General features: G+C 51.2%; 51 protein-coding genes, 8 tRNA genes, 1 rRNA gene and 1 riboswitch (1 of these 61 running past the window's edge). Of the genes, 22 read left to right on the top strand and 38 right to left on the bottom strand.

Annotation, left to right across the window (positions count from 1 at the left end; genetic code table 11):
- The 6 genes from IEW70_RS13575 to IEW70_RS13550 all read right to left on the bottom strand — a co-directional run.
- On the bottom strand, positions 1 to 650 hold the 5' portion of the coding sequence (locus IEW70_RS13575) for a LolA family protein (RefSeq protein WP_188648458.1). It extends 376 nt beyond the left edge of the window; the window shows 650 of its 1,026 coding nt (coding positions 1-650); its start codon is at positions 648 to 650; its stop codon lies off the left edge, out of view.
- A 92-nt stretch (positions 651 to 742) separates the two neighbouring features.
- The gene (locus tag IEW70_RS13570) at positions 743 to 2,281 is read right to left on the bottom strand and encodes an NAD(P)H-hydrate dehydratase (protein ID WP_188648457.1); all 1,539 of its coding nucleotides are present in this window, start codon (positions 2,279 to 2,281) and stop codon (positions 743 to 745) included.
- Positions 2,282 to 2,365: 84 nt separating this feature from the next.
- A complete protein-coding gene (acpS, locus tag IEW70_RS13565) occupies positions 2,366 to 2,746 on the bottom strand; it encodes a holo-ACP synthase (protein WP_188648456.1) in 381 nt (126 codons plus the stop codon).
- A gap of 30 nt (positions 2,747 to 2,776) precedes the next feature.
- Positions 2,777 to 3,892, bottom strand: coding sequence for an ABC transporter permease (locus IEW70_RS13560; RefSeq protein WP_188648455.1), 1,116 nt, complete (start codon positions 3,890 to 3,892; stop codon positions 2,777 to 2,779).
- Positions 3,889 to 4,800, bottom strand: a complete 912-nt coding sequence (locus IEW70_RS13555; RefSeq protein ID WP_188648454.1) for an ABC transporter ATP-binding protein — start codon at positions 4,798 to 4,800, stop codon at positions 3,889 to 3,891. Before IEW70_RS13555 ends, IEW70_RS13560 begins: the two co-directional genes overlap by 4 nt.
- A 550-nt stretch (positions 4,801 to 5,350) precedes the next feature.
- Positions 5,351 to 5,767 carry a DUF2621 family protein gene (locus IEW70_RS13550; RefSeq protein WP_188648552.1) on the bottom strand — a complete coding sequence of 139 codons (417 nt, stop codon included), beginning with the start codon at positions 5,765 to 5,767 and terminating at the stop codon, positions 5,351 to 5,353.
- A gap of 236 nt (positions 5,768 to 6,003) precedes the next feature.
- On the opposite strand from IEW70_RS13550, the gene IEW70_RS13545 reads away from it, so the two are divergent.
- The 3 genes from IEW70_RS13545 (at position 6,004) to IEW70_RS13535 (ending at position 9,226) form a co-directional block, all read left to right on the top strand.
- Positions 6,004 to 8,235, top strand: coding sequence for a transglycosylase domain-containing protein (locus IEW70_RS13545; RefSeq protein WP_229752007.1), 2,232 nt, complete (start codon positions 6,004 to 6,006; stop codon positions 8,233 to 8,235).
- A gap of 227 nt (positions 8,236 to 8,462) precedes the next feature.
- The gene (locus tag IEW70_RS13540) at positions 8,463 to 8,756 is read left to right on the top strand and encodes an antibiotic biosynthesis monooxygenase family protein (RefSeq protein ID WP_188648452.1); all 294 of its coding nucleotides are present in this window, start codon (positions 8,463 to 8,465) and stop codon (positions 8,754 to 8,756) included.
- A 17-nt stretch (positions 8,757 to 8,773) separates the two neighbouring features.
- On the top strand, positions 8,774 to 9,226 hold the full coding sequence (locus tag IEW70_RS13535) for a hypothetical protein (RefSeq protein ID WP_188648451.1): 453 nt from the start codon (positions 8,774 to 8,776) through the stop codon (positions 9,224 to 9,226).
- 31 nt (positions 9,227 to 9,257) lie between these two features.
- Here the strand turns inward: IEW70_RS13535 and IEW70_RS13530 are convergent, their stop codons facing one another.
- The gene (locus IEW70_RS13530; protein ID WP_188648450.1) at positions 9,258 to 9,755 is read right to left on the bottom strand and encodes a GNAT family N-acetyltransferase; all 498 of its coding nucleotides are present in this window, start codon (positions 9,753 to 9,755) and stop codon (positions 9,258 to 9,260) included.
- Positions 9,756 to 9,923: 168 nt separating this feature from the next.
- On the opposite strand from IEW70_RS13530, the gene IEW70_RS13525 reads away from it, so the two are divergent.
- Positions 9,924 to 10,478 carry an N-acetylmuramoyl-L-alanine amidase family protein gene (locus tag IEW70_RS13525; RefSeq protein ID WP_188648449.1) on the top strand — a complete coding sequence of 185 codons (555 nt, stop codon included), beginning with the start codon at positions 9,924 to 9,926 and terminating at the stop codon, positions 10,476 to 10,478.
- Positions 10,479 to 10,991: 513 nt separating this feature from the next.
- On the opposite strand, the gene IEW70_RS13520 is transcribed toward IEW70_RS13525, so the two are convergent.
- Positions 10,992 to 12,011: an acyltransferase gene (locus IEW70_RS13520; protein ID WP_188648448.1), complete on the bottom strand. Its 1,020-nt coding sequence runs from the start codon at positions 12,009 to 12,011 to the stop codon at positions 10,992 to 10,994.
- Positions 12,012 to 12,607: 596 nt separating this feature from the next.
- Here IEW70_RS13520 and IEW70_RS13515 point away from each other — a divergent pair.
- Entirely contained in the window at positions 12,608 to 12,802 is a 195-nt protein-coding gene (locus IEW70_RS13515; protein WP_188648447.1) for a YolD-like family protein, read from the top strand.
- 301 nt (positions 12,803 to 13,103) lie between these two features.
- A complete protein-coding gene (locus IEW70_RS13510) occupies positions 13,104 to 14,252 on the top strand; it encodes a cation:proton antiporter (protein WP_188648446.1) in 1,149 nt (382 codons plus the stop codon).
- Positions 14,253 to 14,661: 409 nt separating this feature from the next.
- Here IEW70_RS13510 and IEW70_RS13505 read toward each other — a convergent pair whose 3' ends face one another.
- The 3 genes from IEW70_RS13505 to IEW70_RS13490 form a co-directional block, all read right to left on the bottom strand.
- On the bottom strand, positions 14,662 to 15,588 hold the full coding sequence (locus IEW70_RS13505; protein ID WP_229751994.1) for an MFS transporter: 927 nt from the start codon (positions 15,586 to 15,588) through the stop codon (positions 14,662 to 14,664).
- A 441-nt stretch (positions 15,589 to 16,029) separates the two neighbouring features.
- Complete coding sequence (locus IEW70_RS13495) at positions 16,030 to 16,872, bottom strand: DUF4350 domain-containing protein (protein WP_188648443.1); 843 nt, start codon at positions 16,870 to 16,872, stop codon at positions 16,030 to 16,032.
- Positions 16,873 to 17,237: 365 nt separating this feature from the next.
- Positions 17,238 to 18,497, bottom strand: a complete 1,260-nt coding sequence (locus IEW70_RS13490) for an MFS transporter (RefSeq protein ID WP_188648442.1) — start codon at positions 18,495 to 18,497, stop codon at positions 17,238 to 17,240.
- 170 nt (positions 18,498 to 18,667) lie between these two features.
- On the opposite strand from IEW70_RS13490, the gene IEW70_RS13485 reads away from it, so the two are divergent.
- From IEW70_RS13485 to IEW70_RS13470, 4 genes are all read left to right on the top strand, one after another.
- Complete coding sequence (locus tag IEW70_RS13485) at positions 18,668 to 19,096, top strand: MerR family transcriptional regulator (RefSeq protein ID WP_188648441.1); 429 nt, start codon at positions 18,668 to 18,670, stop codon at positions 19,094 to 19,096.
- A gap of 43 nt (positions 19,097 to 19,139) precedes the next feature.
- A complete protein-coding gene (locus IEW70_RS13480; protein ID WP_188648440.1) occupies positions 19,140 to 20,327 on the top strand; it encodes an MFS transporter in 1,188 nt (395 codons plus the stop codon).
- Positions 20,328 to 20,445: 118 nt separating this feature from the next.
- Positions 20,446 to 21,309: a GRP family sugar transporter gene (locus IEW70_RS13475; RefSeq protein WP_188648551.1), complete on the top strand. Its 864-nt coding sequence runs from the start codon at positions 20,446 to 20,448 to the stop codon at positions 21,307 to 21,309.
- A 13-nt stretch (positions 21,310 to 21,322) separates the two neighbouring features.
- Positions 21,323 to 22,108, top strand: coding sequence for a glucose-1-dehydrogenase (locus tag IEW70_RS13470; protein WP_188648439.1), 786 nt, complete (start codon positions 21,323 to 21,325; stop codon positions 22,106 to 22,108).
- Positions 22,109 to 22,242: 134 nt separating this feature from the next.
- Here IEW70_RS13470 and IEW70_RS13465 read toward each other — a convergent pair whose 3' ends face one another.
- Positions 22,243 to 22,686 carry a hypothetical protein gene (locus IEW70_RS13465; RefSeq protein ID WP_188648438.1) on the bottom strand — a complete coding sequence of 148 codons (444 nt, stop codon included), beginning with the start codon at positions 22,684 to 22,686 and terminating at the stop codon, positions 22,243 to 22,245.
- A 235-nt stretch (positions 22,687 to 22,921) separates the two neighbouring features.
- A riboswitch (Lysine riboswitch) is annotated at positions 22,922 to 23,109 on the top strand.
- 106 nt (positions 23,110 to 23,215) lie between these two features.
- Here IEW70_RS13465 and IEW70_RS13460 point away from each other — a divergent pair.
- The gene (locus tag IEW70_RS13460; protein WP_268234881.1) at positions 23,216 to 24,700 is read left to right on the top strand and encodes an amino acid permease; all 1,485 of its coding nucleotides are present in this window, start codon (positions 23,216 to 23,218) and stop codon (positions 24,698 to 24,700) included.
- A 157-nt stretch (positions 24,701 to 24,857) separates the two neighbouring features.
- Positions 24,858 to 26,270, top strand: coding sequence for an NADP-dependent phosphogluconate dehydrogenase (gene gnd / locus IEW70_RS13455; protein ID WP_188648437.1), 1,413 nt, complete (start codon positions 24,858 to 24,860; stop codon positions 26,268 to 26,270).
- 474 nt (positions 26,271 to 26,744) lie between these two features.
- Here the strand turns inward: gnd and IEW70_RS13450 are convergent, their stop codons facing one another.
- Positions 26,745 to 28,658, bottom strand: a complete 1,914-nt coding sequence (locus tag IEW70_RS13450) for a heavy metal translocating P-type ATPase (RefSeq protein ID WP_229751993.1) — start codon at positions 28,656 to 28,658, stop codon at positions 26,745 to 26,747.
- Positions 28,659 to 28,994: 336 nt separating this feature from the next.
- Between IEW70_RS13450 and IEW70_RS13445 the strand changes: the two genes are divergently transcribed.
- Positions 28,995 to 29,369: a DUF423 domain-containing protein gene (locus IEW70_RS13445; RefSeq protein WP_188648436.1), complete on the top strand. Its 375-nt coding sequence runs from the start codon at positions 28,995 to 28,997 to the stop codon at positions 29,367 to 29,369.
- A 253-nt stretch (positions 29,370 to 29,622) separates the two neighbouring features.
- Here the strand turns inward: IEW70_RS13445 and IEW70_RS13440 are convergent, their stop codons facing one another.
- From IEW70_RS13440 to IEW70_RS13425, 4 genes are all read right to left on the bottom strand, one after another.
- Positions 29,623 to 30,327: an isochorismatase family protein gene (locus tag IEW70_RS13440; RefSeq protein ID WP_188648435.1), complete on the bottom strand. Its 705-nt coding sequence runs from the start codon at positions 30,325 to 30,327 to the stop codon at positions 29,623 to 29,625.
- 307 nt (positions 30,328 to 30,634) lie between these two features.
- A complete protein-coding gene (locus IEW70_RS13435; protein WP_188648434.1) occupies positions 30,635 to 31,291 on the bottom strand; it encodes an SdpI family protein in 657 nt (218 codons plus the stop codon).
- A 3-nt stretch (positions 31,292 to 31,294) separates the two neighbouring features.
- Positions 31,295 to 31,570, bottom strand: coding sequence for an autorepressor SdpR family transcription factor (locus IEW70_RS13430; protein ID WP_188648548.1), 276 nt, complete (start codon positions 31,568 to 31,570; stop codon positions 31,295 to 31,297).
- Positions 31,571 to 31,823: 253 nt separating this feature from the next.
- The gene (locus IEW70_RS13425; RefSeq protein WP_188648433.1) at positions 31,824 to 32,726 is read right to left on the bottom strand and encodes a C40 family peptidase; all 903 of its coding nucleotides are present in this window, start codon (positions 32,724 to 32,726) and stop codon (positions 31,824 to 31,826) included.
- 430 nt (positions 32,727 to 33,156) lie between these two features.
- Here IEW70_RS13425 and copZ point away from each other — a divergent pair, with 430 nt between their 5' ends.
- From copZ to IEW70_RS13405, 4 genes are read left to right on the top strand one after another with little or no spacing between them, the layout of a single operon-like run.
- Positions 33,157 to 33,357, top strand: a complete 201-nt coding sequence (gene copZ / locus IEW70_RS13420; RefSeq protein ID WP_188648432.1) for a copper chaperone CopZ — start codon at positions 33,157 to 33,159, stop codon at positions 33,355 to 33,357.
- Positions 33,358 to 33,407: 50 nt separating this feature from the next.
- Positions 33,408 to 35,621, top strand: a complete 2,214-nt coding sequence (locus IEW70_RS13415; protein WP_188648431.1) for a heavy metal translocating P-type ATPase — start codon at positions 33,408 to 33,410, stop codon at positions 35,619 to 35,621.
- Position 35,622: 1 nt separating this feature from the next.
- Positions 35,623 to 36,072 carry a (2Fe-2S) ferredoxin domain-containing protein gene (locus IEW70_RS13410; RefSeq protein ID WP_188648430.1) on the top strand — a complete coding sequence of 150 codons (450 nt, stop codon included), beginning with the start codon at positions 35,623 to 35,625 and terminating at the stop codon, positions 36,070 to 36,072.
- A complete protein-coding gene (locus IEW70_RS13405) occupies positions 35,960 to 36,307 on the top strand; it encodes a metal-sensitive transcriptional regulator (RefSeq protein ID WP_188648429.1) in 348 nt (115 codons plus the stop codon). The genes IEW70_RS13410 and IEW70_RS13405 overlap by 113 nt, the downstream gene beginning before the upstream one ends.
- 237 nt (positions 36,308 to 36,544) lie before the next feature.
- Here the strand turns inward: IEW70_RS13405 and IEW70_RS13400 are convergent, their stop codons facing one another.
- The 3 genes from IEW70_RS13400 to IEW70_RS13390 form a co-directional block, all read right to left on the bottom strand.
- Entirely contained in the window at positions 36,545 to 37,375 is an 831-nt protein-coding gene (locus IEW70_RS13400) for a DUF8832 domain-containing protein (RefSeq protein WP_188648428.1), read from the bottom strand.
- A 170-nt stretch (positions 37,376 to 37,545) separates the two neighbouring features.
- Entirely contained in the window at positions 37,546 to 38,172 is a 627-nt protein-coding gene (locus IEW70_RS13395; protein WP_188648427.1) for a class I SAM-dependent methyltransferase, read from the bottom strand.
- Positions 38,173 to 38,347: 175 nt separating this feature from the next.
- Positions 38,348 to 40,582, bottom strand: a complete 2,235-nt coding sequence (locus IEW70_RS13390) for a heavy metal translocating P-type ATPase (protein WP_188648426.1) — start codon at positions 40,580 to 40,582, stop codon at positions 38,348 to 38,350.
- A gap of 274 nt (positions 40,583 to 40,856) precedes the next feature.
- On the opposite strand from IEW70_RS13390, the gene IEW70_RS13385 reads away from it, so the two are divergent.
- The gene (locus tag IEW70_RS13385) at positions 40,857 to 41,759 is read left to right on the top strand and encodes a cation diffusion facilitator family transporter (protein ID WP_188648425.1); all 903 of its coding nucleotides are present in this window, start codon (positions 40,857 to 40,859) and stop codon (positions 41,757 to 41,759) included.
- Between the two features lie 77 nt (positions 41,760 to 41,836).
- On the opposite strand, the gene IEW70_RS18545 is transcribed toward IEW70_RS13385, so the two are convergent.
- A complete protein-coding gene (locus IEW70_RS18545; protein ID WP_373285975.1) occupies positions 41,837 to 41,914 on the bottom strand; it encodes an SHOCT domain-containing protein in 78 nt (25 codons plus the stop codon).
- A 458-nt stretch (positions 41,915 to 42,372) separates the two neighbouring features.
- On the opposite strand from IEW70_RS18545, the gene IEW70_RS13375 reads away from it, so the two are divergent.
- The 4 genes from IEW70_RS13375 (at position 42,373) to IEW70_RS18180 (ending at position 44,931) form a co-directional block, all read left to right on the top strand.
- Positions 42,373 to 42,948, top strand: coding sequence for an RNA polymerase sigma factor (locus IEW70_RS13375; RefSeq protein WP_188648424.1), 576 nt, complete (start codon positions 42,373 to 42,375; stop codon positions 42,946 to 42,948).
- A complete protein-coding gene (locus tag IEW70_RS13370) occupies positions 42,935 to 43,534 on the top strand; it encodes an anti-sigma factor family protein (RefSeq protein ID WP_188648423.1) in 600 nt (199 codons plus the stop codon). The genes IEW70_RS13375 and IEW70_RS13370 overlap by 14 nt, the downstream gene beginning before the upstream one ends.
- A 21-nt stretch (positions 43,535 to 43,555) precedes the next feature.
- A complete protein-coding gene (locus tag IEW70_RS13365; RefSeq protein ID WP_188648422.1) occupies positions 43,556 to 44,299 on the top strand; it encodes an EI24 domain-containing protein in 744 nt (247 codons plus the stop codon).
- Positions 44,300 to 44,805: 506 nt separating this feature from the next.
- Positions 44,806 to 44,931 (top strand): hypothetical protein, encoded by a 126-nt coding sequence (locus IEW70_RS18180; RefSeq protein ID WP_268234878.1) that lies wholly within the window; start codon positions 44,806 to 44,808, stop codon positions 44,929 to 44,931.
- Between the two features lie 193 nt (positions 44,932 to 45,124).
- Here IEW70_RS18180 and IEW70_RS13355 read toward each other — a convergent pair whose 3' ends face one another.
- From IEW70_RS13355 to rrf, 17 genes are all read right to left on the bottom strand, one after another.
- Positions 45,125 to 45,592 carry a hypothetical protein gene (locus IEW70_RS13355; protein WP_229751991.1) on the bottom strand — a complete coding sequence of 156 codons (468 nt, stop codon included), beginning with the start codon at positions 45,590 to 45,592 and terminating at the stop codon, positions 45,125 to 45,127.
- Between the two features lie 292 nt (positions 45,593 to 45,884).
- Positions 45,885 to 47,711: a glutamine--fructose-6-phosphate transaminase (isomerizing) gene (gene glmS, locus IEW70_RS13350; protein WP_188648421.1), complete on the bottom strand. Its 1,827-nt coding sequence runs from the start codon at positions 47,709 to 47,711 to the stop codon at positions 45,885 to 45,887.
- A 178-nt stretch (positions 47,712 to 47,889) separates the two neighbouring features.
- A complete protein-coding gene (locus IEW70_RS18175; protein WP_268234877.1) occupies positions 47,890 to 48,012 on the bottom strand; it encodes a hypothetical protein in 123 nt (40 codons plus the stop codon).
- Positions 48,013 to 48,174: 162 nt separating this feature from the next.
- A complete protein-coding gene (gene glmM, locus IEW70_RS13345; RefSeq protein WP_188648420.1) occupies positions 48,175 to 49,530 on the bottom strand; it encodes a phosphoglucosamine mutase in 1,356 nt (451 codons plus the stop codon).
- Between the two features lie 24 nt (positions 49,531 to 49,554).
- On the bottom strand, positions 49,555 to 50,760 hold the full coding sequence (locus IEW70_RS13340; RefSeq protein ID WP_188648419.1) for a CdaR family protein: 1,206 nt from the start codon (positions 50,758 to 50,760) through the stop codon (positions 49,555 to 49,557).
- Positions 50,753 to 51,565, bottom strand: coding sequence for a diadenylate cyclase CdaA (cdaA, locus tag IEW70_RS13335; RefSeq protein WP_188648418.1), 813 nt, complete (start codon positions 51,563 to 51,565; stop codon positions 50,753 to 50,755). Before cdaA ends, IEW70_RS13340 begins: the two co-directional genes overlap by 8 nt.
- Positions 51,566 to 52,133: 568 nt before the next feature.
- Positions 52,134 to 54,920 (bottom strand): phosphoenolpyruvate carboxylase, encoded by a 2,787-nt coding sequence (gene ppc, locus IEW70_RS13330; protein WP_188648417.1) that lies wholly within the window; start codon positions 54,918 to 54,920, stop codon positions 52,134 to 52,136.
- 574 nt (positions 54,921 to 55,494) lie between these two features.
- The gene (gene rocF / locus IEW70_RS13325; RefSeq protein ID WP_188648416.1) at positions 55,495 to 56,406 is read right to left on the bottom strand and encodes an arginase; all 912 of its coding nucleotides are present in this window, start codon (positions 56,404 to 56,406) and stop codon (positions 55,495 to 55,497) included.
- A 375-nt stretch (positions 56,407 to 56,781) separates the two neighbouring features.
- Positions 56,782 to 56,856: transfer RNA gene (locus IEW70_RS13320), tRNA-Gly, on the bottom strand.
- 3 nt (positions 56,857 to 56,859) lie between these two features.
- Positions 56,860 to 56,935, bottom strand: a tRNA-Lys gene (locus IEW70_RS13315).
- Positions 56,936 to 56,944: 9 nt separating this feature from the next.
- Positions 56,945 to 57,019 (bottom strand) — tRNA-Gln (locus IEW70_RS13310).
- Between the two features lie 6 nt (positions 57,020 to 57,025).
- A tRNA-Tyr gene (locus IEW70_RS13305) sits at positions 57,026 to 57,110 on the bottom strand.
- A gap of 5 nt (positions 57,111 to 57,115) precedes the next feature.
- Positions 57,116 to 57,191, bottom strand: a tRNA-Val gene (locus IEW70_RS13300).
- Between the two features lie 27 nt (positions 57,192 to 57,218).
- Positions 57,219 to 57,294: transfer RNA gene (locus IEW70_RS13295), tRNA-Glu, on the bottom strand.
- A gap of 4 nt (positions 57,295 to 57,298) precedes the next feature.
- Positions 57,299 to 57,374: transfer RNA gene (locus IEW70_RS13290), tRNA-Thr, on the bottom strand.
- A gap of 1 nt (position 57,375) precedes the next feature.
- Positions 57,376 to 57,450, bottom strand: a tRNA-Asn gene (locus IEW70_RS13285).
- A gap of 96 nt (positions 57,451 to 57,546) precedes the next feature.
- Positions 57,547 to 57,663, bottom strand: a 5S ribosomal RNA gene (rrf, locus tag IEW70_RS13280).
- Positions 57,664 to 57,671: the final 8 nt, after the last annotated feature.

Genomic DNA, 57,671 nt, shown 5'->3' with positions numbered 1-57,671 from the left:
GTGGGAACAGTATGCCCGTCATAAGACATATTGCGTTCCATGTCGAAGGCATCTTTATCAAAAGAGGCATTGCCTTCAAAACGGTTAAACTGCACCTGCACCATGACCTGGTCCTGATCGTTCAACACTTCCACCTTTTGCGGGCGGTAATCGGAGTCCATCCAAATCCGCTGCTTGACCAGAGATTGATTCTGCGGGTATTTGGCAGCCACTTCAAATTGGTAAATCCCTTCTTTGGATGTCATCTTCCGTGCCGGATCGTCAATAATGCTGTTCAGCAAGGTTTTATAAAGATACACCTGGCCGCTGTTTTCGGGCCAATCACTTTGAAATCGGAAGCTTTTATCCAGATGGGGTGTTAAAACAAATACACCGTCATTATTCCGAAGCAGGATTTGCGTAATGTCTTTTTTCGTGTTTTTCAACGAGACTCGATAAAAATTGGGCTTTTTGTACCAGACTTCCACTTCGTATTCTTGAGGTGTACTGCCGGTATTAATCACCATCTTGCCTTGACTCTTATACCCTTTCATCTTCTCCATTTGCTTGGACAGATCGTGCACCACTTCTTCCGGGCTCTTTTCCCCACATCCGGTCAGTCCGACAGTCATTACCAACACGACAGTAAGAACCCATGCAATCCGACGCATTTCATCCTTCCTTTCTTGGGAAATCGACTGAAAATGACTAAATAACTGGCTGTCTATTTCCCAGGAAATGTGTCGGTCAGGCACGGGCGCGATCAGGATATCTGATGGATGGCAGGACCGATCTGGTCAATCACTTCCGTGGCCAGAACACTGTGTGCGGAATCGGAAACCGCCCGTTCCCCAGCCAGCCCGTGAATGTAAACACCCATCGGGACCGCTGCATGTACGGGAATTTTCCGGGCCAACAACGCACCCAGGATGCCGGTCAGGATATCTCCCGATCCTCCTTTGGCGAGAGCCGGGCTGCCCGTCGGGTTGACCACTTGGCGTCCGTCGGACATGGCAATGACGGTATGTGTTCCTTTCAGAACCACCGTGACCCCATAAAACTGCGCCCACTCCCGGGGAATCCGGTGCCGGTTTTGTTCCACTTCCTGTACCGTGCAACCCGCCAATCGGGCCATTTCTCCAGGGTGGGGGGTCAGTACGGTCGGATGTTGGCGTATGTGCAGCATGGACGGATCTTCAGACAAAATGTTCAAGGCATCTGCATCCAATACCATGGGAAACGGGGAACGGACCAAAATCTCTTTCAGCCACTCCGTTTCACCGGCAAACCGTCCAACGCCCGGACCTACTGCAACCGCGCTCAACCGGTCAGCTCTCTCCCCGAGCACTTGTGATCCGCTGGCAGTGAAGAAGCCGTCGGTACCAGGCCAACCCCATACCAAGGCTTCTGTCAATTTGGCAGCGATCGCCTGCTCCTGTTGCTCAGGAACGGCGACAGTGACCAAACCGGCGCCCGCTCGCAAACCCGCCATGCCCGAGAGGGCCGCTGCACCCAACATGCCGCGGGATCCGCCTACAACGAGGAGATGACCGTAACTCCCCTTGTGTCCCCAAGGGGAACGTGGCTTCAGATACGCTTTCCACATCTCGGGCGTATTCAAACGAGCCTGCGGTGCTTGATGGGCCTTTGCAAACGACGGGATGCCGATGTCTGCCACTTGCAGCTCCCCGCAGTACTCCGCAGCAGGCCGCAAGTAATGGCACCATTTGGGAGAGTCAAGGGTAACGGTCACATCCGCCTGAATGGCATCGGTCATAATAGCACCGGTATCCGTATTCACCCCGCTCGGAATATCCACAGCTACCTTGAGCGCCTGTTCCGCTTCCAGATTGACCAACCGGATCAATTCCGGCAAGGGCTCCCGCAACTCCCCATGCACACCGGTACCCAACAAGGCATCCACCACCACGTCACAGCGCTGAAGCATCTCTTTCAGCTCCCCGGCTCGCGACCGCTCATACAATTGCACCGACAGCCCCAGCTTCAGGCACGATTGGTGAAAGGCCCGGGTCTCCTCCGACATCTTTTCCTCGGAACCGATCCACCACACGCAGACATCCCATCCTGCGGAAGCAAGGTAGCGCGCGGCTACAAATCCATCCCCACCGTTATTGCCGGAACCGGCCAGGACCACAGCAAAGGTCCCCTGGAGTTTTCGGTTCAAAATGGCTTGTGCCACCGATCTTCCCGCATTTTCCATCAGAGCTGCTCCCGGCACACCGATCTCCTCTATCATGTACCGGTCCAGATCGCGCATTTCCTGTGCAGTGAACAAATACAAGGAAGTCCCTCCCAACCGCGTTATATATGTATGTCCGACTATGCTTGGTTATGCTGACAAGGCTGACAAGTTCGAGATGTCCTCTTACTTAGCCATCCTCTCTACCACAGCAAATGCCAGCGCCTGGTGGGGCGTGTGGGAGATGGACAGGTGAATGAACACCTTTTCCTCCCATCCCAGCTTGTGCCGGGCGGTTTCATTCAGTTCAGCCACGGGTTTTCCCCGTTCATCGGGTTGAATGCGGATATCCCTGAACCCAACCGTTCCGCCGATCCCGGTTCCCGCCGCTTTGGCCACCGCTTCCTTAGCGGCAAATCGCCCGGCGACAAATTCCAGCCGACGAACCGGCTCCCGGGGAAGGTGCGCTCTTTCGTCCTCCGTCAGCACCCTTCGGGCTAAACGGTCCGCCCCCACCTGTTCAATCCGTCCGATATCCACCAGATCCGTGCCAATCCCGATGATCATGATGATTCGCTCCTCTATCTGCCAGATTCATCATTTGACATCCCAACGGAAACTCCAAGCGGCTACGGCGAAGGAAACGATCAGCCAAGCCGACAGTACTGCCGCCGGGACCCACAATTGGAGAATACCCGCTCCCTCATTCATAATGCCCCGCAGTGCATCCGTAAGATAACCGATGGGAATCGCCTTGACCAAGGGTTGCAAAATTCCCGGCAAATCACGAACAGGAAAGAAAATCCCCCCGACAAAGATCATCGGAAAGGATACCAGACCGGCAATCGGGGCGGCACTTTCCGGTGTGCGCGACAAACTGGCGATAATAAAACCGATCGCCATAAAGGTGAGGGTGCCCAAGAGAATAAAGGCAATCAGCCCGATCCACGAACCGTAGACATGAACGTCATAGATAAAGTACGCCACCAGAAGCACCGCCAACGCCTGCAAACCGTTCAGCAGTATCCGGGCGGTAATCTGCCCCGCGATAAATGTGGAAGCCCGCAGCGGCGTCCCTTGCATCCGCCGCAAGATACCCCGTTCCCGCCAGGAAGCGATGGTGGCGGCTACCCCGTTCAGATTGTTGCTCATAATCATAAGGGATAAGATTCCCGGCACCAAAAAATCGATATATTCCAGCGGACGGCTCTGGACGTGGATCTTTTTGGCCTTCACCGCCGGCTGAAAATGAACCAGCTTCTGATTGTACTCGTTCAACCATTGTTGAATGACTTGGGTTCCGATCTGGGAAGCGGCGGGATTGCTCTGATCCACGTAAATTTGGATCAGTTCCGCAGAGCCCGCACGCTCTTTTGCCTTCACCTGGGCCACGCGTTTTCCCAACCCGTCTTTCAACCGGATCAGGAGCTGTACATCTCCCGCTTTCACTTGCCGCAACCCGAGAGAGGCATCCACTTCTTTAATGGATAAACCGGAGGTCTTTTTCAGTTCCTTCACCATTTCCGATGAGACCGCAGAGTGATCCTCATCCGCCACCGCTGCCGTCAGTTGCATTTGGCCTCCGCTGTCTCCCAATAACGTACCCAATGCCACCATCATAAAGACGGGCAAAAAGAGAGACCAGATAAAGGTGTTCTTGTTTCGGGCAAACAAGAGGAGCTGTGCCTTCGTCAGTTGCCAATATGCTTTCATGATTCCCTCAACCTCTTTCCGGTCCGCTCGATAAACACATCTTCCAGCGTAGCTGTGCGGGTCCGCAATCCTTGCAGCGTCCATCCTTTTTCATCCGCCAGCGGGATCAAGCGGCGCAGCGTCATACGAAGATCATCTGTCAACAAGCAGACCTCAAAGCCGTCACCCAGCCTGATTTCCTTGATACCCTCCAATTCCCGCAACTCTTTTTCATCCACATCTTCCATCATAAACTCCACTACGCTGTCGGAAGCCAATTGACGGATCAAACCGGCCGGTGTGTTTAGATCGATGATGGTTCCGCTGTCCATGATCGCCACCCGGTCACACAGCTGCTCCGCTTCCTCCATGTAGTGGGTGGATAAAAAGACCGTCCGCCCCTCTTGTTTCAACCGCAGGATAATGTCCCAGAGACCGCGCCGTGCCTTGGGATCCAACCCCGTAGTAGGCTCATCCAAAAAGATCACTTTGGGATCGTGCACCACTGCCAATGCAATCGCCAATCGCTGCCGCTGGCCGCCGGAAAGGTGCTTCACGAGATCCGACTCTTTCTCTTTCAAGTCAAAAGAGGTCAGCAGGGCTTCCAACGATTGCATGCGGGGATAGAAACTGCCGTATAGCTGCAGGATTTCCCTCACTTTTAAATGATCGAACAGGGCGGTGGACTGCAGTTGGACCCCGATGATGCCTTTCACCTGCTCCCGTTGGCGGATCCCGTCCAACCCATCGATCGTAATACTGCCGCTGTCCGGGGTTCTCAGACCTTCCATCATTTCCATCGTGGTGGTTTTTCCCGCTCCGTTGGGCCCCAACAGGCCAAAGACTTCCCCTTCATCGACATTGAAGGAGACGCTGTCCACCACCCGTTTTCCCTCATACTCTTTCACCAGTTTATGTACGCGGATCATATTTTCCCTCCGAATCACCGGATGATCGATAGGTCAGCTCAATGGCAAACCTACTGAATTACAGCATAAAGTTCTTCTACCCGTCTCTCCCTTCCGATGTCACAGGTGTGATTCTGTCCGTGTCTGGTAATTTAAAAGCTTCTTCGATAGATGGGGAGGGTCGGTGTGATCGGCGAAGATCCTTTTGCAAGAGATCAGAGACGGCCACACCAGACCGGACCCCCTATCACAAATGATCAGACAGACTCTAGCGCAACTGTGGAGCGGAGACAAAAAGCACGATTTTGCTCAACCAAGGCGCGAGCACAAGAAAAGCCTGTGTTCCACCCACGGGCACCAGCACCCACAGGGAACACGTCACGCCTTGTCGCTTTCGCTTCAGCTCGTGCTATGCTCGTTCCTTGGTCCCACTCAACGCTGGGGACGTCGTCAAAAGTGGCTGCTCGAGCAAAAGAGTTCTTCCGCTCATTTCGAGAAACTTTGTCAGCACCCTTAGCCTCAACGGCCCTTTTCACATCCAGCTTCCAGCTGGCAATCCGTTTATGTACCATCAACCACCCAGCAGCTCGCGGTAAGGGGCCAGATCAATCCGTTTCCGCTGCAGTGTTTGGATCAGCCATTTTTGATCCCTTTTGGGCGTTGCCATGATGTAACCCCGGATGATCAAGTCTTCCCGCATTTCCTCGGCCCCTTCCTTGACGGCCAACTCACCGATTTTACCAGCGATGCTTTGTTTGGCGACATCCCGAAACAGCTTGGGCACGGGCGCCACCAATTCATCCAGCAATTGTTTCTGTTCCTCCGTCCACAAATGCCGGGTTTGTGATATATAATAATCTTGCCAGTCCAATTCGGACTTTCCGTCCGCTTTGGGCATGGCTTTGAGGAATTTTCGGAACATGAAGTACCCGCCGGTAGCAAAAAACCAAATCATAAAGAGAAACCAGATCACCATCGGCCATATCATCCATTCAGGCACATTTTCCACCCCCAGTCTGTTGACTGACACATGTATCCTCTACCATTTTATCATGGAGAAACGGGGAGAACACCCTTCCCGCATCCGTCCCCCTCCTTTTCGATCTGCAGAGAAGACTGCGGCCATTTATCCCAAAAAGAGTGTTAACAATTTGTTAATAAGTTTTAAACACCCTGTCCCCGTCAATATGTTATATATTGGTGAATAGGGGGAGATCGTTGGAAATGAATGTGAGCAAACTCAAAACCTTCAATAAGTTATTTTACCGATCGATGATGACGAAGAAATGGTGGCTGTTGGTGATCATCACGTCCATGCTCTTTATGATGGGCGGCTGTGCCGCTGTGTTGGCGACCACCACCATCTATAACCTTGACAGCTTGAAGAACTTGAAATTCGCCACCACCATTTATGATCACAACCAAAAACCCGTGGAGCCTCTCGGAGGATCCCAGCGAGAATATGTCGACCTGGATGACGTGAAGTCGGATCTCTTGGCCAAAACCTTTGTCGGCGTGGAAGATGAGCGTTTTTACAAGCACAACGGCGCCGACCTGAAAGGGTTAGGGCGTGCGCTCGCCGTTGACTTGATGACGATGAGCAGCGCGGAAGGCGGCAGCACGATCACGATGCAGGTCGCCCGGAACGTGATTTTGAACAACAACGAAAAAACCTTCTGGCGGAAACTGAGTGAAATCGCCATCGCGTACAACTTGGAACGCAAATATACAAAAAAACAAATCCTGGAATCTTATCTCAACTATATTTATCTCGGCAACAACGTACGCGGAATCAAAATGGCGGCAAAAATTTACTTTGACAAAGACATTACCAAAGAAAAACTGGAGCCTCATGAGATCGCCCTGTTGGCGGGCATGCCCAAAGCTCCCGAAGGTTACAACCCCTATGTCCATCCGGAACGGGCCAAGGAACGGCGCAACGTCGTTTTGGCCAAAATGGCGGAGCTGGGTTATATCAGCAATAAGGAAAAAGAGGAATATCAGCAAAAACCCCTCGGTGTAAACCGCAAGTACATGGCCAAATACCTGAAGGACGACAAGTATCAGGCATACACCCAGTATGTGATCCAGGAAGCGGCCAACCGGTACGGCTTGAAATCAGAGGAGTTGGCCAGTGGCGGTTACAAGATTTACACGGGGCTGAATACCAAAGCCCAGAATTCGCTGGAAAAAGCGCTGAAGGACAGCAGCTTCTATAAAGGGCATGAGAAGCTGGACGGCGGCGCTACGGTAATCGATCCCAAAACCGGAGCCATCGCTGCCCTCGGTGGAGGCCGGCAATACTTGCCGGGGTACGAGAACCGGGCCCTTTCCCGGATTCAACCCGGGTCTTCCATCAAACCGCTGACGGTATATGCTCCCGCGGTTCAAGAAAAGGGATATAACGAGAACAGCATCGTTTCGGATACACCCTATAGCATCGGCAGCTGGTCCCCCAAAAACTATGACAAAACTTATCACGGCAATGTTCCGCTGAAAGAAGTGGCCGGCAAATCCATGAACGTGGCCACCGTTCGCCTGTTGAACGATGTCGTCGGAGTAAACACAGCCTACGATTACGCTCAGAAGCTGGGCCTGGATCTGGAACCGGCGGATAAACAACCGGCTCCCCTCGCTTTGGGCGGACTGACCCGCGGTGTCAGCACGGTGCAAATGGCACAAGCCTATTCCAGCTTCCTCCGGGACGGCAAAGTTTCCGATGCCCACGCTATTATCAAGATTGTGGACGCCGACGGAGACGAAGTGGAACCTATTAAAAAGATCAAAACGGATCAGCCGGTGTACAGCCCCGATACAGCCTGGACGATGACCAAGATTTTGAAGTACGCGGTGCAAAACGGTACCGGCAAAAACGCCCAATTGGCAGATGGACGGGATGTGGCCGGAAAAACAGGGACCACACAAAACAGCAAGGAATCCTGGTTCGTGGGATACACCCCGGAATATGTCATGGCGGTCACGGTATTCAATGAACAGGGCAGCCAGGTGGAACTCTCCGGCGGTGAATACCCCGCCCGCATCTTCAATCAAGTGATGAGCGACACACTGTCAGGCACCCAAGTGAGCCATTTCCAGCCTCCGGGTGGAAACAACCAAGATGACGGCTTCAACTGGTTCGGCTCCGATGAGCCGGAGCAACCGGAGCAGCCAGCAACCCCTCCTCCGGTAGAGAAGCCGAAAGAGGAAAAGGAAGAGAAAAAAGAGAAAGAGCCGAAGCGGGAAGAACCGACTGAGCCGCAAGAACCCGCAGAACCACCGGTGATTGAGGATCCTGCCGGCGGAGATCAGGACGGCGGGGATATCACCGAACCGCCGGATTCAAACGGAGGCGATACCACCGGCGGAAGTGACACTGGCAATACAGACAGCGGAAACAATACGACCTCACCACCACCACCGTCGGATGACGGCGACAGCACGGCTCCGCAACAATAACATCGCTTGACAATAACAAGGCCGCTGGGACGTCCCAGCGGCCTTGATTCAGGGCAAAGACTGCTGAACAAAGAACAAGCCCTTCTACCCGTCGCTCCCTCCTACACTCCCTTCATCTCTTTCCGCTTCAACCTGGTTTGAAATCAGAACAAAGAGTGAAAATTGATGAATAATGGAATCTCTTACACAGGAAATCATGTAAAATAAACACGGGGGAGGTGGGACATATGTACCAAGTCAACAACAGGATTCCCATCGAGTCGGAAGATCACCTGCGCATGTTAAAAGAGCGTTTTTCCGGTGCAACAGAGCGGATGAAAGCGGTACCCGGATTTATCTCCTTCCGTCTGTTGAAGGCGGAGGACGGTTCCTATGTAGTAGCCGAAACCGTATTTGAAAGCAAAGAGCACTTCATTCGATGGACGGAAAGCGATCATTTCAAACAAGCTCACGGCGGACGGGGAGGCTCGAGCGAACGTCGCCGGGCCGATGTAGATGCTTTTGAAATCCTAATTCATTAAGAGAGGAATATGTCAAAATGGCTTACAAAATCGCTTTGTTTATCCATGTTTTCAGCATGGCGACGTGGTTTGGAGGCATCGCGGGAATGGCCTTTCTCCTTCGAAAGTCCATTCGCCAGCATGAACAAGGCTTTTCGATGAAACAAACATTGGAAAACGTACACAAGCTGAACACGTCCATGATTGTTCCCACTGCTGTCCTTGTACTGGCCGCCGGACTGTACATGCTGACTACTTGGGATGCAAACAAACCGTTGTGGCTCTTGGTCAAAGAACGTTTTGGTTCTCTCATTACCTTCCTTTACATCGTGGCCATCCCCTTCTACGGGAAAAAACTGTTGAACAAAGTCCGGGAAGCGACGGATGCTGCGGAAATGGCCGCCGGTGTCAAACGGTATATCATGCTGCTCAACGTGACGTTGTTGGCGATGTTGGTCATCATCTTCTTTGTCACTTTTCAAATCAGCTGATTCTGCAAACCGCTGGTTACACAGCGGTTTTTTATTTGGCAGGCATTATCCGTTGATAATAACAAACATCCAGCCATTGTCCGAACTTGTATCCCACCTCGCGAAAGCGGCCGACATATTGAAACCCGTATTTTTCATGCAACCGAACACTGGCTTCATTCCCTTCGGTGATTCCCGCCACGATTACGTGGTATTTGAGCTGTTCCGCTTGATGCAAGATCTCGCTCATCAATCGGGATCCGATACCTTGTCCTTGCGCATTCGGTGCGATATACAATGAGATTTCCGCCGTCTGTGCATATGCCGGCTTGGAGCGATGGGGAGAGAGACACGCAAATCCGACCACCGTTCCCTCCCGTTCCGCCACGATCAGCGGATAGCGCCCGCCATATTGCTGCATCCACCGTTGCTGTTGTTCCCGGGTACGCTCCTGCAAATCAAACGTGGCTGTGGTATGAATCACGGCATGATTGTAGATTGTCAACAGTGCCTCAGCGTCACCGGCTGAAGCATTCCTTAGTTGAATCATGATTTCCTTCCCTCACTTCTATGTCGTGTGATAAAATTATATCGGAATAGACAGTATTTTCATTAAAGTGATTGCAGCAGCTACCTTGAACCCCTACGTTCCTTTCAATCCCAACAAACAGATACAGCAGATGACTCCATCTCCACCATACCAAAGGAGTGAGAAGCCGTGAAGCTGATTTGTGTAGATGCAGGACATGGAGGGAAGGATACAGGGGCCATCGGTTATGATCTCTATGAAAAGAACGTGACGTTAAGACTGACGAAGCTGCTGAACCAAGAGTTGGAAAAGTACCAGGTGGCGGCGACATTCACCCGGTACGATGACGACTACAAAAGCTTGGAAGAACGGTGCGACTGGGCCAACCGCAAAGGAGCCGACTTTTTCATCAGCCTTCACTGCAACTCCTATGAAGACAGTTCGGTCGGCGGGTTTGAATCATACGTCCTATACAATGCATACGACTCCACCCTTGCCAAACAAACAGCTATTCACTCCAGCGTAATGAGCTATCTGGACGACTACAACATCCGGGACCGAGGCAAAAAGGAGGCCGGCTTTTATGTCCTGAAATATACGGACATGCCCGCCATCTTACTGGAAAATCTGTTTATTACCAATCGACGGGAAAATGAATTGCTGAGAGACGGCGATTTTTTGCGGGGACTGGCCCGGGCCATCGCCAGCGGTCTGGCAAAAGCCCTGAATTTAAGTCTCGACTGAAGAAACACCGCCAGCTTAATAACAAACCTGTCCAGTTAAACAGAGAATGCCCGTCGCTCCCTTTCCGACGTCACAGATGTTCGATAACTGTGGAGCGTAGCGACGCTTAGCACGACGAAATACCCTGTGGCGATGACCACCAAATCCGAGCCAATGGAAATAAATGCTCAAATACACCCATCTACGGATACCAGCACCCACAGGGTACGCGTCACGCCTTGGTCCCTTGCTCTCCGGAGCTCTCCAGGCATGTATAACAGACAAAAACACTAGCAGACCCCAGTAAAAGGTGTCTCCATTACAGTAAGGACAGGTTTTCATCGTCTCCATACCCTTTCAAGGTTCGTAGTGTTTGGTTTGGCATGTGATAAAATAGTCTAGCACCTTTTCTTCTTCAACGCCTTTCCTGGTACCATCCGGAAGGGCGCTTTTGTTTTACTCTGGGTTCAACCCAAATTCGTCTTCCAACTCAGCAATGATTTGCGTGATCGCCTTTATCTCTCCTTTTATCCTTTATTTCCCTATTAACAGGTAACTGTAAGGAAGGCGGCGTATAAACACCGATAGGCCTAAGGATAATCCCAACACCGTGAACAGTATGAAGCTAAATTCCGTCCAAGAAGTTTCCGGAAGGAAGGCTGGTGTCCATTTGCTCAACGCGTTAAGCACCAACGGATGTATCATATAAAGCCCAAACGAATACCGCCCTAGTACCGATAACCATGATTGCTTCCACTTAATGCCCAGGAGAAACAATAGAACGAAGGAAACGATTGAATAAACGAGTACCGAGAAGTTGAAAAAAACCGTTTCTCTGTGAAAAAAACTTACGACGAGCATCAGAAGACCGGTCGAACCGAACAGGACAGCTACAGCAACCAAAGGTGCACGACCTAGCAGCTTCAACCGATCAATTCGTTGGCCAAGCCACCCGCCTAGACAGAAGTAGAATAACCATACCGGGAAGAGAGCTTTCTCCGGAAAGTACGCTATCCACTGAACCTGGGAAGATGCCTCCCACCATGTCACGCTGTTTGCAAGCATTTTGACGACAAAGGCAAATGAAACGATGGTTAGTCCGCCGAACTTGCGAAACAGGCGGATCAAAAACGGTAAAAGGATATAAAACTGGGTCATAACGACGATAAAATAGAGATGGTAATAAGCCTGGCCCGTTAAAAAAACAACCAGTGTTCTCTTAAGTGTATGGGGTGTACTCTGCGGCTGGGTCTCCCATGCATAGATCAGATAAACAATCGACCATATCAGGTAGGGTATCAGGATATACATGAACCGCTTTTTAATGAAATGGGCTGCGGTAAACTTATCATAATAGTGGTAGAAAAGGAACAACCCCGACAACATAAAAAAAACCGGAACACTGAAGCGAGCCAATTGGTTCAACGCAAAAAATAGACCGCCATCGGCCAAAGGCTTGGTATCGCGCAGGCTAAATGCCGTCACGTGAATCAAAATCACACCGAGTATGGCAACTCCCTTAATAAAATCAGTCCCCTGAATCCGACGTTGCATGTGGACTCTCCTTTTTTACGAAGGTCTCTTCTGCCTAAAGATTCGCTGAGCCATTTAATTACGCTCATTTGGCGCAACGAAATGGTTGGAGGAAATGTTTCCGCTTATGGATAGATTGGAGAGAAATCCCTTGCCCTATTTGAAATTGAGGCAGGATAGGTCCAATTTTATGCTTTCTCTCCGTTTTCATAAAAAGGGGTCGTTCAGCTTTGACGCGGGTTTTACTCGTCATAAAAAATTTCGTAATCTCTGACATATCTCTATATCGAAACGAATCCTACAAAGGATTCATTCTAGTAGGTACAAAGACGTATGATATTCAACAACCCTTCCTGTCTCCTTGATGGGGTGATAGGAAGGGTGACCCATGAACCAGAAAAAGCATCATTCTAGGGGGTAATCATGCGAAGAAAGAATCAAAATCGAAGCAGGATTCTTATTACATATCGCTTGACAACCACTTAAACGGTCCCATTGGGGAAGATTGAAACATATTTTCTTACAACACGACGAGTACGGATTTTTTCCCATCAAAACTACTTCACTTTACTACAGGAAACATCGTATTAAGGACCCTTAATGGGAGGGAATTCGTTTTGTTACTCCGACTGATCAGAAAATCATATATACAACAGACAGCGATCACCATTACGTATCAAACGAAGAAAGGCATGGAACAATATACCGGATATGTCGTCGATGTTCTCCCTTTTGAAGAACGGCTGGTTATGCGAGTCGGAAAGAAGATAAAAAGATTTTTGTTGCAAAGCATTACTGAAGTAAAAGAATAAAAGTGTTCATCGAATCAAAAAACCCCCTTCAAGTAGATGAGGGGTTCTCCGAGATCCGTGTAATATTTACAGATAGCGTGGGATTAGTTGGAAAAACACCTTAGTGAATATGATATTTGGGGTAGAACCAGCAACACTATGAAAACTGCAATTTACCCAATAAATGGTATTTAGTGCTTTTGTACGGATTTTCAAGTATAATTAACTTAACCGAATAGCATGTGTTTCTGGAGGAGCCTGTCACCAAGGGGCTCCTCTGTTTTTTTTTTGGGAACAATAAACTTGAAGGAGGAGTATTCTCATGTTGTTCTTTAAACTGCTTATCATTTTACTCAGTACCAAATTGGCTGGAGATCTCAGTGTCAGACTGAAGCAACCCGCCGTATTAGGCCAATTGGTTATTGGGATTGTGATTGGTCCTGCTTTGCTTGGTTGGATCAACGATTCGAAATTGATTGAGGAACTGAGCCGAATCGGCGTGTTACTGCTCATGTTCATGGCTGGTCTGGAAACGGATATCAAAGAACTGAACCGAAACAGGAATTCTTCCCTCGCTGTTGCGGTGGGTGGCATTATTCTTCCGTTATTGGGTGGATATTTCGCCGGCAAAACGATGGGGATGGGGGACACCCCGGCCCTGTTTCTGGGGTTGCTGCTTTCGGCCACTTCGGTGAGTATCACCGTACAGACCTTGCGGGATATGGGCCGGCTGAAGTCCAGGGAAAGCGTGACCATCTTAGGAGCCGCAGTCGTCGATGACATCTTGGTCGTCGTCCTGCTCGCCTTTCTGATGAGTTTTGCTGGAGCCGGAGGAGTCAGTCTGGGGATGGTGATTGGAAAGAAAGTGTTGTTCTTTATCTTGGTGATCCTGATCGGTTGGAAGTTCGTCCCCTGGATTATGCGACGGTTAGCCCCCCTGCGTGTTACGGAAGCGGTTATCAGTGCGGGATTGATCGTTTGTTTTGGCTTTGCCTATCTGTCGGAAAAGTTGGGGGTGGCGGGGATCATCGGAGCTTTTGCCGCTGGCGTGGCAATTTCCCAAACTTCATACAAGCAGGAGGTAGAACAAAAGCTAGAACCGATCGCCTACGCCATTTTTGTCCCCGTCTTTTTTGTGAGTATCGGGGTATCGGTCTCCTTCAACGGGTTGGGGGATCAGATCGGCTTGATTCTTGGCTTATCTGTGCTTGCGGTTTTCACCAAACTGATCGGTAGCGGGCTCGGTGCCCGTTTGACCGGGTTCAACCTGCGTTCATCCATCGGAATCGGTTCCGGAATGATCTCCAGGGGAGAAGTCGCTTTGATCATTGCGGCTATCGGTTTGGAAACCCGGCTTTTGGCACCGGAATTTTATACATCGATCATTATCGTGGTCATCCTGACAACGTTGGTAACCCCGCCCATCCTGAAAAAGGTATTTGGAGAAAAAGTCGATGGGGAGCCACTTTAAGTGGATGCGAATCAACTAAGTGGGGTCACCAAAAACACCAAAAAACCCGATACCCATGCCAAGGGTTCGGGTTTTTTGGTAGCGGTGCTTATTATCTTTATAGTCCCATTGGATAATGGAGAAATCACTTGCCACCCCCCTTTACATTCATTCCCAGGATCGGGTAGACCCATTCGGTTGTGGCGTCCACCAGTCGATGAAACTGATTCAAAAGGGTAGAGACAGCACCCGATCCGTTAACCATAGAGTACATACCTTAATTTAGGTAATAGACTAAGGCTGCATATTCATATCGGATTCGCTCCAAAGCATAGGAGTGAGCCTGTTTCTTGGAATCACCATGCAGCTCAATATATTCCGGCTTCAGCCCTTCCGCTCCTATATAACTGCCAGAACTTTGTCAGGAATCTCAGCCCGCCATATACTGGTGGGCTCGGTTTGATCTAGCAAAAGCCTTTCGTGTCAACCAAACCCCAGCCAATGCCAGCGCGAGCAGCACCGCCAACAACTGATAAGCCAGCCCCGCCCCATAACCGGGAACCAGCCACGTAAAACTGCCGAGAAGTAGCAAGCGACATACGTATCCCGCTCCCATGAAAAAGCTGTTGACCCTTCCCATCACTTTGTTGGGAACAGTCTCCATCAGCAAGGTATTTCTCGCGATCCGCGCACCGGCATTCCCCCACCCCATCACCGTTTCCGCCACCAAGAAGATGAGCACCACAGGAAACCATGCCACACTGGCCAGCCCTGCAGCAAACAATGCAACGCAAGCGACGATGACCCATACCGCTCCTTTCCGCTCCATGAGCCGGGAGACGGTCCACCCCGCCAACACTGCCCCAACGGCATACAACAGGGAGGACAAGCCCAATACCGAAGGCTCCGCCCGCAGTGTCTGCACAACGAATATCGGATTGACATAGTTGCCAGCCATCACTGCGATAAAGGGAAAAAGCGCACACAGAAAAAAAGATATCCGCCGCGGATCTGTCCGAAGGCAGGCAAAGCCCTCCATCATATCCGCCACCCAGGTAACCGTACGATTGCTTCCCAACCGAGAGGAAGACCGGGAAGAGATACAGGCGATCATTGCCCCGCCGATCACATAACTTGCCGCATCCAATGTCAAAATAAGCGCTACCGGCACTTTTCCCAGCAGCAAACTGGCCAAACCGCCGCTCAGCATACTGGCGGTCTGGCTCTGAATCTCCAAAACACTGTTTAACACACGAAACCGGGTGGGGGGAAACATCTCCTGCACCCAGGCGAACTGCGTGGGGAAATGAACGGTCCAGTATAAAAGCCGGATGCCCCGATCACCAGGAGTATCCATGTCTCGTAAACCCCCCCTGCCCATCCCCACAAAGCCATCGGAAAGGTTATCACAGCTCCCAGACATTGATTTGCCAACAAGATCCGCTTGCGGGAAAACCGATCCACCATGACCCCTATATAAGGTGAAAGCAAAAAAGAGAGCACCGTCATCCCCAACATCAGATATCCGAACCACTCCTTACCGCCCGAACGACGGATCAACAACCATGGAACCGCAATGGATGAGATCCCCGATCCCACAGATGAGGCCATATTCCCGCCCAGCAACAGCCACAGTCGCCGCTCCTTCCACATGTGGACCATCTCCGTTTCTCTGATAGGGTGCCTTTATCGTATCCCGTCACCCCCATAGGCACATCGGAGCAGAGATGGAGAGGCCATTACAAAATTAGTCCCTTCCATATCCGGAAGGGACTGCGTCCAAGGTCGTAGGACCGATTCATTTTTTCTCGGCCAGCCACTCGACTGTATTGACGGCCAATGCCGGATGATCATAGTCAAACCAGTTGGGGTGAAGCCGATCACCGGGCTCTCCCTTTCCGTCATCATAGGGAGAGGAATCCCCCAGCGCGGCGAACCGCCCTTTGCCCACCGTACCGTGAATATGGTAGGGGTCTTTTTGACCGGAGGGTTGAATGTCTTCTTCCACCTTCTTGTGATCCGTCACATGTATCGTGGTTCCGGCCCAACTTCCGACTTCATCGACGCCTTTGGTTAACGGTGTCTGACGAATGTTGCGGATCGGATCCTCCGAAAAGGATGATTCATTGAAGGTAAAGCCGTAGGTTTTTCCCACCCACCCCTCGCTGCTGTTTCCTTTTCCTTTTTGGTATCCGTTGAAAATCTCCACCGAATCCCAACCGTCATGATCCCGGTCGGAATCGATATGATCCCCGATAAAATATACGCCGCCTCCCTCTTGCACAAACCGGTCGATCGCCGACTTTTCTTCGGGAGTATAGTTTTTATTGGGTTCCGGGAGGATCAGCACCGCGGCATCTTTGAGGGAGTCCGGTCGAATGGTGGTAGTGACTGAATCGACTTCAAACCCTTTTTTCTTCAACGCATCGGCAAATTCCGAATATCCGCCCTCCACCGTCCAATCGGCATTGCCCGCAGTTTGGGCATGCCCCGCATCAAACAGCACCTTATCTCCTCGAGCCCCCGGATCACCTGGATTCGGAGGATTGGGCGGATCCGGGGGATCATCGTTACAGGCCGCCAGCAACAACACCATGCTGCATATCACCAGACAGGCAACAAACCCTCTGCGCCACTGCATCCTATCATCCCCTTTGGTTCGGATCCTCCTCATTATACAATACATAGGTAAATTCTTCCGCCCGCTCCAGGCTGTCTGAGCGAGGTGACAAGCCATCATCTCCGTCACAAGCCCGTTTTCATAATTTTTTCTATCTAATCCAAAAAAATTTCAGCAGCCCCGGTCCTTTTTCTCTCCCTTCGCTTTCCCATCGGAATCGAGCAAGCCCAAAGCCGCTGCATCTTCCACGCGAAAGCTGATCAGCACATATAGATAACCGCCTTTTTGCTCCCGGTCCGCTTTAGCCGTGTAATTGGTGCAATTCGATGTTCTGAATGGGTTTCCATTCTACGGGGTCTCCTCCCCGGTGCATAGGGATCGCTACTTTAGTCCAACGTCCGCAATACTTTTACCTTCCACAGCATGCCTGCTACATAGAGGGTCAACAACCATCCGCTGTACCAAAGCATCCCGTCAAGGGAGACACCCAGAGATAACAACGCGGAAACCAACCCATGGGAAATGGGGATCAGCCCATAGGAAGCTGTACTGTTCAAACTGAACACACGGCCCATTTTTTCCTTGGGAATCAACTCCTGGGCCAGAGACGCTCCAGTTACGTTGCCCACGGAGAGCCAGAATCCGATCAGACAGAGAGCCACCATCCCCTCCCACAATACGGTTGCCTGGCTCCAAGCCGCCATGGATAAACCGATCAGCGCCACGGTTCCCAACAAAAGGATTGCCCGCTTCTTCCTTATATTCAGCCACCCCACCAAGAGGCCACCAGTCACCATACCGACCCCGAGGCTTCCTTCCATATAACTCAAGTCCAGTGCATTTCCCTTTAACACCTGATCCACCCACACCGGCAAACCGGCATTCACCGGCCCGGCAAAGAAAAAGTTGACCACCAAAGTCACCCACAAAAATACGAACAGATAGGAAGTGTGACGTACGTATCGAACCCCTTCTCTCAAGTCCTGCAACGGCGAGTGCATCTTTTCCGTCTTCTCCGTTTCCTTTTTCGGCAGCAACCGAATCACCACACCCGCCGCCAGCAAAAAGAACGTGACAAAGGAAAAGACACCGACATACGACCCATGGGTCAGGATCGCTCCTGTAATGAATGGACCGGTAACCATCGTCAGCTGAAAAGTAGTAAAGATCAACGAGTTGGCCCGGGTCAGCTGCTCTTTTTCCACCAGTTCCGGCAGGATGGAGTCGCTGGCGGGCCAAAACATGGTATCCAACATCCCGTATCCGAACGAAAAGATCATCACGGCTGCGATATGTAGTTCACCCATCCCATAAGTGACCAACATGGCTCCGATCCAAAAGGCACGGAGAAACAGAGACAGGCTCATCATGGATGCTCGGGGAAACCGGTCTGCCAACACCCCGCCCCAGGGAAACAGCAGTAACCGGGGGATGGTCATCACCATCAACACCCACCCCATCCAGTCATCCCTCTGCAGCTCACGGACCACATACCAAGACTGTGCCGTCATAAAGGAGAACAATGCCAAACCGGTCAAGCTTTTGCCCGCCCACATCAACAAAAACCCCCGTTGGCGAAACAGAGGAAGCCGTTCCGCGCCGGCGGATGACAGGGTCTTCCCCTGCGCCAAGCCCTCCCCTTGCATCCCAGCACCCCTTTTATCCCGATTGAAATATTTGTCATTAAAATTTATTTTAGTTCTAAATCCAATGTTAGTAAATGAAAAAAACTACTCTTCAGAAAGCGATTTATTAACCTTGACGTTAACGTTAATTTTTTCGTACAATCAAGTCTATCAGTACCAGGAGGGATTCCATGGAGTACTACAAAATCGATGAAGTGGCTCGTAAAACAGGGCTTACCAAACGGGCCATCCGCTACTATGAGGAGATCGGCCTGTTCCAACCCGCAAAACGGAGTGAGGGCGGAATTCGCCTGTACACAGATGAAGATATCCAGCAGCTGAAACGAATGAGTGAGATTCGGGAAGTACTGGGCTTTTCCTTGCAGGAAATCCGTCGGTTCATGGAACTGACAGAGGAGTTGGAAGCTCATCGCCGGGGATATCGCCAATCCGATGTTCCGGAAAAGCAAGTCGAAGAGTTGAAGGAAATCCGGGATACGGTAACACGGCAGCTGGATATGATCCGCTACCGGATGAAAAAGATGACCCAATTCAAACAAGAACTGGAGGAGCTCCTTGACCGGGTCAACAAGGGCCTGGCTCGGCGGGAGAACCAATAGCGCCGCACAGACTCAACATCTTATTTAAGAGGGAGGTGTTTTGATGCAACCGCAGATTGACGAAAAACAAGCGTGCAGAAGCGTACTCACCACCTGTCTCGCCGCCTTGTTTGGTTTTATGGGGATCGGCGTGGTGGACCCTATCCTCCCGGAAATCGCTAAACAGATCGGAGCCACCCATTGGCAGGTGGAAATGCTTTTTACCACTTATATCTTCATGATGGCTTTCGTTATGATCCCGAGCGGCATTCTGGACACCCGTTTCGGCAGCAAACCGGTGATGGTAACCGGCTTAAGTCTGGTCACTTTATTTGCCTTGGCTTGCTCCCTGTCTGATACCGTGGGTCAACTGGCATTGTTGCGGGCTGGATGGGGCTTTGGCAATGCGATGTTTTTTGCCACCTCCATGTCGATCCTAATCGGCCTGTCCAGCAACCTGGAACAGGGAATGGGCTATTATGAAGCTTCTCTCGGCATGGGCCTGTCCATGGGTCCTTTACTCGGCGGCCTTCTCGGTCACTTCAGCTGGCGCCTTCCCTTCGTTGGCACGGGAATCCTGGTATTGCTGGCAGCCATACTTACCGCCATGCTGGTCAAAGAGCCGCCGGTGCGGCAAAGAAAGCGGGCCGGGCTCAAAGACTTCGCCAAAACGTTGCGGGAGCGTCCTTTCTTTTTGTCCGCCTTCAGTGCCATGCTCTACTACTACGCCTTTTTCACCGTGTTGGCCTACTCTCCGCTACTGTTGAAGCTGGACGCGATACAACTGGGACTTATTTTCTTCGGATGGGGCGCTTGCCTCGGCATCGGCTCCACCAAAGTGGCGCACCGGCTGGTAAAACGCCATTCCTCCCTGTGGCTGACCCAACGGGGAATGTTGTGGATGGCTGTTGTTCTGATTTTGATCGCTATCATCCCGATTTCTGCCGTACAAACCGCCGTCATTATTTTGTCCGGTTTTGTATGCGGATTGAACAACACCGCTTTTTCCAGTCTGACGATCGATGTGTCAAAGGCCCAACGCAGTATTGTATCGGGAGCTTATAACTTTATCCGTTGGCTGGGTGCCGGTATCGCACCGGTGGCAGCCGGTTTTTCCTCCACCATCTTCCCCACCGCTCCCTATCTGATTGCAACCGTTCTGATCGCTGTCGGAGCCGCTATTTTGTACGGGAATCAACCATCGATTCAGCGGATGCTGGATCATCAACAAAAAGATGCCGCCGCTTCTTAAGGCTAGAGAATGCTTCAGCCACCCCGCGGGGTGGTTTTTTGTATATTAGAGATAATTTCTTGCCCATCTACACACAATAAATAGCGCTATTCCAACAAGGAGAGGATGAGATCCCGTGCTGGGAGTGTTGCTGGCTTTAATCCCAGCTGTCTGCTGGGGAAGCATCGTGCTGGTCACCGTAAAACTGGGAGGAGATGCCCACAGCCAGACACTGGGCACCACATGGGGTGCCCTCTTGTTTTCCGGAGTCACGTATCTCATCACCCAGCCCGCAATCGATATGAAAGCGGTGTGGGTCGGCTTCCTATCCGGTATGTTCTGGGCCCTGGGCCAGCGAAACCAGCTAGCCAGCATCAAAGATCTCGGTGTTTCCAAAACCGTCCCCCTCTCGACCGGCATGCAACTGTTGGCTACTACGTTGTTCGGGGTGCTGATATTCCATGAATGGCAATCCCGAACAACGATTCTTCTGGGCAGCACAGCCATCGTCCTGATCATCGTCGGCGTGTTTGTCGTATCCGTCCAGCAAGACAGCCAAGAAGACATCGAAGGAGATCAACGGTTGCGAAGAGGGCTCATGACATTGCTTATCTCCACCCTCGGCTACCTCGGCTACGTCATCCTGATCCGCTGGTTCCACATTGACGGTTGGTCTGCGATTCTGCCGCAAGCCACGGGGATGGTGACCGGTGCCACCTTGCTCACTTTTCGTCACCACCCTTTTAACCGTTACGCCCTGCGCAACATTCTGTCCGGTTTATTGTGGGGACTGGGTAATCTGGGCTTGCTGCTGGCCCTTCCGTTGGCGGGTGTGGCGATCAGTTTCTCCCTTTCTCAGACCGGTATTATCATATCGACGGTGGGCGGCTTGTTTTTACTGAAAGAACACCCTACCAAAAAACGGATGATCCTTGTTATCGCCGGCTGCCTGTTGATCATCACCGGCGGCGTGATATTGGGATTCACCAAAGCAAAGTCATAAGGAGGAATCAGCCATGTATCCCGATCTGGCAGGAAAGACGGTACTGATCACCGGAGGGGCGACGGGCATCGGCAAGGCGATCGCTTTGCGGATGGCCCGGGAAAAAGCACGAGTCGCCATCAATTATCTGGATGAAAAACAACCCTACCGCCAAGTGGTCCAAGAGATCCAATCCCTTGGCGGCGAAGGGCTGGCGATTCAAGGGGACGTCACAAAGGAACAGGATGTGCGCAACCTGGTCCATCATACCGTAGACCATTTTGGCAGCCTGGATGTGATGGTGAACAATGCCGGCATTGAAAACGAAGTCCCCTCGGAAAATCTGTCCCTGGAAGACTGGAACAAAGTGCTCTCCGTCAATCTGACTGGCGCGTTTCTCGGCGCACGGGAAGCGATACGCCATATGCTGCAACACCAGATCAAGGGATGCATTATCAACATGTCCAGTGTCCATGAACGGATCCCTTGGCCGCATTTTGTCCACTATGCAGCCAGCAAGGGAGGGATGAAACTGTTGACAGAAACGCTGGCCCTGGAATTCGCCCCCCGCGGCATCCGGATCAATGCCATCGGACCGGGAGCGATCGATACGCCGATCAACGCCGAAAAATTTGCCGATCCCCAACAAAAACAGGCCGTGACCGAGCTCATCCCCATGGGGGAAATCGGCCAACCGGAACAGATCGCCGCTGTGGCTGCATGGCTGGCTTCTGATGAAGCCTCTTACGTCACCGGCATCACTCTGTTTGCCGACGGCGGCATGACCCTGTATCCCAGCTTCCAGGCAGGGAGAGGATAAGAAGCGGGATCATCAACGTGTCTTTCAACCTTTTGGGATATCCACACAAAAAAGCATCCCCGAAAAGATGCCTGTTTCCGCGGCGAAACCCGGCCGTGCACATCCGCCGATACCCAATTTTAATGTTGAGGTTTTTAAATCTTTCCCCGAGTTGCTTTGTTGATCAGATCCACGATCTTCTCTTTATCTCTTGTGGAATAAGATCGAAGTGGATTCTGCCAATCCGAATCCTTGATTAATTCAAGTCCATAGGAACCATCTGGATCCCCTGCGGGATACCAACTAAGGTCCAAGGAAATAGGACCGTGACAATATTTTAGATAAAGCAAATCTTGCAGGAACATCCACAACCATGTTTCTTCATCTTCTGGATGAATGATCTGTGGATCAAGTTCTGAAAAATCATTAAAAATGACAGTCCATCCAGCATGAATTCTTAATGGTTGTTTTTTAACTAACGAAAGGGGTTTCTCTACAAAAATTTTCTCCCTCATATGTTTCGCTCCAAAGCCATTTTTTCTTTTTCGTTTTCCTTCGCTGAGCTTTTTTAAGTATCCCTTAACGTGTTCTTCAGACATCGGATGTCCGTGATAAAATGCTTTCCCCCCATCTATCTATCTGAATCGATTTTGACTACTTCCATCCATCTCTTCGTTGAGCTTTCCTGACCCACATTCCACTATTTCATGCGTTGACTCTGGTGACGCCAAAGAAATCCCCACACAGGAAATTCCTTCTTGTTGCCGAATCGTTGTCCTTCCTCTATACTAAAAGCCGTATACCAACAATCCTATAATCCATCCTCATCACATCTGGTGGGGTAGAGGTCGCGGCTTTTATTAGTACCTCGCAGGAGGGGCAGGGACACTGATGATGGCGAGGGAAAGGAAAAGCCGCCGAAGTTCGTACGTATCTCTGGGCGTGCGGGCTGGGCCTGTGTCCGAACAGGAACAGGACTGTCACACCGGTTTTTCAAACCGGCGTGGAGAGCTACAGCGAAAGGTGATGCGGGTTGACGATACCGTCGAAACCCTTTCGGCGGTATTTTTTATTACCCATCACTCCTTTCGTACATTCTTAGATAAGGAGTGACTCATCGTGAGCGCAATCAATGATTCTGCTCGTTCCTTCAACCATAGCCCTGAACAGGAAAATACCCGACTGAAACGAGGTCTCAGCTCCCGTCAGCTCACCATGATCGCTATCGGCGGTTCCATCGGCACTGGGCTGTTTATGGCCAGCGGCAGTGCCATTCACGAAGCAGGCCCCGGTGGAGCGTTGTTGGCTTATGCTGCGGTAGGGCTGATGGTTTACTTTTTGATGACCAGCCTGGGAGAGATGGCTTCCTTTCTCCCTGTGTCCGGCTCTTTCAGCACCTACTCTTCCCGCTTCGTGGATCCGGCACTCGGATTCGCCATGGGCTGGAACTACTGGTACAACTGGGCCATTACCATCGCCGCAGAACTGTCCGCTTCCACATTGTTGATCAAATTCTGGTTTCCGGACAGTCATTCCCTCTTGTGGAGCGCACTCTTCCTGGCATTGATCCTCGGCTTGAATCTGCTCTCCGTCAAAGGATTCGGCGAGTCGGAGTATTGGTTTGCCTTTATTAAGGTAGCCACTGTCATCATCTTTATCGTCGTAGGTACCTTGATGATTTTCGGCATCTTGGGCGGCGAAGCCGTCGGATTGAAGAACTGGATGATCGGCGACACCCCTATTCATGGAGGTTGGGCTGCTGTCCTCGGGGTGTTTATGGCTGCCGGATTTTCCTTCCAAGGAACCGAACTGATCGGAATAGCGGCAGGAGAAAGCAAGGAACCACAGAAAAACGTACCCAAAGCGATCCGGCAGGTATTCTGGCGCATCCTTCTCTTCTACGTACTGGCCATTCTTGTGATCAGCTTGCTGATCCCTTACACCAACCCCAACCTGGTAAACGACAGCGTGGAAAACATCGGGCAGAGTCCCTTTACCATCGTTTTTGACAAAGCAGGACTTGCCTTCGCCGCATCCGTGATGAATGCGGTGATTTTGACGGCGGTATTGTCTGCGGGTAACTCCGGCATGTACGCCTCTACACGGATGTTGTGGCACTTGGCCAAAGAAGGACACGCTCCCCGCCTTTTCGCCAAAGTAACCGGCAAGGGGGTTCCGATCTATGCGCTGCTGCTGACCACCCTGGTCGGGATGATGGCTTTCCTCGCCTCGATCTTCGGTGACGGCACCGTATACGTCTGGCTGTTGAACGCTTCCGGTCTGTCCGGATTTATCGCCTGGTTTGGCATTGCCATCAGCCACTATCGTTTCCGCAAAGCCTATATCGCTCAGGGCCGGGATTTGAATGACTTGCCTTACCGAGCCAAATGGTTTCCCTTTGGTCCTCTGTTCGCCCTGATCCTCTGCGTCATTGTGATCGGAGGCCAAAACTACACCGCCTTCATCGGGAACCGCATCGATTGGAACGGGATCCTCGTCTCTTATATCGGCCTGCCTCTCTTCCTATTATTGTGGCTAGGTTACAAATGGGTGAAAAAGACGAAGATCGTGCCTTTGAAAGAATGCCGCCTGGATGTGGAAGAAGAAGATTGATCCGAATGAACCGTTTTCAGCTCCTTGACTCCCGACCGAAAGTGGGGTAACGTCCGTAAAAGAAGGTTGAAGCCCTCTGTACAGGGTAAGATACAAAGAGGCAGTCTGCACTCGTCCAGCTTTATTGCTGCAAAAACGAAAGAAAGGATGAACCCATTTGTCTAAACAACAAATCGGTGTGATCGGTTTGGCCGTCATGGGCAAAAACCTGGCGCTCAATATCGAAAGCAAAGGCTTCAGTGTTTCCGTATACAACCGCTCCCCGGAAAAAACAGAAGAATTCATGAAAGAAGCGGAAGGCAAAAACGTAAAAGCTGCCTACAGCCTGGAAGAGTTTGTGGATTCTCTCGAAAAACCGCGCAAAATGATCTTGATGGTGAAAGCCGGTACACCCACCGATAAAACTATCGAATCCCTGAAACCGCTGCTGGATGAAGGAGATATCATTATCGACGGCGGAAATGCCTACTTTGAGGATACGATCCGCCGAAGCAAAGAGTTGGAAGAGGCCGGCATCCGGTTTATCGGGGCAGGCGTTTCCGGAGGGGAGGAAGGCGCGCTGAAAGGTCCCTCCATCATGCCCGGCGGTCAAAAGGATGCCTTCAAGCAAGTAGAGCCGATTCTGACCGCCATCGCTGCAAAAGTGGACGGCGATCCTTGCACCACCTACATCGGCCCCGATGGTGCGGGACACTATGTAAAAATGGTGCACAACGGCATTGAATACGGCGACATGCAGCTGATTGCCGAAGCCTACCACCTGATGAAAGATGTGCTGGGCTTAAGCAACGAAGAGCTGCACCAAGTATTCGCTGAGTGGAATGAAGGAGAGCTGGACAGCTACCTGATTGAAATCACGGCGGACATCTTTACCAAAGTGGATGAGGAAACCGGTAAATCCCTGGTGGATGTCATCCTGGATACCGCCGGACAAAAAGGCACCGGCAAATGGACCAGCCAAAGCGCACTGGACCTGGGTGTCCCGCTGTCGATTATTACACAATCCGTCTTCTCCCGCTTCCTGTCGGCGATGAAAGAAGAGCGGATACAGGCCAGCAAGATTCTGGAAGGTCCCAAGACTCAGATCCATACCGACGATAAGAAAAAATGGATCGAAGCGATTCGACAGGCTCTCTACGCCAGCAAAATCTGCTCCTATGCCCAAGGATTCGCTCAGATGCGGGCTGCATCCGAGGCCTATGGCTGGAATCTGGACTACGGCAGCATCGCCATGATCTTCCGCGGCGGCTGTATCATCCGGGCCAGCTTCCTGCAAAACATCAAGGAAGCCTACGATAACAATCCGGAACTGACCAACCTCCTCCTGGATCCGTACTTCAAGGAAATCGTGGAAAACTACCAGGACTCTTGGCGCAAAGTCGTAGCCCTGGCTGTTCACAGCGGCATCCCGGTACCGGGCTTCTCCAGTGCCCTGGCTTACTTCGACAGCTACCGGCTGGAACGGCTTCCGGCCAACCTGCTTCAGGCACAGCGCGACTACTTCGGTGCCCATACTTATCAACGGATCGACAAGGAAGGCACCTTCCACACCGACTGGCTGCGAAAGTAATCCATGTAACGATGAACCCCCGGCTCCCTGTTGGGAATCCGGGGGTTTTCCTTTTGATAGGGTTACTGAAAAACATCTTACTTTTTTACAAAGAGGGAATATTCCGTCCATTATGGGGAGAACTATGGTATAATATGGACAAGAAGCAGAGAGAATGGTGGTTGGTCTCGCTCCCTGGGATCGAGGATCCGTGAAGGGGGGTGAGGCGTACATGAGTTGGAGCGAAATGGCTGCCATTGTTTTGGCACTCACCGCTTTGGCTCGTCTCCTCTATGAGATCTTCCGCGATCAGCGGGGTCGAGGGGAGAAAGAGCGCTAAGTCCCTTTAGGGTTAACCGGTTTTGGGTAATAAAAAAGCTCAACTGAAGCTGCCACTTCGTTGAGCTTTCCGGTCCCGGAAGCGGGACAGCGCCAACACCGTTCTTTCTTGCTTCTTATTTTATCATACGCAGAAACCTTTTTCCACATTCAAATTTAACGCAACAGGCGCAGCCCGTTCAAAATCACTAAGATAGTGCTTCCCTCATGGCCTACGACGCCGTAGGGCAAGGGAATACCATACTCGAAGTTGGCCAGAATCAAGAGCAAGATCACCCCGCCCGCAAAGATAAGATTCTGCTTCACAATCCGGTTCACCTTTCGCGCCATCCCTACCGCTTCCGTAATTTTGTTCAGATCGTCCTGCATCAGCACAATCCGTGCCGTTTCCAGCGCCACGTCTGTTCCCGCGGCACCCATCGCCACACTGGCATCTGCCGCTGCAAGAGCCGGAGCGTCATTGACGCCATCCCCGATCATGGCTACGGGTCCAAATCGTTGCTGCAACGAGCGGATTTGCTCCACCTTTTCATCGGGCAACAGACCTGCTCTCCACTCGTCCACTCCTGATTCCTTTGCCACAGCAGCAGCTACTGCCGGACAGTCCCCTGTCAACAAGACGGTGCGTATTTCTTGACTCCGAAGAGCATGTACCGCGATCGCCGCTTCCGAACGGATCCGGTCCTGCAACGCAATCCATCCCGCCGCCTCCCCATCCCGGGTGACAAAGACCACCGTTTCCCCTTCCTTGCCCCGACCTTCCCCTTCCTGGAAAACCCCGTCCTCTACGTGGACAAAGTCTCCTTTCCCCACTTTCCACAGATGCTCCCGCCATACAGCCTGAACCCCGGACCCGGTCACCGATACAAAACGAGCCGGTTTCTCCAAGGCAAGCCCGCGTCTCTCCGCTTCCCGGACAATCGCCTGTGCGATGGGGTGCTCGGACAGGCGTTCCACGGAAGCGGCGGCTAGCAGCGCTTCCTCTTCCGAAAAGCCGTTCACTCCCTGTACATGAGTCACATGCAGTTCACCGCAAGTTAACGTGCCGGTTTTGTCAAAAGCGATCACCCGAACCTGAGACAAAGCAGCTACATCGGAACCGCCTTTAAACAGGAGTCCGGACCGGGCGCCTTTGGACATGGCCGACAGGACGGCCGGCATAATGGAAGCCATCACCGCACAAGGGGAAGCCACCACCAAAAAGACCATCGCCCGATAAACCGCTTGATCCCACCCCCACCCCAACATCAGAGGCGGCAGCAGCATGACAGCCGATGCCGTCAACAACACGCCGTGAACGTACCATTTTTCAAACCCTTCCATCCAGCGCTGAGCAGGCGGGCAACTTTCCTGGGCCGACTGCACCAATTGAACCATTTTGGCGAATACGCTCTCTTCACTGGAACGCATCACCTGCACAACCAGACTCCCTTCCCCGTTCAGCGTACCTGTAAAAACTTCTTCCCCCGCTTGTTTGTCCACCGGAACGGATTCTCCCGTAATCGCCGATTGATGGACAGCGGAAGCTCCTTCCACCACGATACCGTCCGTAGGAATTTGTTCCCCCGGCTTCACCAGCACTTGATCACCCGGTCGGAGCCGCTCGATCGGCACAATCTCCTCCCGATCGCTTTGCAAACGGCGGGCAGTTACCGGACGCATCTGAACCAACGCGGTTAAATCCCGGTGGCTTCGCTGTTCGGCGTAGGTTTCCATCGCACCGCTCAATGCGAAAATGAAAATAAGAACGGCTCCTTCGGCCCAATGTCCGATACTGGCCGCCCCTCCCGCTGCCAGCATCATCAGGAGGTTGACGTCCATCTTCCGCTCCCGGACCATCGTGCGGATCCCTTCCGCCGCCTTGGCAAATCCTCCGATGACATAAGCCAGCACATACAATGGAACAGCCCCCATCTGCCATCTTCCTTCCAGCCACCATGCCAGCAAGGCGCATCCTCCGCACACTCCCGCTGCCAGCGCTTCTCCGTGACGACCTACCCAGTCCCATCTCCACTGTGTCTGCCGGATATGCTTTGCCGATCTCATCGCAGTGGTGATCAGCTGTGCCACCGTTTGTCACTCCCTCATTTGGTGAGAATAAAACTCATTGTTATCCCTTCTAAAACGGAACATGCTGCCCGCACACCCGCGGACAGCATGACCAGCCACTGAGAATGATTCTTATTTTTGCATGGGCACAACTCTGTTGGTTTGAGGAAAAACCCTCCTTTCCCTATTATAATCACTTCACCCATTGAAAGTACACTCCGATTTTAGCCCCGGTGCAAAATATGCATTTGTCCCGGTGAAATCGGACGATCCCGTGAAACCGCGTGCATAACCGACCGGTTCACAGTATACTGGGAGTGGTACCAAACGATGACCGGCATGAGAGGAGGTTGAAGCATGAAGATCTGGATCGTTCTCGGGGCCGTCAATATGTTTCTCAGTATTGCATTGGGAGCCTTCGGGGCCCATGGATTGGATGGGAAAATTTCCGAACGGATGCTGGCAAATTGGCAAACCGGGTCCCATTACCACATGGCCCATGCCTTGGGCCTGCTGTTCATCGGTCTCTTGGCAGAGCGTTGGGGGGCTTCTTCCCTGGTGACGACGGGAGGTTGGCTCATTCTGGCCGGTATCATTCTGTTCTCCGGCAGCTTGTATGTGATGGCGCTTACCAATGTCACCAAGTTGGGGATCATTACCCCCTTCGGCGGGCTCGCCTTTTTGGCCGGATGGGCGTGCGTAGCCTTGGCGGCGATGAAGCAAGCCGTTTAAATCGAAAAGCATTTCGTTCTCTTTCATGCCGACGAACCGAGTCGGCATTTTCCATTTGGATGAATGCCACTATCATAAAAAAACACACCATTTGACAAGGAGGCATTATCATTTGTTCGCTGGGGGTTCCCAACAAACATTCACATCCTATCAAAATAGTAAAAAGCACCGGAAACAAACGGTGCTCGCTGTTCGAACCATTTTTATGTTGTTTTAAAAACAGGGACTGAATATGTTCGACAAATCATAAATCTCATCCATATTCTGAAAATAGACGAATTAACGATGTTGAAGTCGGCGAGCTCCAATCCCTTTGCAAATAAAAAGCCAACCCCATCCAACTGATCGGCCATACACCCGCTTGAATCAGCCGCTGGATGGCAGCTTCTGTAACCACTGTCTTCTTTTCGTCTTCTCCGATCACAACAAACACCCGGTATCCTTGAGATGCAGCCGTAAGTGCGGTAACGACTAAACTCGGATCAAGCCCGATACCGGCCAACACCAAACTTTTGCACTTCGTTCGCCTGATTGTCTGTACAAAAGCGGAATTGTCCCAGGCATTGATCTCCGTCCTTGTGAGAATCGGCACCGAAGGAAAGAGGCTGTGCAATTTTTGCCCCAAAAACCCCTGATACTTCTCTACCCCCGTCCCCAGCAAAGTAATGATCGTTGGCAACTGAAAAATCTCCGCCATCCTCCCAAGCGTTGTCATCCGTTTCATAATCCCCGAAGCCGCTACCTTTCCGAGAGCGGGAGTCAGATCATATTCCTGATCCATATAGACCAATACGGTACAGTTGGAATCGGGTTGCGGCTCAGAGGCCCGCTTTTCTGGAGTTGGTTTTCCTATTTTAAACCAACCACGGTCTACATTTTCATAATGGCGCTCGTTATGAACTTCATGGTGAACTTCATGGTGGACTTCCGTAAAAGAACCGCATTTCGTCTTATTCATATGAATCCCCTTTTACCCCTCAGTTACTTTTTCCAGTGTATGCCTAGGTCTTTCCAAAAGAGCATGTCTATCCATACCCCTCTTCTGGAATCTCAGCAGGCCTATGGATGGGATAGGCGGTTTGGTAGTGCTGCGGCGCATTATATAAAAAGGGAGCCGATTGGCAGCCTCAGAAGCGGTTTGATATCAGTAGCGTATTTGTCATTGCTTTGTTCAAGGGTAGTAATTACCGCAAACGCCCACGTTGGCTGATTCACCTTCGTGATCTCACAGCCATGACTAAGGGTTCTTTTCGTTTAAATCTTTGCTACAAACTGCTTTTCATGTTCCGGTAGGTCCAATAAGCATAGACTGCCGGCAATACAGACGCAGACCCAACCAAAACCATCGTCACCCAAAAAGCCCAGATGCCTGGCAGCCAAGCGGCAAACAACATCAGCACACCCGCTCCTACCCACAACGGTCCGGTGAATCGGTGAGTCTTCCGCCACACCTCATCGTTCTCCAACGTCCAGGGGAGCTTGATCCCAAAAAACCAGTTGGGACGCACCTGCCCCATATAGTTACCCAGAACCATCCACAAAAGTCCCAGCCCCAGACACATCACCATCGAAATATTGACCGAATACCCCAGGGCAACCAAAAGAACGGCGTCAAACGTCCCTCCAAGAAACAAGGTGATGGACAGGCGAAACAAGTCATAGAAACGGCCGAACTTTTGATAGTTTTCCCTGCGCGGATCCAGCACAGGCAGCCACTTCATCAGGAAGGGGAGGAACATAACCAGGGCTCCCATCATCGGGATGAACATGCTCTTTTTGCTGTAGCTATCTGGCTTTCCTGCCGGACCGAAGTGGCTGGGAATTTGATCCGGCAGCTCTTGGTACACCGACCAGGCAAACAGGATGGTAACCGAGGCAAGGATGACAATCAGGGTATCCCAGCGATTCCATCGGATCTTCATCCCTCATCGACCTCCTTCTTTCTTTCCTTTTGACAACTCGAGAAACCAACTGATCACTTCCTGCAGCACCGTTGTATTCAAGGAATAGACGATATGTTGCCCTCGACGCTCCCTCAGCACCAGATTGGCTTGGTTTAAGGTATTGAGATGATGAGACACGCTTGGTTTGGACATATGGAAATGCTCGGCAATCTCGCCTGCCGTCATATCCCTCTGCCGAAGCAAGCGCAGGATCTGCCGTCGATTGGCATCCGACAGTGCTTTGAATGCATCATTCAGGGGATGTCACCTCACCATATTTCTATATTTAGATTATATTCTAATTATCTAATTAAGTGCTATCCGTTGCCAAACCTCTTGTACACACAAAAGGCTCTTTTACCCGTCGTCCATCTTCGAAAGGTCGCTCCTTGAGAGATGTGCTCTTTTCTTTTTCGACGATAAACTTTGTCAACAGCGAAAGCCGCCCGAGTTCTCAGGCGGCTTTGGCTTTTCTATGGTCAACCGGCGGAAGAAAGCTCTGGTTATCCATTCAGTCAATAATCCTTCGTGCACCCACGTATCGTTCCTTCCAATAACTCTCATTCATCGAATCGACGGTCACATCGGTTTCGGGGTTGGTGGCATGGATCATACGGTCATCCCCCATGTATATGGCTACATGGCTGACCCCGCTGCCTGAGGTGTCGAAAAATAGCAGATCTCCTTTGCGAAGTTCCTGAGCCGCCACCGATGCTCCCGCGGCTGCTTGTTGGGAACTGCTACGGGGCAAAGAATATCCATTTTGTTGGAACACAAAGGATGTAAATCCCGAACAGTCGAAGCGGTTGGGTCCTTCCGCCCCGTACTGGTATTGATCATTCAGATGACGTTGGGCTTCCTGTATGATTGCATCCGCTTTTTGCTGCCATCCGCTTGGGGAAGATGAAGAGGATGGACGGGAAGAAGTGCGTTGATAATGATGAGACGATGATTGGTTTTGAGCGACAACCTTCTGGGGTTTGCCGGTGGAGATGGTAACATCACTCTTGCCGGATAACCGGATTCTTTGTCCCACATAGATGCGATTGGGGTTTTGCAGCTGCTGGTTCATCTCAATCACGGCACGGAGGCTCAAGTTGTGCCAAGCCGCGATCTGCGATAAAGTATCACCCTTTTGAACAATGTACACTTTGCCGGTCGCAGAGGCATCCGCCTTTTTGGCTTTCACGCGGGCATCATACCGAATCCCGCTTGAAATGACATGATAGCTAACTTTTTTCGGCGACTGATGCACCCGGGCTGTCTGATCCACCTCTGCCCTGTTGGCGTTATCCTTAGACTTGCCCTTCTCATCAGGAGGATTCGCCATCGCCTGAACAGAACTGGAGCCTAAAAATAATGAACTGGCTAAAGTTAACGAAGTGAAAACCTTCTTGTCCACTTTTTTGATCATCAAACTCCTCCATTTTATATTTTTGGTCTGTTGATTTCTGCCCTCCTTCTTCCGGACTCTCTCGACCGCAGAGAGTTCCTGTTATGGCACTGCTGTAAGGGACACTATGTTTCCCATGTATATGTGGAATGACAGAAAATATGATAGAACCGGACCATAATGGCCATCTCGTACCGGGAAAGTCGGCCCCTAAAAATTCATTGCGCCCCATGTCACAACCCCTTGCAAAAAAGTGGAATTACTGCCCCTTTTGCGGCCTTCGCATGCATGGCCTCTTATAATTTTACAGACAATGATAAGCATACTCCCTATAAAAACATGGGCCATCCCATTGTATCAACATCCCTTTACATACCTACCTGGGGTATGGTATATTCCAAAACAAAAGCAGGTGATTACTCCAAATCACCCTACCGAAGGAGGTATTTCCATGAAACACATCACTATGAAAGTGGAAGGCATGTCCTGCGAACATTGTGTCAAAGCCATCGAAAGAGCTTTAAAAGAGATTGGTGCCGAAGGCAACGTGCACCTGGACCAAGGAACCGTCGATGTCAGCTACGATGAATCCAAAACGACATTGGATACGATCAAAGAAGCGATTGAAGACCAAGGGTATGATGTGAAATAAGATTGTCGCCGCACATTACCCCCCACAGGGTATATCAAGGGGTGAGAAGCATGGAGCAAAAAGCATCCTTTCCAATCACAGGCATGACCTGCGCCGCCTGCGCCAACCGGATTGAAAAAGGTCTGAGGAAACTGTCCGGGGTGGTCAACGCCAATGTCAATTTTGCGATGGAAACGGCCCGGGTGGAATACAATCCTTCGGAAGTCTCGGTATCCGACATCATCAAGAAAGTGGAACAGCTCGGGTACCAGGCAACGCTCAAAAGTGAAGAAAAGGGAGAAGAAGCGGAACATAAGCAGCGGGAGATCGCGTTTCAAAAACGAAAGTTTATTCTCTCCGCCCTCCTCTCCTTCCCTTTGCTCTGGGCGATGGTGGGCCATTTCACCTTCACTTCGTTTTTATGGGTGCCCGACCTGTTTATGAATCCCTGGTTCCAGCTGGTCCTGGCCACTCCGGTCCAGTTGATTATCGGGAAGCAGTTTTACGTGGGAGCATACAAAGCCCTGCGCAATAAAAGCGCCAATATGGATGTGCTGGTGGCACTGGGGACATCAGCCGCCTACTTTTACAGCCTGTACCTGACACTCCGGGCCGCCGGGCACCACCAGGTGGAGCTGTACTTTGAAACCAGCGCCATCCTCATCACCCTGATCCTGCTCGGCAAACTGTTGGAAGCCCGGGCCAAAGGACGCACATCCGAAGCGATCCGGAAGCTGATGGGCCTTCAGGCCAAGACGGCCCTGGTCATTCGGGACGAGCAGGAGATGCAAGTACCGGTGGAAGAAGTGCAGGTGGGAGACACCGTTGTCGTAAAACCCGGGGAAAAAATCCCCGTCGACGGGGAAGTCATCGAAGGCACCTCTGCCGTCGACGAATCGATGCTGACCGGGGAAAGCATCCCCGTGGAGAAGAACCCTGGGGATACGGTGATCGGAGCCACCATCAACAAACAAGGCAGCCTGAAATTCCGTGCCACCAAAGTGGGAAGGGATACCGCACTAGCTCAGATCATCAAAGTGGTGGAGGAAGCCCAAGGGTCCAAAGCCCCCATCCAACGCATCGCCGACCGGATTTCCGGGGTGTTCGTCCCCATTGTGGTCGGAGTTGCGGTGATCACCTTCTTTATTTGGTTCCTGGGCGTTGAGCCCGGCGACTTTGCCGGCGCATTGGAAAAAGCGATCGCGGTGCTGGTCATCGCTTGCCCCTGCGCCTTGGGCTTGGCCACCCCTACCTCCATCATGGCTGGCTCGGGACGGGCAGCTGAGATGGGTATATTATTTAAAGGCGGCGAATACCTGGAAACGGCCCACAAGATCCAAACGGTCGTGCTGGACAAAACGGGCACCGTCACCAAAGGGGAACCGAAACTGACCGATGTCATCGCAACGGGGAACATGGACGAAACCCAGCTGCTTCGTTTGGTGGGGGCCGCTGAGAAAAGCTCCGAGCATCCTTTGGCTGAAGCCATTGTCAACGGCGCAAAAGAAAAAGAGATTGAAATGCCCGCTGCCGAAGAGTTTGAGGCGATCCCCGGCTACGGCATCCGGGCGTTGGCGGACGGCAACAGCGTACTGGTAGGCACCCGCAAATTCATGGCCCAACATGAGGTAGCAACCGACGCCGCCGCTTCCGATATGGAACGGCTGGAGCAGGAAGGAAAAACAGCCATGCTGGCGGCGGTGAAAGGAAGCTTGGCAGGCATCATCGCTGTGGCGGATACGGTGAGGGAAACCTCCCGTGAAGCGATCATCCGTCTGAAGGACATGGGAATGGAAGTGATCCTTTTGACCGGAGACAATAAGCGTACCGCCCAAGCCATCGGCCAACAAGTAGGAGTGGATCGCGTCATTGCAGAGGTGTTGCCCGACCAAAAAGCCGATGAAGTGAAAAAGCTGCAGTCGTCCGGACACACCGTAGCGATGGTGGGAGATGGCATCAACGATGCCCCTGCCCTCGCGGCGGCCGATCTCGGCATGGCGATCGGGACCGGCACGGACGTCGCCATGGAAGCAGCCGATATCACCTTGATGCGCGGGGACTTGAACAGCATCGCCGATGCCATCGATGTAAGTAAAAAGACGGTGCAAAACATCCGGCAAAACCTGTTCTGGGCCTTGGCCTACAACCTGATCGGCATTCCCGTGGCAGCAGCGGGCTATCTGGCTCCCTGGCTGGCAGGTGCGGCCATGGCCTTCAGCTCCGTTTCCGTCGTGTTGAATGCTCTGCGTCTGCAACGGTTAAACATCGGGCAAAAGGAACGCTGATATGAAGCTGGAAGGCGTAAAGAACCACCTCCTCCTCTGCAACGGAGCCAGCTGCACCCGCAACGGGGCGCAAGAGGTAACCGAAGCCATTCGCCAGGAAATCCGCCAGCTGTCCATGCAAAAAGTAGTGCATACCACCAAAACCCTGTGCAATGGCCGATGTGCCTTCGGTCCGATTGTCATCCAGTACCCCCGCGGAATTTGGTATGATCAAATGACACCGGAACGAGGCCGGCAGTTGGCACAAAGCATCTATCAAAACATCAGCTACCTGGAAACAGCGTCTCATGTCTATGACGGCCGGATATTTTTGAAGTTGGAGCAGGGGGTGAATGTAAATGGAGATTACTGGACCGGAAACGACGAAGACGCCCACCGAGACAAACACCTGTCAGACGGGGACAGAACGAAAGAGCCATCACTCCGAAAAAGTGAAAAGCAATCTGACTAGCCGGCTCAACCGGATTGAGGGACAGATCCGCGGCATCCGCAAAATGATCGACAATGACACCTATTGCGACGATGTCCTGACCCAGATCGCCGCGGTCCAGTCCGCTCTGAACAGCGTCAGCCGCATCTTGCTGGAAGGACACATGAAAACCTGCGTGCTGGAACGGATCCAAGAGGGCGATCATGAAGTGATCGATGAACTCTTAACCACCGTGCACCGGTTGATGAAAAAGTAACAAAGGAAGAAAACAACGGCTCCCCAGTAATGGTTAACTGGGGAGTTTTTCTATATGGAGGTATTAGTGTTGGAATAGGCTGCATTAACCGAAAACGACTGCACGAAAAAATGCCGCTAACCCTAGTAATAACAAGGGTTAGCGGCATTGCACTGAGTTTAACTCAGTTTCATTGTATTAAACTGATTTGCGGTCGAACAAACAGTTACACACATCTTCATGGTAGTAATATGCAGGTTATTGAACGTTAACCACAAAGGGGAACACATTCACTTTGCCGTTCACTTTGAACTCTGCCCAGATTTTATATATACCTGGTTTTTTGAACTCCGTGGCGAATCGTGTCTCTTTATCGGATGCGGGATGTACGTGGACGAAGTCTTCTGCCTTTTCATCTAGAATGACCACATGGCCTAACGCTCCGAGATATTGCTGAGGTTCCCCACCCTTCAAACGGAAATCGAGCATGGTTGGTTGATTTGCTTTAAAAGTCGTTGGTTTCATGGTGACCGTTGTCCCATGGACAGACTGAGTAAATTTTTTATTCGGCTTAAGCTGAGCCGGAGGCTCTTTTTTATCTCCGACTTGAAGTGGGACCGGGCTCACTTCATAGGAGAGGGACTTAGGTTTAATGTCCACAAAGGCTTGATAGGAGCCAGAGGGTAATTCTGTCGTAACTGTAAAAGTTCCTTTTCCTTCGGGTTTTGGATGGAGATGCTGATACACTTCTTGATCTCGACTAACCACGATTAGGTGTATCAACCGCTCGTGATTTTTTACCAAATCCTTTTGGTTGACTGGATTCCCCTCGTGATCCTTTAAGCTTACGATTAATTCCTGCTTGGATTTTTGTGTTTTCAGCGATACCGACGGTGTTACTTCGCTTCCTTTACCACCTTTTTCATGTCCTTGGTGCCCATCCTCTCCATGTTTCATCTCACCATGATTCATATTTTCATGATCCATGTTTTTATGTTGCTCTCTCTTGTCTTCGCCAGAAGCACATCCAGCCAAAGTCAACACCATTATCAGCCCGATACTCACCACACTCCAGGCCCATTTCCTCATAGCAATCACCTCTATTTTATTATAAACAACTTTGTTCTTTGCCCAATGGGTTTAGCGTATAGCTGAGGAAGTAGAACAACGGCTCCCCGGTATAGGTTAACTGGGGAGTTTTTATATTGTATACGGTAAAAAGCTCTTTTTTCCCTAAGACGGTTTGAAACCTTGACGGGTTAGCTTGTCAACCTTTCCGAATCTTTACTTGGCTGTGCCCAAACCAGATGAACCACACCGGCCATATAATGTTCCGCCTTGTCCACGATCACCCCCGACTCTTCGATCATCTTCATCATATCCCGTTTTTGGTGACAACCCACGACCTTGTATGCGACAGGGTCCAGCATTTTTTGCATCGCCGCCAACGCCGCGTTGGAACTGATTCCGTGTTCCATCAGAAGAATTCGCCCATCCTTTTTACACCATCGGTTCATATGATTCAGCACACTCACGGGATCATCGTATCCGCACAGGGAGCACGTCGAGATTACAGTATCAAAGGAATCCGGCGGAAACGAAAGTTCCTCCACATCGGCCCGCAAAAATTCCACGTCCAAGCTGTACTCTTGTGCCGCTGTCTTCGCCCGTTTGATCATCTCCGGACTGAAATCCACCGCTGTCACTTCCACACCCGATGGATAAAAAGGAAAATTGGTGCCTGCTCCAATGGCCAGTTCCAACACCTTCCCGCGGGCTGCCCCGATCAACCGGGAGCGCCATTGGCTCAGACGCTTTTTCCTGCGCATCTTCTCATATATAGGGGCTTGGCGGTCAAATTTTTTAATCAGGTTTGTCCGTTTCATCGGAACACCTCCTTGTTTACGAAAACATTTCCCTTCATGATCCGTGGTTCCTTTCTCAAACAAAAATCTCTTCTATCCGTCGTTATGGGATAGAAGAGATCATTAGATGGGATTGGTCCGGGAGCAAGTCTTAGATGGATCTTTCGGTTAGAACCGTTCTTCATTTGCGAACTCCCTACCTCATGCGAAGCAATCGCATACTGTTCAGAATCACCAGCAAGGCGGCTCCGGTATCACTCATCACAGCAATCCACAACGTCAGCCAATTGGGGAAGATCAAGGCCAAAGCAGCCAACTTGACGAGGACGGAAAACACGATGTTTTGCTTAATAATTGTCAGCGCTTTACGGCTGAGGCGAATGGTAAAGGGCAATTGCTCCAGGTTATCTGCCATGAGCACCACATCCGCCGTTTCCATAGCCGTATCGGTCCCAACCCCTCCCATGGCGATTCCCAAATCAGCGGTAGCCAGAGCCGGCGCATCGTTCATGCCGTCTCCCACCATGCCCACTTTCCAGCCCTGTTGTTGCAGATTTTTCACCGCCTGCACTTTTTCTTCCGGCAACAGCTCCGCATGGTATTGATCCAACCCGGCATCGGATGCGATTTTTCTTGCGGTGCCCTCCTGATCTCCGGTCAGCATGACTGATTGAATTCCATCCTGTTTTAGGCGACGGATGGTATCCTTACTCGTCTCTCTGATGACGTCCGAGACGGCGATGAGACCCAGAATCTCCTCATCCGTTCCGACCAACACCGGGGTGTGCCCCATACTCTGTAACGTTTCCAAATGCTTTTTCCATGCATCGAGGGGGACGTTTTTCTCTTCAAACAGCTTTTCGTTCCCCGCGTAATACACCCTTTGGTCAACAGCAGCCTGCGCTCCCTTGCCGACCAGGGTTTTGTGATCAGCACCGCCCAGTGAAGCAATCCCGCGCCGGTCGGCTTCTTCGATAATGGCTTGAGCAATGGGATGTCGGGAGTGCTCTTCAATGGTGCGGGCAATCGACAAAACCTTCTCTTCGTCCGTATCGGGGACGATGATTTGAGCTACCCGTGGTTTTCCCTCGGTCAATGTTCCTGTTTTGTCGAAGGCGATGGCTTTCAATTTGCCGGCCATCTCCAAATAGGTGCCGCCCTTAATCAACACGCCGTTTTTGGCTGCATTCCCGATCGCGGATACAATCGCCACCGGCGTGGAAATCACCAATGCACAAGGGCAGGCAATGACAAGAAGTTCCAGCCCGCGGTACAGCCACTCTTTCCATTCGCCTGCACCCAACAGTGGGGGGATGAGAGTCAACAATACAGAGGTTCCGAAAACAATCGGTGTATATACCCGGGCAAATCGGTCCATAAAGCTTTGGGTTGGAGCTTGTTTTTCCTGAGCTTCTTCCACCAGGTGGATAATCTTCGCCAAAGCAGTGTCTTGCACCAACCGGGTAACCTCTACCTCGATGGAACCCTCTTCATTTACCGAACCGGCGTAAACCTCGTCCCCGACGGCCTTATCGACAGGGATGGATTCCCCCGTAATCGGTGCCTGGTTGACACTGGTGGTTCCTGTTGTAACCCGGCCGTCTAGCGGAATCTTTTCCCCCGGCTTTATGACAATGACTTGCCCGACTTGAACTTTCTCGACCGGCTTCCGTACTAATCCCTGCTCTGTTTTGACCCAAGCCTCGCCGGGAGCCAAATCCATCAGTTCGCGAATGGAGTTTCGGGTTCGCTCCATCGTCCGGTTTTGCAGCCAATTACCCAAGGCAAACAACCAGACAACAACGGCCCCTTCCAGCCACTCCCCGATCACTACGGCCCCGATTGCGGCGCCGACCATCAACGCATTCATGTCCAGCGAACGGTTCTTTACAGCGTAATACGCGCTTCGGGCTGGTTTCCATCCGCCGATAACCATCGACACGGCATACAACATGGTGGCATATGCCGCTGTCGATGGAAAAAAGGAGGATATCCAGCCCCACAACAAAAAGAATCCGGACAGGAGCATGAGGTTGTTTTTCCACACAGAGGATTTCTTGTTGCCGACTTTGGTTCGGGAAGACAAGGCAGCTTGGTAGCCGAGCAAACGGATTTCCTTCAAAACCCCTTCCAATGTACCCCCGTGCGCGATCCGCATTTTCCCCGAAGCAAAGTGCACCTCGATGTGAGACACCCAAGGCAGGGCGCGGAAATGCTTTTCGATGCTTTTCGCACAGGAACTGCAGTCCATTCCTTCGATGTCAAATTCCACTGCGTCATCCCTAGAGGTAGATGCTGCAGCGGGCTCCTCTTGGTTGGTCGAATCAGAGCCACAGGAAGATCCCTTACTAACCGCTGTGGAACCGGAAGAAGAACAACGGGAACTGCTACAGCACGAATCGATGGGATTCTTCCCTGTCACATTCTCCATAGTCTGCATTCCTTTCTTTCGGAATTCGCCTTTCTTGTATCAGGGAAATGCATCGCACTATATTCAAAGGTTCTTTAGAATATAATATAGCATATGGCACATTTTGTTCCAATAATCAAATGAACATTTTAATATGACTTTTTCATCAGGAATTGCAAGCAAGGACCGGTACAGGACCGACAAACCCAAAAGGCGGGCTTGGTATCCAAAAAAGCCGGACGTGTTTATTATACGGATTTTGTGAAAAATCAATGGTACGAGAGGAGACTTACCCATGTACCATCACGAACACGAATATGGTCCACAACGCGAACAAAACAAGCAAGGACTGACCATCGCCTTGGCCATCACAACAGGCATTATGGTATTGGAGTTTGTTGGCGGGATTCTCACCCAAAGCTTGGCCCTTCTCTCCGATTCCGGCCATATGCTCAGCGATGCGAGTTCCCTGGCCTTCAGTCTGATCGCGATGCGGTTTGCTTCCAAACCGCCTACTCCGCAAAAAACCTATGGATTTTACCGCTTCGAGATTTTGGCGGCCCTGTTTAACGGGATCACATTGTTCGCCATTGCCGGCTTCATTGTTTGGGAAGCCATCCAGCGCTTTTTGCATCCTCCGAAGGTAGCCAGTGGTTCGATGATCGTGATCGCCGCGCTGGGTTTGACAGCCAACCTGGCAAGTGCATGGATATTGCTCAAAAAGGGGGATGTAAATGAAAACGTAAATGTGCGCAGTGCGTACTTACATGTTCTCGGAGATGCTCTCGGTTCCGTCGGAGCGATTGCCGCCGGCTTGCTGATGCTCGGATTCTCGTGGTATGTGGCTGATCCTGTGATCAGTCTGTTTGTTGCTGTACTGATTTTAAAAAGTGCATGGGGCGTCCTATCCCATGCCATCCATATTTTGATGGAGGGAACACCGACCGGCATCGATCAGACAGAAGTCAGGCAGACCCTGCTCTCCATCCCCGGCGTCCTGGATATCCACGATTTGCATATTTGGACCATCACTTCCGGTTTGAACTCCTTAAGCTGCCACCTTCTCGTCCAAGAGGATCAGGATGAACAAGAAATACTGCAACAAGCGATTCAAAAAGTGGAAGAACAGTTTCACATCAAACATGCAACGATTCAAGTAGAAAAATCCGATTGGAACCACGAGAAATTAGATATATGAGCACACCTCTTTGAAGGTGTTTACGGAGAAAATAAAAAGGGCCTTGCTTGCCCCGAACGCAAGCAAGGCCAGACTTGCTACTCTTTCAGTTTGCGCTTTTTTGCTTTAAATTCCTCTTCGCTGATCTTCCCGCGCGCAAACCATTCCCGGAGGATTTCCAGTCAGTTCACGGGGAAGGAAGCATGTACGGTTTTGTCACGCCAGATCCCTCTCTCGTTCCCAGACCTGGTACCAATAACTACAGGTGGGTACTTAAAACGCTCCGCATATGTGAAAATACGTGTGAAGAAATGACCAAGATGTTGCTGTCCGTTCCCTTTGGAAGGGATATCGAATGCCCCGCTCGGCCAATTCTTTTGCGGTTTGCAACCCAATGCCCCGGTTGGCACCTTGCCTGTGGCGTCAAATTTCATCCCGTACCGTTTTTGTGATGGTAATATTATTGAGGTACGGGCTGCTCTGAACTTTAAGTCAACGTTTGTATTTTCATTTCATCAGTCGTGGCGGGAAATCTGGTAATAAGGGAATTTTTTTCGGAAGGATCCGTTCCCGATGAAATAATAAACCGGTTTCCGTCGTCTAAATAAGTAAAAACAGAAAAGGTGTGGAGTTGGTGGAACGGGAACTGGAACGGGCCAAAAACGGGGATCCGGAAGCGTTCTCCGACATTGTCCGGTCCCATCAACATCGTGTGTACAACCTGGCTCTCAAGATGTTGCGGGATCCCGACGAGGCGAAAGATGCGACTCAGGATATCTTCATCAAGATCCACTCCAGCTTAAAGAACTTCCGTCATTCATCGAGGCTGCCCACCTGGGTTTACCGGGTTGCTACCAATCATTTGTTGGATCAGCTTCGCCGGGCGAAGCGGGAACGGACACGACGTATAAACCAACCCTGGAAAGAAGTTGCACATATACGAAACGACCCACGGGCAGAGGATCCGGCTGTTGTCGTAAATCAGGAGGAAGTCCGGCAAATCGTCAGGGAAGCGGTCGATGAGTTGCCGGATCTGTACCGTACGGTGATTGTGTTGCATTATCAACAAGGGCTTTCCTATCAGGAAATCGCGGAGATTCTCGGGGTTTCCGCACGGACGGTGGGGACACGGATTCACCGGGCGAAAGCCCGTCTTCGCAGCTGGCTCGATCCGATTTGGAGAGGAGGGAAGATCGATGGAGGGAAATAAACATTGCGATCGTCTCCGACCGCACCTGGATGCCTTTTTAAATGACGAATTAAAGGCCGAAATCCGTGAACAGATAGCGGAACACCTCGACGTGTGCGAAGATTGCAGGAAACAATGCGAAGAAATGCGGTTTCTTGACAACGTCCTATTCTCGGCATTGTCGATGGAATCATCGCCTCCGGGTTTGACAGAGGAAATTCTACGGCGTTCGGACCTGATACGAGAAAACCCTCCCGAAAGGGATATGGTCCGGAGGGATCTTCTGCCGGGAATGTTGGGAAGCGGTATGGTTTCGGTGTTGACCCTGCTTTTGGGGGTGATCCTCTGGTCCGGTTTTTTGGAACTATCCGGGATGCTTGATCCCTTGGAGGATGCGATCGTTCCATGGTTTTTGCAACCGGTGGCCGGATTTTGGGAGGTCTCCCCCCTCGTTTGGGAAAGCATGGGGGCAAAAATGTCTCTGGATGCTTTGGGACCATGGATTCAATGGGTGGCTTCTTTGACACCGATCGGTGGGGTAGGATTTGCGATCATTTGTATGCTGGTCACAGTCCCTTTCTGGTGGAGGACGGTCAAGGCAACCTAAGCAAAGTAAGGAGGAAATATTGTGAATCGATGGATTTCAGGGTTGTTGATCCTTGTTTTGGCGGCCGGTTTATTGTTGGGGTTTAGTTTCTTGGAACGGGGCTCGTTGGCCCATCATGTGTTTGGAACAGTAGCCCCGCATGGGGACGGTTCCTTCGGTTGGCACGGTTGGACGGGAAAGCACGGCATGCCGGATGAAGGCATGAAGAATTCGCATTTCCATGGACATGCGGCCGGGGATTGGAATCACGGAAGAAGGGGAGGAATGGGCTCCGTGGCCGCGTGGATTCCCACATTGATCGGAATAATCTCCCTGGTGGTACTCGCTGATGCGTTTTTGCGGCGGGAATTGGACCAGACACAGGAACATGTGACGACGGCTCCGTGGAAATCGCTTTGGATGGGTTTTTTGACGGTGTTGATTACCGCGGCAGTGTCGTTTTTGCTTGGCATATCCATCGTGGGGATTCCGGTCGTCTTAGCTCTCATGGTGGGCCTGATGATTGCGATCGGCATCGGATTCGCCACCTTGGCGATCCATGCCGGAACCCTCGTTTCGGAACGCTTGAATTGGTTGACTGATGCGCGCTGGAAAACACTGATTCTGGGGGCTGTTTTGTTGGCCCACCTGGCTTGGGTTCCGGCGGTGGGGTGGTTGGTGCTTACGGGCATCTTTCTGACCGGCTTGGGTGGAGTAATGATGCATTGGGTTCCGCGCTTGAGGGAACGGTGGAGAACATGGCGTAAAAAACGGAGGAACCGCTGAAGAAAGGGGCAGTCGGTTCCCGAGAACCACCATAGTTAGACCGGAAACGTAAAAAAGAGTACCTAATGTGAAAAACCGCCTTCAACCCTTGATATGAGAGGGGAGAGGGCGATTTTTGTAAAATAAATGGCCATTTAGGGGTAGGAACAGCGCCACCATTGTGGCGTCAAAGTGTTAGATCTAACAGCTCAATCATAATATCCATAGTATTTTCACCGATTTAAACAGGACTCCGACTGAGATATAAAAGGAATAACATAGGTACATTAAAGGTATTCCAATAAAAATAAACCCAACAAGCTGTTTGGGATTGCGTAGAAAAAAGCGTTTTTGGCTCATTTCCAAAAGAAAATGGTGCAACAGGAAGTGTTAAAAAGGCTCCAATTCGATTACTGATAGCCCAATACTTGTCCCTTAGCCAAGTGATGTCACCACTTAAACCTAAGTATTTGAATGGAAAGGAAGGGAGAGAGTTACAACGCCTAATCAATTTGGAAGGTGCCATCGTGTTTCTGGAAGATGATGAAGAGGTGTACCCCGAGATGTTTGATCGGTATCTCCAATCACGGATTCATGACGGCCATGATCGGGTAAATATCCGGGTCGTAACGTGTATGAACAGCTTTGTTTAATACGAGATCAAATGCCGAGCGTTTTATTTTAACAGCCAAGATCATTTCCTGATCTTCTTTGGTTCCCCATCCAGAACGATACATCACATCAATCCAACTTATACCCATTATGAATAGCAAAATGTCCAATGGAAGGACGATAACATGTCTCCCAAATAAATTATTCCCCAGCTTTTTACCCCTATGAGCAAGTTTAATCTGAACCAAAAAATGGTTTGAAATAATCCTCCCCATTAATTATCCAGTATCTTTGTTCTCGCGGAACCTTATCTAAGAAATTTTTGTATACTCCTAACCAACCCTCAGGTACATAATTTTCAAATGAAGCTGGTTCGGGGAATAAGGAGTATAGCTGTTGATGATCAAAATCAACCAGCAAGGACGGACAATAATCACTTATATCATCCCAATGATTTACGTTTTTCAACTTCAAGATCATTTTGCTCAGTTCCTTACTTTCCACGCGATACTCTTCTATGTACTGTAAAAATTCCTTTGCAGTTGTCTCATCTAAAACATCAATTCCAAATCGCTCGGATCCATCTCCTAAATCGTGATGGCCATAGCCCAAATCAATAAACGCATTTTTCTGTTTTACTTTATCTAAAAACCACCAGTCCTTTTCAGTTACATACCAATGCCAATCCCTTTTATATATCACACCAACATTATATTTTGAGCATATTCGGATTGTATTAACATCTTTTCCTCCTCAGCTTCTGCGGTATATTGTTTGGGCCAATCGAAATTGTAGTTAGTAACCTCAACAGATCTCATGTCACACCAACCTTTTGTGAAACTCCATTGGGCGCAAAACTTAACTTCTCCCTTTTATTTCCATAAGAAATGCACCCCTTTTGATTTTTAAGTAGTTCGTTCTCACAGGGGTTTTTCCTGTGTCTACTTTAAGGGGTGCAGTTCACGATCAGTAAAACTCAATCTATTCTATTCTCTTACTCCACCGTCACACTCTTGGCCAGGTTCCGCGGTTTATCCACGTTCAGGCCGCGGGCGACGCTGGTGTAGTAGGCCAACAGTTGCAACGGGATAACCGCCACCACCGGAGTGAAGAGCGGCAGGGTTTGCGGGATGGTGAAGACTTCATCCACGGATTTGGTCAGCTCGGTGTCTCCGTCTTGAGCAAGACCGAGGACATGAGCGCCACGTGCTTTCACTTCGATGATGTTGGACACCATTTTGTCGAAGATGTCTTGTTGGGTGGCCAGTGCGATTACCGGAATCCCCTCTTCGATCAGGGCCAGGGTCCCGTGTTTCAGTTCACCGGCAGCATAGGCTTCGGAATGAATGTAGGAGATCTCCTTCAACTTGAGGGAGCCTTCCATCACCACCGCATGATCCAGACCGCGTCCGATGAAGAACAGGTTGTCGTGGTTTTTGATCTGCTCGGCAAATTGTTTGATGGTATCTGCATCGCTCAGGGCGTTGTCCACTTTTTCCGGCAGACGGAGAAGCTCTTCAGTCGCTTCTTTCAGCTGCGCCTCGCTCCGGGTACCCCGAATGCGGGCCAGATACAGGCCGAAGAGGTAGATGGCGATTAGCTGAGACGTGTAGGCTTTGGTGGAAGCCACTGCGATTTCCGGTCCGGCCCAGGTCATGAGCACCTCGTCCGCTTCCCGAGCGACGGAGCTGCCAACCACATTGGTAATCCCCAGCACTTTGGCGCCCGCTTTTTGCGCTTCCCGCAGAGCGGCCAAGGTATCCGCCGTCTCACCGGACTGGCTGACGACGACAACAAGGGTGGACGGAGTGATGATCGGGTTGCGGTAACGGTATTCGGAAGCCACATCCACTTCCACCGGAATCCGGGCCAGCCGTTCTACGACGGCTTTTCCGATCAGCCCGGCGTGATAAGCGGTACCGCACGCCACAAAATGAATCCGGTCGATGCCGTTTAACTCTTCCGCTGTGAGGGAGATTTCCTGGGACAGGTCCACAATCCCCTCTTTGATGCGTCCGGCCAGGGTGTCACGGATCGCCTTGGGCTGCTCATGAATCTCTTTCAGCATGAAGTGTTCGTAGCCGCCTTTTTCCGCGGTGACGGCATCCCACTTCACATGGAGCATCTCCCGCTGAACCGGTTCGCCGTCCGTGGTGAACAGCTCCACGCCGTCCCGGGTAATGACGGCCATTTCGCCGTCTTCCAGCACGTATACATTACGGGTGTGATCCAGGATCGCCGGGATGTCGGAGGCGATGAAGTTTTCCCCTTCCCCCACACCGACGATCAAGGGACTGGCCAAGCGGACTGCCACCATTTTATCCGGCTCTTGAACATGAATGACACCCAGAGCATAAGCCCCTTCCATCCGTTTCACCGCGTTGCGGACGGTGGACACCAGGTCCCCATCGTACAAGTCGGCCAACAGATGGGCGATCACTTCGGTGTCCGTTTCCGAAGAGAAGGTGTATCCTTTGGCAGCCAGCTCTTCTTTCAATTCGAGATAGTTCTCGATAATCCCGTTATGAACCACCGCAAATTGCTGTTTGGCGTCCACATGGGGATGCGAGTTTTCATCGGAAGGCTTGCCGTGCGTAGCCCAGCGGGTATGGCCGATACCCAACTGTCCCGGCAGCGGATGGGAACCCAGCGCTTCTTCCAGAGAAGCCAGCGGTCCTTCCTTTTTTTCTACGTCCAGTTTTTCGCCGTTATGAACAGCCAAGCCTGCGGAATCGTACCCGCGATACTCCAGCTTACGCAAACCTTCCAGCAAAATGTTTTGAGCCGCTTTAGGCCCGATATATCCTACAATACCGCACATTGGTTTCAAAACCCCCTAAAACATTACGGGCACGCCGCTCATCTCTCTTTTTCTTTTGGTGAAAGCGGCGCCCCTGTGGTGTATGATCTTTGGCTCCGCTTTCTTATGAAGTACTCTCGTTGTCCGATCGTCCCTTACCATGCCTGGATGCATCGTGCCGAAGCTTTTGTAGAACGGGTCACCCCGTCCCTTTGTGCCCCGGCTCCTCGGCTCCGATGCGAGCCGGGAGGTATCCGCCGAATCCTCGATAAACCTCCACCTCGTCAACTGCGGCCCCACCGCAGTCCTGGCGCTTTTCCAACCGTTCTGAATCCCTCGTCGCAAAACCCTTATTTTTCCAGAACCACCTCCTTAACAATCACATATTACTATGCTATTCAAGTGATCCGTTTTTGTAAAGGGCAAAAAAGCGAAAACAGCCGGAGCCGTGCTCCGGCCATTTACCGCGTATCTTCTCTTCCTTTTAATCTTCACCAATCTCCGCCCGAATCACGTTAGCAATGCTGTCTACATACTGCTTCAGTACTGCTTCATCCGGACCTTCTGCCATCACGCGAATCAATGGCTCCGTGCCGGAAGGACGAACCAACACCCGGCCGTCAGAACCGAGAGCGGCTTCCACTTCCTTGATTTTCCCAGTGATCGCTTCGTTCTGATCCCAGCCTTCTTTCTCCTTGACCCGGACATTGACCAGGATCTGCGGATACTTGGTCATCATCTGGGCCAGCTGGCTCAGGGTAACCCCTTTCTCCTTCACCACCTGCAGCAATTGCAATGCTGTCAGCATGCCGTCTCCGGTGGTATTGTGGTCCAGGAAGATGATGTGACCCGATTGTTCGCCTCCGAGATTGAAGCCGCCTTCCCGCATCGCTTCCATCACGTAACGGTCGCCCACTTTGGTCTGTTTGGCAGCGATCTGCATCGATTCCAACGCCTTGTAGAGGCCGATATTGCTCATCACGGTGGTGACCACCGTATCGCCTTTTAACTCACCGGCCTCTTTCATGAAGCTACCGCAAATACACAGCACATGGTCACCATCCACCAGGTTGCCTTGCTCATCCACGGCGATCAGGCGGTCGGCATCCCCGTCAAAGGCGATTCCCAGATGGGCCTGCCGCTGTACCACCTGTTGCTGAAGCTGCTCAGGGTGAGTGGAGCCGCAATCGACGTTGATATTCGTTCCGTCCGGATCATCGTAGAGAGCGGTTACGTCAGCACCCAAATCCCGCAACAGCTGGGGGGCCAATTTGGAAGCAGCTCCATTGGCGCAATCCACTACAATGTGCATGCCGCACAAATCTGTTTGGATGGTGGATTTCAGATGGGAAAGATAGCGTTGATACGCATCAAAACGATCCTCCACCCGGCCGATTTCAGCTCCGATTGGACGGGGAAGCTGATCTTCCGGTTCATCCAAAAGAGATTCGATTTCCTCTTCCATTTCGTCCAGCAGTTTAAAACCGTCTGCGCCAAAAAATTTGATTCCATTATCTTCAAAAGGATTGTGAGAGGCTGAAATCATTACACCGGCGCTGGCATCCAAGTCACGTGTTAAATAGGCAACACCCGGCGTGGATATTACACCTAGTCGAATCACATCCACACCGATGGACAACATGCCTGCGATGATAGCAGATTCCAACATCTCACCGGACAGCCGGGTATCTCGGCCGATCACCACCCGGGGACGTACCTCCGCGCCCGCTTTTTTCGTCAGGACAAAAGCGCCGGCACGCCCCAGTCGGTAAGCCAATTCCGGGGTCAGATCCCGGTTGGCTACTCCGCGGATCCCGTCCGTTCCGAAATATTTACCCATGATTCTCCTCCTCAAAATCCCTGTCTATCGCGTCAATTGCACCTTCGCTTTCAAATCCAAGTCCCCGCTGAGACGAATGTAGTTCGGAAGACTCACCTGTATCGGTACTTCCTGTACGTCTGTAGATAGCTTTCCGGCGTCGATATAGGCTTCTATATCCCCGCGATCTACATTTTCCAGCAAAGAAGGTGCACCAAACAGTGTCAGATCCACTTTTTGGGTTGCAGGTTGGATAAAACCAACCTGTTCCCCCTCTTCCAGGCCGTTGATTTTGATCGGAACATCGTCGATCTTTTTCGTTTCTCCCTTGACGATGTCCACAGCGATTTCCACACTTTCCGGTTCCACTTTGACTGCGTCTCCCCGAATCGGCAACGGCAGTTCATACGTGCGGTCCTTATTGGCATCGGACAAATCCAGCTTCGGCCCCAGGTAATAATCCAGCCCCAGTACATATGCCTTGGGCCCGTATACGGTGACTTCATCCACATTGGGGGAAATACTTTGCACCGCATAGCCAGCGGGAGGATATTTGCCGATATCCACTTTCAAAGGAACCACCGCATTGGGGCTGGCTATTGGAACCTTGACGTCGACCACCTCCGGCTTGACGTCTGCTTCTTCCAACAAGCCGTTTTCCCCGTATACTTGTAACGAGACCGATTTGGATATGGTTTCTTTGGCTCCCTCGACGTTCACCACGGCTTTCACTGCCGTCACTTCATCCAAGAGAGACTCCGATCCCTGGATCAGCACTTTCATCGGCTGAACGATGGGTTCACCCACCTTATAGTCGGGATGCGGCTTTCCAATTACATCCACTTCTACCGGCATTTCTTTCTGCTGCTTTTCTTCCATGACCACATCGACTTTGGCCGGGCGTGCTTCCACCTCTACGCCGCGAAGTCCTTCCACACGTACGGGGACATTTTTATGCACGCCGGCGCCCATTTTGGTCAAATCGACATACGCTTTGTATCGTTCCGGAGAGACCATGTTCATGGCAAACCGGTCTCCGCGCAGGGACAAATCCACCGTCTGCGGCATCTTGATCACATCATACCGATCGTGATCATACCGCGCTTCCAACGTCACATTTCGGATCGTGGTGGAAGCTTCCCGCTCCCGGGGGAGAGTCAAAGTGGCATCGTTGACGGACAGCCACAACATAACGGCTAAGCAAAGCGCGATCAATTTGATCATATTGTTATTTTGCAGCCACTTATCCATCTTTCTCCCCCTTTTTCAACCAGAAGCTGTTGTTTTTTGCAGGGGGTTTTAGCTCTTCGTAAAGCCGGGACAACAGCTCTTCCTCAGAAAGCCCCCGTTCCAACTGACCTTGGATGGCCAGGGAGATCTGTCCCGTCTCTTCCGAAACAATGATGCACAGCGCATCAGATACCTCGCTCATTCCCATGCCTGCTCGGTGTCGGGTCCCCAGCTCTTTACTGATAAAGGGATTTTCCGACAGAGGCAGATAACAGCCCGCAGCCATAATTCGGTTGTGACGTATAATGACAGCACCATCATGCAACGGGGTATTCGGCAGGAAGATATTGATCAGCAGTTCCGAACCCAATTTGGATTCCAACTGAATGCCGGTCTCAATATAATCCGACAGCCCCGTTCGCCGCTCGATCACCAAGAGAGCCCCGATTCGGCGTTTAGCCAGATGGGAGACCGCCTTAATAATTTCGCCAACCGTTTTGGTGAGCACTTGTTCATCAAGCTGCACACTGCGGCTGAAAAAGCCGCCGCGCCCCAACTGCTCCAGAGCCCGCCGCAACTCTGGCTGGAAAATGATCAGCACCACAATCACGCCGACAGAAAACAGGTTTTCCATCAGCCATTGCAAGGTGGACAATCGAAAAAAGCTCGCAATCATCCAAACGGCGATCACCACGGAAATCCCTTTGAGCAGTTGGACGGCACGGGTTCCCCGCAGCAACAGCAGCAATTTATAGATGACATAGCTCACTATGAGTATGTCGACAATGTCGCTGACATATTGGGTTACTCCATCCAGTACATCCATTGAGCCCCTCCATCAGTCCGTTCCTTCTCTCATGTAGTATGCTACCAGTCTGCCGCCCGAAATTCCTCCCTCACTTTCATTATGCGATATCTGGCGAAAAAATGAAATGCCCTACAGTGAGGAAGCCAAACGGTTGCGTAAAGCCTCTCTTCCCCCGATGCACCCGCGTCTTGACCGGCGTCACAGGAAGATGTAAGGTCCATCCGATCGTAGCCAAAGGCAGTTGGTTCATATCACGCAGCATTATCACAGACTTGACGCTAATGAATCTCCCCGTGCAATTCTGGCTTAAAAGTTCGATGATACCCATCGCCCTCCCCTTCCTTGCCGCCCATGGTGAGACCTCGCCTGATCTGTCCTTGATATCCTGCATTCCCAAAGAGAAGAGGCCTCCTGAAACAGGAGACCTTTACTCGTTACGGTGATCCAGCTCCTCACCTTTACTCCTTTTCCTTGTTAGGAAAATATTTCGTTTATAAAGGTATCAGCGGATCATTCATTAAAAAACTACATTCTTTTGCAAATTTCGGCGAGTCCCCGGCATTTTACTTCCTATCGGGTCTTTCATTTATCCTGTATTGCGTAAGCCAGCAGCAATCCCGTTGATGGTCAAAAGTACATCTTCCAGTTGTTCAGGATGCGGATCTCCCGCTTCCGTGCGTCGGGCACCCAGCAGATGTACTTGGATAAAGCTGAGAGGATCCACATACGGATTGCGCAAACGGATAGACTCTTGAATCACCGGGATATGATCCAGAATCTCTTCCTGACCGGTGATCGCCAACACGCTTTCCCGGGTCCGCCGGTATTCTTCTTCGATCGTTCGATAAATCCGATCCCGAACCTCCGGGTCCGTAGCCAATGTGGAATATTCTTTTGCAATCACGAAATCCGCCTTGGCGAGAGCCATCTGGAGATTGTCCACCAGTGAGCGGAAATAAGGCCACTCCTGATACATCCGTTGCAATGTTTTCAAACCATCCGGACTTGCCTCTGCAAACCCGGCCAGGCCCGTGCCTGCTGCGTACCAAGCGGGGAATAGATTGCGGCTTTGCGTCCAAGAGAACACCCATGGAATCGCCCGCAGGTTTTCAAAGGCTCGGCTGTTTTTACGGCGTGTCGGGCGGGAACCGATTTTCAGCTCCCCGATTTCCGGCAAGGGAGTGGCTTCGTTAAAAAAGTCGAGGAAGCCGGGATCATCGAACACCAGTTGTTGGTATTTTTTCAGGGAAGCCTCGGAGACCTTTTCCATCACATCGGTCCATTCCGGGTTCGGCTCAGCGATCTCTCCGGTAAATATGGAAGCGGCAGATGTCAACAGAGCTGAAGTCGCTTGCTCCAGGCTCCGGTAGGCGATAGGTTTCAGTGCATACCGGGAAGATAACACTTCCCCCTGCTCTGTGATCTTTACGCCGCCTGCCAAGGTTTCCGGCGGCTGTGCCATGATGCTTTGGTTAAGCGGCCCGCCACCACGGCCCAACGCTCCGCCACGTCCATGGAAGAAACGAACATGCAGCCCGTATTTTTGCGACAAGCGAAACAGATCTTTTTGTGCCCGGAAAAGTTCCCAGTTGGCCGTTAGCATGCCGCCGTCCTTGTTGCTGTCGGAATAGCCGAGCATAATCTCCTGCACTTTGCGTCCGCCTATCTCGACTGGCACATAGCAAGGATGCTGATAGAAGTTCTCCATGATTTCCCGGGCATGATGCAGATCGTCGATGGTTTCCAACAAGGGGACTACATGCAGTTCCGATGTTTTCTGTTTCCCATGAAGACGATACAGCCCCACTTCTTTTGCAAACAACACCACTTCCAGCAAATCGCTGGTTCCCTGGGTCATGGAAATCAAATAGTTACGGATCACATCCTGACCAAACTCTTTTTTCGCCCGTGCGATTGTTTGGAACAGGTGTAAGGTTTCCCGCGTTCCTTCAGAGAACTCCATAAAGGAAGAGGTAAGCGGGCGTGGATCCGCCAACAGCTCCGTTAACAGCTTGACTTTCTCCTTTTCACCCAGCTGATCATACCGCTCCACAATACCCAGGTTGGCCAGGATTTCGGTCAGGGCGCTTTCGTGTTCGCCGCTATCCTGCCGAATATCCAGAGTGACCAAGTGAAACCCGAACAATTCCACCTGGCGGATCAACAGAGCCAGCTCGCCGTCTGCAATGGCATGGGCGTGGTGGGTGCGCAGGCTGCGATCAATCATCTGGAGATCCTGTAAGAACTGCCGCGCATCGGCATAATAGCCCCGCTCCTTATGACCTTTTCGTGTATGACGAAGGCGGGCTAACATATAGGTGCATTTCCGGCGATACGGTTCATCCTCGTTGCGCCATTCCCCTTCTCCGATATCCCCCAGAGTCACTTCCTGCTCATCCGCTTTCAGGGACTGCAAGAGTTCATGCGTCACTTGTACAATGCGGGTAGAATGACTCAGCTTTTGAATAAGGGAGTACAAGGACTGTTCGTATTTATAAATCACCAGTTCCCGTTGCATTTCCAACGTCCGCCATGTCACGTCATGGGTAACAGAAGGGTTGCCGTCCCGGTCTCCCCCAATCCACGAACCAAAACGGAGATAGCAGGGAACATGCCAATCCCGTTCCGGATAGTGACGATGAAGGGAATGTTCCAGCTCTCTGTGAACTTCCGGCACGACCTCGAATAAGGTTTCATCCAAGTAGTAGAGCCCGTTGCGCACTTCATCGATTACGGTGGGCTTTCGTTGGCGCAGTTCATGGGTTTGCCAAAGGGTAAGAACCTCCGCCCGCAATTCCTCTCGAATCTGATCGCGTTCCTGTTCCGTCAGAAGCGTATCATCCAGCTTCGCCATTTTTTCAGCGATCCGATGGTGAATATCCAAAATGGTACGCCGTACCGCTTCCGTCGGGTGGGCTGTGATGACTAACTCCAAGTACAACTGATCCAGGAGCTCCTCTACTTGATCCGCGGTCAACCCTTGGGCTTTTAATGCCCGAACAGCACTTTCAATGGAGTGCGGTTGCGGCTCACCCTCCTTGGCTCTGCGATACTCCCGATGTCGGCGAACCCGATGATTCTGTTCGGCGATGTTGACCAGCTGAAAATAGAGAGCAAATGCACGAATCACATCCCGCCGCATCTCAGGAGTAAGCTGCCGGATCAGTGCTTTACACTCCTCCAGCCTCTCGGGTCGACAGGAAGTACGCAACTCCTTGGTCATCTCTCTGATTCTTTCTACATGATCCAAGAGAGCCTGTCCTCCCTGCATTACCAACACTTCGCCCAAAATGTTCCCCAGAAAGCGAACATCTTTACGTAAAGGATGGTCTTTCTCCAATTCCTGAGTACGCGCAGTTTGCTGTTGACGCATGTATCACATCACCTCTCACACGGAAATATTCAAAAATAAGATGGAAACAAATGTTTCGATTTTTTTCTCTTGTTGGAACATATTGCTTATTCACAAGGGGTTTTTACGGAAAGAAGCCGAGAGAGGTGGAAAAAGGGATTTAAAGTATTGTAACAGATATCTTGAGATAGGAAAATCCCGTTGGAAAAGTGTAAAAAGTATTGACCTCTGTATTTTTATACATTACCCTTATTTTATCATAGAAAAACCGCCGGACAATCCCAAGTTCTTTCCAATCAAAAAAGGGCCATCGCCTGACCAGCGAATAGCCCTGGATTCTCGTGAATCATTTCATCACTTGATACCTATTCAACGTCCATCTCCGGCTCATTGTAATGCAGAAGGATGTATCCACTTTTCATTACCTGACCCATGCCGCTGACCACGGCATCAACCCATCCTTCACAAAAAGACCGGTTCCCTAAGCAATTGAAAGGTGCGTTATTACGGATATGGACGTGCAAGGTTGTCCGGCGCTTCCTTTCACTCCAAAATCCCTTCAACGGTTCCAGTTGCTTGGAATCCGTTTTTTATTTTAAAGTACTTTCTCGCCAAAAACGGATCCGATCAAGGCTACAGCTACTTTGGCGGTGCGGTTGCTGGAATCGAGAATCGGGTTTACCTCGACAAATTCGGCAGAAGTCAGTACATTCGCCTCCGCCAGCATTTCCATAGCCAAGTGACTTTCCCGGTATGTCAAACCACCGGCGACGGGGGTTCCAACACCCGGACAGTCATTGGGATCCAACCCATCCAAGTCCAGGCTGAGATGGACTCCGTCCGTACCATTGGTCACGATATTCAGGGTTTCCTCCATCACAGCACCCATTCCCATACGATCCACGTCGTGCATGGTAAAAACGCGAATGCCCTGCTTCCTAATAAGCTCTTTCTCACCCGGATCCAATTCACGAGCGCCGATGATGACCACATTCTCGGGCTTGATCTTTGGTGCATAGCCTGCACACTGCACCAGGTCCGGATGCCCGAACCCGAGAGAAGCCGCTAGAGACATGCCGTGGATATTCCCCGATGGGCTTGTTTCAGCCGTGTTCAGGTCGCCATGCGCATCAAACCAGATCACACCCATTTGTCGATGGTGCTTCGCCAAGCCGGCAATGGAACCGATGGCGATACTGTGATCTCCGCCCAACACCAAAGGAAAGCGGCCGTTGTCCTTGATTGTGGATACTTCCTGGGCTAACTGTTCACTCACAGTAGTGATTTCGCGAAGATATTTCAGCTGTTGATCGCCCTCTTCATGAGACTCCGGTGTGGGGACATGCAAGTTGCCTCGATCCTCCACTTGATAGCCTAACCCAGTCAACTTTTCCTTTACAGAAGCATATCGGATCGCACTGGGCCCCATATCGACTCCGCGACGTCCAGCACCAAGGTCCATGGGCACACCCACAATGGAAATCGGTTGTTTGGTTTGTGCAGTCATTCGTTCTACCCCCGTCTTCCTTCGCGAGTGATTTCGCTTGTTAACGCTTTTTATTGTAGCATACACCGTCGGTTCCTTTTGGGGTAACGAGATGAGCTGTCCTTTGCAGTTTGCATAATTATCATTCTCCAACAAGACACTCCCCATCCTCACAGGTCTTTCCAACCGCCCTAGAAAAGAACGACATCGACAAAACCACCGAACCGTACGCATTTTTCTAGATTGTTAAAAACACCATCCAGATGGCCATAAACATCGGATCCCTTTCCAACAAAGGCACTTGGTGAATAGGTAATCAAGGCGGTTTATAAAAAATTTTTTATATTCCCGATTCAGCACAAAAGAAAAAAGCTCTCTTACGAGAGCTTCTTTGTTTGGAGCGGAAGACGGGATTCGAACCCGCGACCCCCGCCTTGGCAAGGCGGTGCTCTACCCCTGAGCCACTTCCGCATATGGTGAGCCATCCAGGATTCGAACCTGGGACACCCTGATTAAAAGTCAGGTGCTCTGCCAACTGAGCTAATGGCTCATATAAATTTGGCTGGGGAGGTAGGGATCGAACCTACGCATCACGGAGTCAAAGTCCGTTGCCTTACCACTTGGCTACTCCCCATCAAGATGGTGGAGGGAGTAGGATTCGAACCTACGAAGGCAGAGCCGGCAGATTTACAGTCTGCTGCGTTTGGCCACTTCGCTATCCCTCCACAAGTGGTGGACGGTGCAGGGCTCGAACCTGCGACCCCCTGCTTGTAAGGCAGGTGCTCTCCCAGCTGAGCTAACCGTCCATGATGTGAGCGCCGTAAGGCGCTGTATGGTGACCCGTAGGGGATTCGAACCCCTGCATGCCAGCGTGAAAGGCTGGTGTGTTAACCGCTTCACCAACGGGCCTTGATGGAGCTCCCAACCAGACTCGAACTGGTGACCTCTTCCTTACCATGGAAGCGCTCTACCGACTGAGCTATGGGAGCATGGCTCCTCAGGCAGGACTCGAACCTGCAACCTACCGGTTAACAGCCGGGCGCTCTACCATTGAGCTACTGAGGATTATTGCGTTCCGTTTTTCAACGGACAAGGTATATTATATATCGTACTGCTGTACTTTGCAACAGGTATTTTCTTCCGCTCCGTATGGAGCAGGATGCCTGGCAACGTCCTACTCTCCCAAGGGGTCTCCCCCTCAGTACCATCGGCGCTGGAGGGCTTAACTTCCGTGTTCGGTATGGGAACGGGTGGTTCCCCTCCGCTATCATCACCAGACATCTTTC

It is taken from the genome of Marinithermofilum abyssi, from assembly GCF_014641195.1.
GTDB lineage: Bacteria > Bacillota > Bacilli > Thermoactinomycetales > DSM-45169 > Marinithermofilum > Marinithermofilum abyssi.
The sequence above is the reverse complement of the archived record's forward strand: the minus strand, read 5'-3'. Positions and strand labels throughout refer to the sequence as shown.

Bases quoted from the DNA above. Each gene is read 5' to 3' on its own strand.
- IEW70_RS13415 (WP_188648431.1), top strand. From the start codon at position 33,408: ATGGAGCAAAAAGCATCCTTTCCAATCACAGGCATGACCTGCGCCGCC.
- IEW70_RS13440 (WP_188648435.1), bottom strand. From the start codon at position 30,327: ATGAATAAGACGAAATGCGGTTCTTTTACGGAAGTCCACCATGAAGTT.
- IEW70_RS13395 (WP_188648427.1), bottom strand. From the start codon at position 38,172: ATGAAACGGACAAACCTGATTAAAAAATTTGACCGCCAAGCCCCTATA.
- IEW70_RS13405 (WP_188648429.1), top strand. From the start codon at position 35,960: ATGGAGATTACTGGACCGGAAACGACGAAGACGCCCACCGAGACAAAC.
- IEW70_RS13520 (WP_188648448.1), bottom strand. From the start codon at position 12,011: ATGCAACGTCGGATTCAGGGGACTGATTTTATTAAGGGAGTTGCCATA.
- IEW70_RS13370 (WP_188648423.1), top strand. From the start codon at position 42,935: ATGGAGGGAAATAAACATTGCGATCGTCTCCGACCGCACCTGGATGCC.
- IEW70_RS13435 (WP_188648434.1), bottom strand. From the start codon at position 31,291: ATGAAGATCCGATGGAATCGCTGGGATACCCTGATTGTCATCCTTGCC.
- IEW70_RS13510 (WP_188648446.1), top strand. From the start codon at position 13,104: ATGTTGTTCTTTAAACTGCTTATCATTTTACTCAGTACCAAATTGGCT.
- IEW70_RS13495 (WP_188648443.1), bottom strand. From the start codon at position 16,872: ATGCAGTGGCGCAGAGGGTTTGTTGCCTGTCTGGTGATATGCAGCATG.
- IEW70_RS13400 (WP_188648428.1), bottom strand. From the start codon at position 37,375: ATGAGGAAATGGGCCTGGAGTGTGGTGAGTATCGGGCTGATAATGGTG.
- IEW70_RS13505 (WP_229751994.1), bottom strand. From the start codon at position 15,588: ATGGATACTCCTGGTGATCGGGGCATCCGGCTTTTATACTGGACCGTT.
- IEW70_RS13530 (WP_188648450.1), bottom strand. From the start codon at position 9,755: ATGATTCAACTAAGGAATGCTTCAGCCGGTGACGCTGAGGCACTGTTG.
- IEW70_RS13535 (WP_188648451.1), top strand. From the start codon at position 8,774: ATGGCTTACAAAATCGCTTTGTTTATCCATGTTTTCAGCATGGCGACG.
- ppc (WP_188648417.1), bottom strand. From the start codon at position 54,920: ATGCGTCAACAGCAAACTGCGCGTACTCAGGAATTGGAGAAAGACCAT.
- IEW70_RS13485 (WP_188648441.1), top strand. From the start codon at position 18,668: ATGGAGTACTACAAAATCGATGAAGTGGCTCGTAAAACAGGGCTTACC.
- IEW70_RS13465 (WP_188648438.1), bottom strand. From the start codon at position 22,686: ATGTCTGAAGAACACGTTAAGGGATACTTAAAAAAGCTCAGCGAAGGA.
- IEW70_RS13470 (WP_188648439.1), top strand. From the start codon at position 21,323: ATGTATCCCGATCTGGCAGGAAAGACGGTACTGATCACCGGAGGGGCG.
- copZ (WP_188648432.1), top strand. From the start codon at position 33,157: ATGAAACACATCACTATGAAAGTGGAAGGCATGTCCTGCGAACATTGT.
- acpS (WP_188648456.1), bottom strand. From the start codon at position 2,746: ATGATCATCGGGATTGGCACGGATCTGGTGGATATCGGACGGATTGAA.
- IEW70_RS13550 (WP_188648552.1), bottom strand. From the start codon at position 5,767: ATGATATGGCCGATGGTGATCTGGTTTCTCTTTATGATTTGGTTTTTT.
- IEW70_RS13425 (WP_188648433.1), bottom strand. From the start codon at position 32,726: ATGATCAAAAAAGTGGACAAGAAGGTTTTCACTTCGTTAACTTTAGCC.
- IEW70_RS13410 (WP_188648430.1), top strand. From the start codon at position 35,623: ATGAAGCTGGAAGGCGTAAAGAACCACCTCCTCCTCTGCAACGGAGCC.
- IEW70_RS13560 (WP_188648455.1), bottom strand. From the start codon at position 3,892: ATGAAAGCATATTGGCAACTGACGAAGGCACAGCTCCTCTTGTTTGCC.
- IEW70_RS13390 (WP_188648426.1), bottom strand. From the start codon at position 40,582: ATGGAGAATGTGACAGGGAAGAATCCCATCGATTCGTGCTGTAGCAGT.
- rocF (WP_188648416.1), bottom strand. From the start codon at position 56,406: ATGACTGCACAAACCAAACAACCGATTTCCATTGTGGGTGTGCCCATG.
- glmS (WP_188648421.1), bottom strand. From the start codon at position 47,711: ATGTGCGGTATTGTAGGATATATCGGGCCTAAAGCGGCTCAAAACATT.
- glmM (WP_188648420.1), bottom strand. From the start codon at position 49,530: ATGGGTAAATATTTCGGAACGGACGGGATCCGCGGAGTAGCCAACCGG.
- IEW70_RS13385 (WP_188648425.1), top strand. From the start codon at position 40,857: ATGTACCATCACGAACACGAATATGGTCCACAACGCGAACAAAACAAG.
- IEW70_RS13545 (WP_229752007.1), top strand. From the start codon at position 6,004: ATGAATGTGAGCAAACTCAAAACCTTCAATAAGTTATTTTACCGATCG.
- IEW70_RS13480 (WP_188648440.1), top strand. From the start codon at position 19,140: ATGCAACCGCAGATTGACGAAAAACAAGCGTGCAGAAGCGTACTCACC.
- IEW70_RS13555 (WP_188648454.1), bottom strand. From the start codon at position 4,800: ATGATCCGCGTACATAAACTGGTGAAAGAGTATGAGGGAAAACGGGTG.
- cdaA (WP_188648418.1), bottom strand. From the start codon at position 51,565: ATGGATGTACTGGATGGAGTAACCCAATATGTCAGCGACATTGTCGAC.
- IEW70_RS13340 (WP_188648419.1), bottom strand. From the start codon at position 50,760: ATGGATAAGTGGCTGCAAAATAACAATATGATCAAATTGATCGCGCTT.
- IEW70_RS13540 (WP_188648452.1), top strand. From the start codon at position 8,463: ATGTACCAAGTCAACAACAGGATTCCCATCGAGTCGGAAGATCACCTG.
- IEW70_RS13445 (WP_188648436.1), top strand. From the start codon at position 28,995: ATGAAGATCTGGATCGTTCTCGGGGCCGTCAATATGTTTCTCAGTATT.
- IEW70_RS13490 (WP_188648442.1), bottom strand. From the start codon at position 18,497: ATGCAAGGGGAGGGCTTGGCGCAGGGGAAGACCCTGTCATCCGCCGGC.